Genomic DNA, 57,273 nt, shown 5'->3' on the forward strand with positions numbered 1-57,273 from the left:
AGATGTAGGGGGTGCCCTGCATAAAGTGCAAGGTAGTACCCAACATCTTTGCCGAGCGGACGCGGTGCTCGGGGGAATCGCTACCGAATCGAGAGACAGCGCGGGGCTGGTCGTGGTTGTTCCAGTACAGGGCGTTCCAGGCTTTGCCCGAAAGGTCGTCCTGCCACTTGGAGAGGATGCGTTTGAGATCCACCAGCTCAAAGCGGGTGTCATTCCACTTGCCCAGTTTCGCATCGGGGTTGGAGTCTACGCCCATATGCTCGAACTGAAAGAGGGTCTGCAACTCGTCGCGGTCAAAACCGGTGTAGAGCAGACCGTCGGCGGTGGTAACGAAAGGAGTCTCACCGACAGTGATAATGGGGTAGTGGCTCAGTACCTCACGGTACATTTCGTTGAGGAATTCGTGGACGCGCGGACCGTTAGCAGCCATCACCAGCGAGTCTGTTTTAGCACCAGCGGCTACCGCCGGATCATCAGGGTATGACTGGTCTTTGGAGATGAGGTTAATGACGTCCATACGGAAGCCCGCCACACCCTTATCGAGCCAGAAACGCATAAGATCGTAGACTTCTTCGCGTACCTTGGGGTTCTCCCAGTTCAGATCGGGCTGCTTCTTGGAGAAAAGATGTAGGTAGAACTGCTCGGTGGTTTCGTCCCATTCCCAAGCTGAAGGGGAGAAAGCTGCAACCCAGTTAGTGGGCGGAATCGGGGTGCCATCTTCTTCGAAACCAACCGCGTCCTTCCAGATGTAGTAGTCGCGGTAGGGGTTGTCTTTTGATGAACGGGACTGCACAAACCATTCGTGTTCGTCTGAGGTGTGGTTGACTACCAGATCCATTACGATTTTGATGTTGTGCTCGGTGGCTACCTTCAGCATCTCATCAAAGTCTGCCATGGTGCCGAACTCATCCATAATGTCGCGGTAATCCGAAATATCGTAGCCGTTATCATCATTGGGGGATTTGTAGACGGGTGAGAGCCAGATAGCATCAATGCCGAGGTTGGCTAAGTAAGGCATGCGGGTGGTGATACCGGGGATGTCGCCGACGCCGTCACCGTTAGAATCCTGAAAAGAACGAGGGTAGATCTGGTAGATAACAGGTTCTTGCCACCACTGAGTTGATACAGACACGGTATTTCGCTTTCTCTCGTTGGATTGGTAAAAGTTTGTTTAGTTAAAGAGCTGTTGGGGGTCGAAGTCCACCAGAACACCGGAGTGATCTGAAATTGCCTCGGGGCTGTTATCGGCAAAAACTACCCGGTGATAATCAACCTGTAGGGGCTGATCGGTGAAGATGAAGTCAATCCGCATCGCTTTGGTCGCTGTTTCCCAACCAGCGATTTTTTTGTGGACGGTGTATTCGCCCTCGCGTGCCTTTGCAAGGGGGTAGGTATCGTGCCACTGGCGTGAAATCACCTCAGCATAGCCTTCCTCAGGAGTCTCAGGATCATTGTTGAAGTCACCAGCGAGAATCACTGGAGCTTTGCCTGCCAGCTGCCTCAACTGAGAATCAAGTGATGCAAAATCTGAGGCAAAGAGATACTTATCTTCGATGAACCACCAGTTCATATGGGTGCTCGCCACCCAAAAACTGCCGTCAGCGTGAGGTATCTCTAGGGCAAGGGCAGTGCGTCGCCAAACCTGGCTGTAATCGTAAGAATCATCCATCACGATGGGTGCAACCTGACGAGGTTTAACCTTGCTGAATACGGCAACGCCCTCATCGTAAGCGTTCCACGCCTCGTGTGCATCTACCCACGACCAGTAGTAGGGCCTACCTAAGTCTTTGAGAAAATGCGCGAGGAGAAGACCAAAATTATCGTGGTGAACCGCTCGCTCAGTAGCCGAGAGATAGTATTCATCAGCGCTGATGGCGAGAGTCTCCTGGTGCTGATTGACTTCTTGCAAAGCAACAACATCAATATCTTCATCAATGATGAACTTCGCCAATGTCTTAATCTTGGGAATCTGGTGCAGCTCCACCCAGCTGTGGGTATTGAGAGTCAGAATTTTCATGGTTTTGAGTCAGCCTGCGCTTTTGAATAAATAGTGGTGATAGTTGATTCTGCTTGGCACAAAAGCCATCGGTTTCATCTTATGGACGAGCGACGTGCCATCCCGCTTTAAGTCGTAAATATATCGAAAGAACTTTTGCCGGTTTCTGTTACTGATGTGTCAAACGTTGAAACTATTGCCAAAACCATCGTGGCGTGGTGTTAAACACTCAGATACCATGTATTCTCTTCTTCGTTACTTGTCTCTTTCGATTGAGGATTAATCTGCCATGATGGAGAAAATCCAGAGGTTCGGCTCGGCAATGCTTGCCCCCGTCCTCATCTTTGCATTCGCCGGTCTTGCCGTCGGTATCGCAATTATTTGTAAAAATGAGCAGCTGCTCGGAAGCATCGCTGCTGAAGGTACCGGTTGGTACAACTTCTGGTCTGTCTGGGAGTCCGGCGCTTGGACTGTTTTCAACCAGATGGAACTTCTGTTCGTTCTTGGTCTGCCCATTGCTTTGGCTAAGCAGGCTCAGGCACGTGCGGTTCTTGAAGCCGGTCTGGTCTACCTGACCTTCAACTACTTCGTTGGCGCCATCTTGAGCATTTGGGGTACCAACTTCGGTATTGACTTTGAGCAGGACCTCTCAGAGGGTGCTGCCGGCACCGGTTTGAAGATGATTGCTGGTATCAAGACCCTCGACACCGGTATCTTCGGTGCAATCATCATCTCCGCTATTGTTGTGTGGTTGCATAACCGCTTCTTCAACACCAAGCTCCCCGACTTCTTGGGCATCTTCCAGGGCACCCAGTTCGTTTACGGTCTTGGCTTCTTCTTGATGATGCCCGTTGCTCTGTTCTTCTGCCTGGTATGGCCCACCATCCAGACCGGCATCGGCTCACTGCAGGGTCTGTTCATGGGCTCAGGCGTTTTCGGTATCTGGCTCTACGTCTTCCTGGAACGCATCCTGATTCCCACCGGTCTGCACCACTTCATCTACACCCCCTTCGTCTTCGGCCCCGCTGTTACTCCTAACGGCGTCACCAAAGACTGGGTTGCAGCTCTGCCCCAGATCGCTCAGTCAGCAGCTCCCCTCTCAGAGCAGTTCCCCGCAGGTGGCTTCGGTCTGCACGGTAACTCAAAGGTCTTCGCACCGCTGGGTATCGCCGCGGCGTTCTACACCACCGCGCGTCCTGAAAAGCGTAAAGAGACCCTCGCTCTGCTGATTCCTGTCTGCTTGACCGCAATCTTGATCGGTATCACCGAGCCCCTGGAATTCACCTTCCTGTTCCTGGCACCCCCGCTGTTCGCAGTACACGCTGTTCTGGCGGCAAGCATGGCGTCAGTCATGTACGTCTTCGGTCTGCGCGGCAACATGGGTGGCGGTCTGATCGACTTCCTGTTCCAGAACTGGATTCCGCTGTGGGGTAACCACTCAGGTACCTACATCTCGCAGATCGTCATCGGTCTAATCTTCACCCTGATTTACTTCGTAGTCTTCCGCTTCTTGATCCTCAAGTTCGACTTCAAGACCCCCGGTCGTGAAGCTGAGGGCGGCGAAACCAAGCTCTACACCAAAGCCGAGTACAAGGAAGCAAAGAAGGCAGGCACCCTGGGCGCAGCCGCTGCAGGCTCAACTGCTACCGCAGTTGATTCCAAGGATCCCTACAACCAGCGTGCAACTGACTTCTTGGCTTTGCTCGGTGGCGCTCAGAACATCACCTCGGTGAACAACTGCGCAACCCGTTTGCGTGTATCTGTTGATAACCCCGAGCTCGTTGCTTCTGAGACTGACTTCAAGGGTGCTGGCGCTCTTGGCTTGGTCAACAAGGGTAAGGCTTTGCAGGTTATCGTCGGTATGGACGTTCCTCAGGTTCGTGACCGTTTCGAAGAGATGGTTAACTCCAACAAGTAAACGTTCACTTCACTTTTTGAGTGAATGAACAAAGCTCCCGGTTAGCTTATATGCTGTACTATCGAAAGAATAGGTAGCATCGTAAGACACCGGGAGCTTTTGTTGGATTTGCAGGACATCGTCAATGCCCATCAGCACCGTTTTAGTGAGACGGAGCGCGATATCCTCGCTTTCATGCTGGAGAACGAGGAGTTCGTCAGTGAGGCTACTATTTCATCTCTTGCCCACCGAACCTTTACTTCTACGTCGAGTATTATTCGGCTGACTAAAAAGCTGGATTTTACGGGGTTTGCGGAGCTCAAATATTTCATCAAGTCGTCGTTGAATAAGCCGGTAGGCTCTCCTGAAAACTTTGTGGAGTCAGCAAAAGATGACATTGCCAAGACTTTTGAATTCCTTGAGGGATACGATTTAGCCCCGGCACTTGAGAAAATCCGACAAGCTCGCAGTCTTTACTGCTACGGCACCGGCTATGCCCAGCGCAACGCGGTGCAAGAATTTGCTAAATCTATGCTCTCGTGCGGACGCTTTACGCACGTGATCCCGGCTCACAATGAGTTTGCCGGCAGTGCTCACGTGATGACCGCCGAAGACCTTGTCATCATTGTTTCGCTTTCGGGCAATACAGAGCAGATTCGAGAGACGGTTAACTTACTGTCATTGCGGAAGATTCCCATGATTGTGGTGACCGCATTTGGCATGAACTATATGTCTTCGGTAGCGAACTTCAGTCTGCGATACGCCGCGACCCCGCGTCCTATCCCCATGCAACGCACCCCCTTTCATTCCTTTATTGGTCTCAACGTACTATTGGATTACGTGGTACGCCGCTATATTGACTTGATTGATCAAGATTTATAACTCCATGAACGCTATTTATAACTTTTTAGAAAATTCATCGCGCCTGAGAACTGTGCTTTTTTGGGTGTGGATGCTCAGCGCCGCTGGTTTTGTGCTTTTTGCCTATACACAGTCAATGACGGTGGGACAGAGCTTCAGTGAAACTCTGCAGCACCCTGCTATTGCTCTTTCATTTTTAGTGGCGTGTATGTCTGTGATTCAGTCGGTCATGCTGAAGGTCGCTGAGAGCGAGAACCCTCAAACGGTACGACTTTTTGGTATTTTCAGCGTGGTTCAGCAGATTCTGGTGGGCAACCTTATCGCCGCGCTCGTTGCTTTTTTCCTCGTGCGTTCTCTGCGCTTTGAAGACCGCACGGAGCAGTTCGCTCCGCAATGGAGGTGGGCGCTGGTCGGAGGTATGGTGCTGATTGGTGTCCTTACCCTCTTGACCCTTATTGCCCGCTATAACCAGATGACGCCGGGCAGCTAGTTTTTCCTTTTCTTATATCACCATTGGCATAAAGAGTGCGCCCTGTAGGGGCGATGACGTGTACTACGAAGGATTGTTTGAACGTGAGTGAATCCGCCCAGAATCAGCAACAAGACTACACCGCAGCAGATAGTTTTAATGAAGAAAGCGCTGCCGGTCTTGAGCGGTGGGCTGAGCAGATGGACCTGTACACCGGGCCTGACGCGCTGCTTGATTTCAACCAGGTTGATTACGTTCATATTGATTTGTCGAATGCTAACCCCTCTGGCGTCGCGCAGTTGATGATGGGGCGCAAAACTCGCCTCTCAACAATTTTGCGTGAGAAGTCCCTCTTGGAATCGGGGATGAGCGCGGCACGTGTTTTGCGGGCTAAGATTTTTGAGCTTGAGACAGAGCACGGTTTGGATGCCGGCTATTTTGTGGCTGGCACCGCCTCATGGCTTTCTCGTGATCTCGGATCAGCCCAACGGTTGGCTACCGAGAAACGGTTCATTGCCCCCATCTTGCTTGCACCTTTGGCTATTACCCCGCATACAAGCGGCGATGATTTTGAGTTGCGCTTGACGGGTGCCGCCAAACTGAATCCGGCATTGGTGCGTCAGCTGCGTAAAGAGTACAACATTGATTTGAGCAGCATGGATGTGGCTGCCCTGGCGAACTCAATGTCGCGCCTTGACCCTGAGCCTGTGATCGACCGTATGCGCTCATCCACCGCGAAGATCCCCGGCATGATGATTGAGTCGAAGTACCTGGTCTCCACCTTCGCCGATCTTAAAGAGAGCACCGGTGCCCTACCTGCTACAGCGCACACCAAAGTTGTGCGTGATCTCGCTGCCCTCAAATCAGGCATCGAGCTCTCCTCACACGCGCCCGTGGCGGTGAACCCGCTACCCCCAATTGATACACGTCCAGTAGCCGATGAATTCTTAGTTGCCGATGCAGATGCATCTGCCCAGGAGGTTGTAGATTTAGCTTCCAGCGGTCATTCTTTGGCTATCACCTCGGCACCCGGTACCGACGACATTCGCACGGCCCTTAATATTGCCTCTACTCTGATGAGCCAGAATAAATCGGTGCTGATTGTAGGGGAGAAGAGCTCTACTCTACGCACTATTGCCGCGCAAACCGCAGCGCTGGGTCTGGGCGATACCGTTTTTGACGTGCTCAAAGATAGAGAGAGCGAAGAAACCCGTCAGCTACTCATTCAAGCAATTGTACGCAATGAGAACGCTGTTGAACCTGATTATTCTGAGGTGTACGCTGAGCTTGAAACCACCCGCAACCAGCTCGCTGAGCACCTTAACGCTTTGAAATACACAGAGTCACGATGGGGCTGCTCACCCTTTGATGCGATGCAGACCCTGGCGGCGCTGACTGCACAGCAGCCTGCTCCTTCAACTCACGTTCGTTTCAACCGTGATGTCATGGACGCGCTCACCGACCGCTCCGCTACCACCCGACAGCTCGTGCGGTTGGGCGAACTGGCAGGCTACCGCTCGTCCACCCAATTTTCGCCTTGGCATCAAGCCACCCTCGTAGACACCCAGGAAAGCCAAGCTGCTCATGAGCTGGTGAAATCGCTGCACGAATCTATGACCAACCTTCGTGCCGCCATGAGCCTGATGGGCAACGAAACTGGTATGCGAACCGGCAACAGCCTTGAGCAGTGGAATGAACAGTTGGGTTTGCTAGAACGAATCCGCGAAACTCTCAAAGAGTTCACGGGTGATATCTTCGAACGCCCGGTGACCGATTTAATCGCTGCGACCGCCTCGGGTAGCTGGCGACGCGAACGCGGCATCGAGATGAGCACCATGCAACGCTCACGCCTGCGTAAAGCTGCCAAGGAATACATTCGCCCCGGCGTACACCTGGGCGATATTCACGATGCGCTGGTTGTGGTGCAAAGCCAGCGCGAAGAGTGGATTACCTGGGCAGCAGAGGGCAGCCTTCCTGTACCACCGGCAAACCTTGACGAATTGCGCGCTCATCATGATGAGTTGCGTGCCGAATTTACCGGTCTCGAACTCGTTCTCGAAAACAGCCCTCAGGGCAATGATTTTATTACCGCACCGGCGGCAGATATACTCAAACGCTTGAGTCACCTCATCGATGACGAATACCTGTTGCACACCCTGCCTGAGCGCGATGGCTTGATTCGTTCACTCACAGAACAGGGCCTCGGCGAGCTGCTGGATGACTTACGCGAGCGTCAAATTCCCGCTGAACACGCACCCGCTGAACTAGAGCTTGCCTGGTGGCAGACTGCTCTGGAAATGATGATCGCTTCGCAAGAAATTGAAATTCTTGACGGCAACCAGCTAAGAGAACTCGAAGCTCGCTTCCGCCGTGCAGACTACCGTCATATCGCGTCCACCCCTGCACGCTTGCTACACCGCTTGGCGATGCAGTGGCAAAAAGCGATCAGCGAGTACGCCGATGAAGCTGCATACCTTAAATCTCACCTGCGTGCCCACGAGTTTAGCCTTTATGAGATTCTCACCCACGCCCCGCACCTAGCCACTACTCTCTACCCTCTGTGGGTTTCTTCGCCCTTTGCTATCAGCCGCAAGATTCCTGCCCATCAACGCTTTGACACGGTGATTCTCTTGGACGCTGAATCGACCCCGCTGGCAGCTAACCTACCAGCGATTACTCGCGCAGACCAGGTCATTGCCTTCGGCGACTCGGTGAGCGGTCGCCCTGTACCCTTCATGGTGTCAGCAGTTGCCCACAACGCAGTGATGGACGTTGATGACAATTTGGAATCCACCATCGATGTGCTAGCAAAGATCGTTCCTCAGCGCTCGCTCGCCATCGTCAACCGTGCCATAGACCCCGCTCTCTTTAGCTACTTGAATGAGCACTACTACAACGGTCAGCTCATCCACTACCCCTGGGGTGAAGAAATCACCGAGAGCGTCGCGGGGCTCAGCGTGGAATACGTGAGCCTTGAGGGGCGTATGAGCGATAACGCCAGCATGGATTCCCCCTCCGTTGAGGTGGAGCAGGTGGGGTGGCGCGTCATTGAGCATGCCATCAAGCGTCCCCACCAGTCGCTGGCGGTCATTGCCTCTACCGCGCGTCATGCCCAGCGTATTGCTGATTTCGTGCGTCGAGCGTTGGAAAGCTACCCGCAGGCAGCTGGGTTCTTTGCCCCCGGTAAAGAACCTTTCCGCGTTGTCAATGTTGCCCGCGCCGAAACTATTGAACGCGATGTTGTTTTTGTGGCGCTGGGGTTCGGGCGCGCTCCGCATAAACCGGAGGTCCACTCTCTCGGGGAATTCTCGGAGGCACACGGTGGCAAGCATTTTGTAACAGCGATGACTCGTGCCCGCCACGAAACCCGCATCATCACCAGCCTGAGCCTGGACGATATGAACCCGGCTCTGCTCAAAGGGGGCGCACTCGATATATACCGTTTGATCCAGGAGTACTCACGCCAACAAGAAGCTGATACCGAAATGGCTTTCGGTGCGCAGATTACCGACAAGCTGCCAGCCAATGAGTTCTTGACGAACGATGCAATTGAGGCAACCGATATGGGAGACTGGCTACTCAACGATTTGGTGCGCCGTCTTAAAGAGCGCGGGGCTCGCGTTCACTCTTCTGAAAATAACGATATTTCTTTGGTTGTCACCGCTGAGGGAGAGTCCCTCTCTGCTGGTGCCATGCGCAGCCCGCGTGCCCGCGCTATGCTCCACGACGGGGCAAGTATGCGTATTCCCCTTGCTGTTTCCTCTGATGGGGCAGACTCTTGGGCTGACTTATCGGTGCGTGAACGTACCCGCCTTCTGCCTGAGCGTCTGGCACGCACCGGGTGGAACTATCTGACCCTGTGGACCATCGAAGTGTTCTCGGATCCTGAGGCTGTAGTGGAGCGTATGAGCACCTACCTGGGGATGGGGGAGCACAAGGCATCATGACCGAGAGAAAAGAGCCAGAGTACTCGTCTACCCCGCGTGCCCGGCGCGGCAATAGGCGAGCCACCGGCGGTAGCGCTGTCGGTGGTTCAGAACCCCGCCTTGCAGGACTGACTCCATCTGCTACCCCCGTGGAGCAATCACAGGATGCACAACGGGATGAATGGATGAAAGCCCAGAAACCTCCGCACTACGGCTTATAAACTAAAAATTACCTAACCACGAAAAACTCCGGTGGTTCTCACCCTGACAGGGTGAGAACCACCGGAGTTTTTGCTGCCGCGATGAGAGGCTGCAATAAACAGCGAAATTTTAGGAGTCCGCTGATTTTTTCGAGTCGTTAGCGTAGAAGCCTGACCCCTTAAAAACAACGCCTACGTTGCCGAATTTTTTACGCAACTGATCCTGGTCGCATTCCGGGCAGGTCTTGAGGGCATCTTCAGAGAAAGACTGGTGCTGTTCAAAAATATATTCGCAGTTTTTGCATTGATAAACATATACCGGCATAGGTAAAACTTCTTTCGCGATGTAGTGCTCAGACGTAAAATTTTCTGAAAATATCATACCGCGCCGCGGGAACCGGAGGGGACGGCGCCTAAGACAGAGGAGAAGACGTCAGCTTGTGTACTCCACTGGGAGTTAGCACAGCCTGTGCCCTGAAATCATGAGATTCTGCGGGGAGAGCGTCCAGCAACTCATGATCAAAAATAACGGCGTAGGTGCGTGCTCGCGCCGGGGTGCTCAGGGGCTGCGTCAGCAGGTCATAAAAGCCGCCGCCCTGACCCAAACGCGCGCCGTCAGACGCTACAGCTAGTGCCGGAATGAGGCGAAGATCAGCCTGAAGGAATGCTTCTGCCCCCAGGTCTTTGCCGGTTGGTTCTGCTATTCCCAGTGAGTTCGTGGAGGTTGTGCCCTGAGGCGTCCACTCTACCCACGCTAATTGGCGCTGAGCTTTAACCACCGGCACAATCACTTGGAGCCCTGTGGCGTACGCTGTGTGCAGGAGGGGGAGTATTGGCGGTTCTGTGTTCAGCGGAAGAAAAGCTGCAAGCACTGAGCTTGGGGCTAGACCTTCGATCAGCGGTACACCGGATGCCAAGAGCCCCTGAGCAACTTGCGATCCCTGCAAAAGACGGTGCTGACGTACGCGATTCTGACGAATATGAAACCTCAACAAAGATTTATTGTGTGAGGCACTCGATAAATGTGGCATAACCAGCCCCCGCTATATCATCAGCGAAATACTTCGCATTATCAGTTATCCTTTAAGTTATGACTGAAACTAATGTATCGCGTGCTATCACTAAAGCAGTAATTCCTGCTGCTGGTTTGGGCACCCGTTTTCTTCCCGCAACCAAGGCGACCCCTAAGGAAATGTTGCCTGTTGTTGACCGTCCTGCTATTCAGTATGTGGTGCAGGAAGCCGTAGACGCCGGTCTGACCGATGTACTCATGATTACCGGACGCAACAAGCGAGCCCTTGAGGATCACTTCGACCGCGTTCCCACTCTTGAGGAACAGCTTGAAGACCAAGGCAAAGATAAGCTGCTGCGTTCGGTGCGTGATACCAATGATTTGGGCGAAATCCACTACGTGCGCCAGGGCGATCCCAAGGGCTTGGGGCATGCTGTTTTGCGCGCTAAGGTACACGTGGGCAACGAGCCTTTTGCCGTGCTGCTGGGTGATGATCTCATTGATGAAAAAGATGACCTGCTGTCAGAGATGGTTGCTGTGCAGCAGAAGACCGGTGGCTCTGTCATTGCGCTGATGGAAGTTCCCGAAGACCAGATTTCAGCATACGGTTGTGCTGCGATTTCTCAGATTGAGGGCGAAAACTTCTTTAAGGTCTCAGAACTTGTTGAAAAGCCTGCCGTAGAAGAAGCACCCTCAAACTACGCCGTAATCGGACGCTATGTATTGGCACCTCAGGTTTTTGAGGTTCTTGAAAACACCGCTCCCGGTCGTGGCGGTGAAATTCAGCTCACCGACGCCCTGCAGACTCTTGCTAAGGGCGAGAGCGAAGGTGAAGGCGTTTACGGTGTTGTCTTCAAGGGTCGTCGTTTTGATACCGGCGACAAGCTCAGCTACCTCAAGGCGAACATTATTCTCGCTGCAGAACGCGAAGACCTGGGCCCTGATTTGCGTGCCTGGGTTAAAGAATTCGCTGCTGAACTTTAGAAAATAAAGAACGTCAGAAGCTGAAGAGATCGGTGGGGTGACTATGTGTCGCTCCACCGATTTTTTATGACACACTTGATTAGTCACACATGTGTAATTTCGGTAAAGTGATAGAAACACCCAGCGGGGGTGTTCGCAAGAGTTTAAAAGGGGTGGGGTCTGATATGACTTCTGTGGTTGGCGCATCGAGTCTTCTCGTAATCATCGCCGGTGTCATTATCTGGTTTTCTCAATCGCGCTTTAAAACCCCGCTTTTTGAGGCTATTAACGCTGAAAAGTTTGCTTCTGACGTCATTGACGGGCAAGAAGAAAACCCCTCCCACCCTCTAGTCGCTGACGAAAATCCGGCTCAGTCTTTCATTCTCAAAAAAGGTCGCACTGCGATTTTTGTTGCCGCAGCAATCTGCCTGCTGTTGGCTTTGCTTACCGCCCTTGCCACACCGTTTACCGCTGTTAGCTGGTGGGTGCCCCTGCTCTTGGGTGGCTTTAGCTTTACTGGATTAGCTACCCTACGAGCACTGGCAGTGGCAGATATGAAGAAGAAGTCTGTCTCTTTCGCAGAGCGCGGGGACGCGCGTCCGCGCTCGATGAATCTTACGGTAGCAGAGGCAGTCGCTCACGAGGAAAATCCTGTTGAGATGGCAGCTCCTTACGAGACTGAGCGGGTCTACCGCCCGGCTGCTGTAGCCTCAGCGGCTAAAAATCTGCGTCGTGCGCGTACTCACCGCCCGGTTGAACATCGCAGGGTGGATGCCGCTGCCGTTGAACCTGAGGTGTTGGGGCCCAATGATGCACCTGCACGCTACGAGGCGCACCGTAGTTTTGAGGTGCCTGCTGCTAATACATGGACTCCGGTTGAGGTGCCTGTTCCCACCTATTTGGAGGCTGAGGTGGTGTATGCAGAAAGAACTGTTGAACCGTTGCAGGCACCGGCTCCTGTGCATGCTGAGTCGAAGACCGTTGTTGAGGCGGCAGCGCGCGGCAGCAAGAGCATTGATTTGGATCAGGTATTGAACCGCCGCCGAGCGTAAGAGAACCTCTCTTATACATTTTTTTTGGGGGGGGGTAAAGTAAAAGATAAGGGCCAGAACTCCGTTGTTGGGGGTTCTGGCCCTTGGCATCACACACGCAGAAGAAAAAAGTTTCCTCATACCGTCTAGCTCAAACTTCCCACAAGCTGAACTATTTGGTAATAAAAATATAACCTAATTCTGTGCCTCTTGTATAGTCTCAACAGAGAAAAAGTTTGAAAAACCTAATCTTTTACTTAGGTAAGCCTTCATCTATCGCTGTCTGCCCGCCCCAACGTGCCCCACGGCACCTGTCAACTACAGCCTTTAGCCGGTAAACTGGTGCAGATGAAAGAGTGGATCGATAACCTGAGCCTGGTGGGAGCCGTTAGCTTCTTCTGGGCTGTGGGTATTGTGCGAACCAGCATTGTCTACAGCTTAGGTAGGCTTGCTGCATCCGGTGGTCAACGCTGGGAGCGCGTCCGCTCAGTGTTCAAACACCCCGCCTACCAGCGAGCCCAAAAGCTGGTGAACACCTGGGGAGTACTGGCCGTGCCTGCCTGTTTTCTTACCGTGGGGCTCCAAACCGCGGTCATTATGACCACCGGGTTCACTAAAATGCCGCTCGTACGATGGATCCCGGCAATGCTAGCGGGCACTCTCATCTGGGGGAGCATCTACGGCACCGTAGGTATGGCAGTAGTATGGGCGTGGTTAGAGCGTCCCTGGATAGCGGCACTACTGGCTGTAGCTGCGCTCATCTCTGTTTTTCTTCTGGTGCGCCGAAAGCACCGCCGAGCCTCTCACCTTCACACCCATTCGCTGCACACCCTGCCCGCTACAACGTTGAGAGAGAAGACCCATGACTGAAATACCGGTAGAAGACGTCACCGCTGCTGAGCGTTTGCCCCTCGTAGCAGAAGAACATGCCCCGCTACTGGCAGACCACGATGTTTTTGAACGCCTGCACTCTTTTGACGCGCACGCCTACCCCATGCGGGTGGGGTTCGTGCCCGGTGTGATGCCGGGTAAATGGTTTGGGCGCTGGCATGACCGCTACGGGCAGGTGCGCCCGCTGGCTGAAATTCCTCTCGCCGAAAAAGCTGGGTTAGCGGCTCTCGATGGCTTCGCCCGTATGGTCTTGATACGCCCCGAACACGAACCGGTCTCTGCTGATAAAGACCGCTACCACCGCATTGAGCTTTACCGTGAACAACAGGTGGTGGTGATGCCGCAGGACCACCTTCTCAGTATTCTCGACGAGGTTCCGGTTGCTGAACTCGCTGAAGAATTTTTGTTGCAGGAACCCGAGACTGTACCTGAGTGGGCTGCTGCTTCTGAGCCCTACCGCGCGTCCAACCCTCAAAAACTTCCGCAGATGCGCCACACCAAGGACGCAGTGGAGCTGGTGGCTGCCGGTTTGGGGCTGTTGATTGTTCCGCTTTCTATTGCCCGTCTGTACCACCGTAAAGATCTCACCCACCGCCCGGTGCCTGATATCAAAACTAGCGCTGTTGCTTTGGTGTGGAAGCGTGAGTTCCGCGAAGATATTGATGAGGCAATGGTGCAGGACTTCGTGGGCATTTGCCGCGGGCGCACTGCCGCTTCAGACCGCGGAACCGATAGTAAGCAACAGGCGCTAGAGAAAAAACGCAAAGAGAAAGAAGAAGCGCAGCGTAAGCGTCGAGCCGCTAATGCCCGCCGTGAGGAGCAAGACCGTAAAGCGCGTAACGCTCGCAAAAACGGAAATGCCCGCCAGCACAGCGCCCAGAAGGCGAAGGTGACGGGCAAACCCGGTGGCAAGAAACGCCGCTAAATACGACTAGGCTGTGGTGCCTGTGCCAGTGGAAGTCGGCGCTACAGCAGTCGGCGGGGTGCCATCTGCCGAACGCACCACCGACTGGTTGAGTAGGGGAATGCAGTAGCCAGCAGCGTCCAAGGCTTGCTTGAGCTCTAAACGCAGGACGCGCGCAACCGTCCACTGCTCGGAGGGAGCGGTTTTTACCGTCACTCGAACGATCATCGATTCTCCGCTGACCTTTTCAACGCCTCTGATCTCAGGCTTTCCCACAACGTGTTCGCTGATGTCGCTGGATTCTACAGCTCGTTGGGCGGCGCTGAGCAGAACCTCATTAACCTTGCCGATATCAGCGTCGTAGGGAACAGGCATATCAATGTTGGTACGCGCCCAACCCTGGGATGAGTTTCCGACGCGCAGAATTTCGCCGTTTCGTACATGCCAGAGGGTGCCATTGATATCGCGTACCTGTGTGGTGCGAAGACCCACAGCCTCTACCTCGCCCGAGGCTTCGCCCAAATCGACCCAGTCGCCAATGCCTAACTGGTCTTCTGCGACGATGAAAATACCGGTGAGGTAATCCTTGACAAGCGATTGTGCGCCGAAGGAAAGAGCAACACCGACGACGCCGGCTGAGGCGAGAACGGGGGCGATATTGAAACCCAGTTCTGCGATAATCATGACGATTGCCATCGCCCAAATGGCAATGGAGGCTACTGATCGTAAGACTGAACCTACCGTTTTGGCGCGTTGGGCCTGGCGGGTATTCGAAATGCCGGTGTCTTGCATCCAGCGTCCCACCCCGGTGCCACCGGAGATAATGCGTGCGTGCGTACCGCGAGCAATGGATGCTGTGATGTGCTTGATGACCAGGCGTACCAGGGCACTCACGAACAGCGCTACCACAATAATGAGCAGGATGCGCAGGGGTTTTCCCAGCCAGAAATCGAGACTGCTCAGATCGTCAATAATCGAATCCATGAAAGTAACAGGTTGCGCGTTCTGCGCAATGATAGTTTGAAAACTCATACTTCAAGCCTAGCTGACTGATGCACCTGAGGAGTCTTCATAAGGATGCATTATAAGGGATCAGCCTTTACTATGGAAAGTATGCCGCTTTCTATGGATACTCGCCCTTCAGCTTACGCAGTCATTATTGAGCAGGGAAAGATTCTTCTGACCCGCTGGGTGCCTGCCGACCGCAGAAACTCTCCTGCTTGGACGCTGCCCGGTGGAGGCATGGACCCCGGCGAGCAGCCCTACGACACCGTGGTGCGTGAGGTTTACGAAGAAACGGGCTATGACGCAGCCCCCGAGGACCTCTTGGGCGTGGACGCGGGTTATTTTGACCCCAACGCCGGTTCGGAGAACGTTTTTTGTGCGCTGCGCATCGTTTACCGCGCACATATTGAGGGCGGCACTTTGCGGCACGAAATTGATGGTTCATCTGATGAAGCTCGGTGGGTGCCTATTGCCGATCTTGACAAGATCCAGAAGGTACACCTGGTTGATGCTGCGGCAACCATGATGGGGTACGCCAACAGCACCGACTGGGCACGCCGTTTTCGCGAACGCCAGCTGAGCCGGTAGGTGCAGTGTGAAGAGTAGGTTTCTTGCCGGTACTTGTTCAGCTTTGGTCTTGCTCTTATCGGCGTGCGTCCCCACAAAGCCAGCTATTACGGTTGTTCCAGAAGCTACGTCCTTTGGGACCATCACTATCTCAGCCGGTATTTCCCATGAAACAAAGATGGTCGCTCACCTCTATGCCTTTGCCCTCAAAGAGGCGGGGTACACGGTCGAAATTACCGACACCGGCAACACACGTGCCGAGTATTTAGAAGCTATGCAGGCGCGTCCTCTCACAGCCCAAGATGTAGCGGCGCCACCTATACTGGCAAGCCCCGAAGTCTCTGCGCGATCTACCGCCACCAACAACCCCCAGACCGTTGATATCACCCCCGACTACACGGGCAACTTACTCTTACACCTGACAGCCGAGGGCACCCTCAGCCCCACCGATATAGCTGCGGCAAAAGACCGTGCTACAAGAGTACCCACGGTTGAACCCAGTACCACCGCAAGCGCCTCAGCTAGCGCCACTGCGAGCCCAAGCTCCAGCGCGGTTGCTACTGAGCCGCCCCTGAACGTCCGAGGCATGTCTAGCAGCGACATCATCTCGGCCCTCGACAAAGCACTGCCCCTTGACACCTCTCTTCTCAACGCCGCCACCGCAGAAAACAAGGACGCTCTGGTGGTCACCCGCGCCACCGCTGAGAAGTACGGCATCAACTCCATCGCAGACATAGCCAAACACTGCCCCGACCTGACTCTGGGGGCACCCGCGACTTTTGAGCACAGAAGTCACGGGCTGGACGCGCTTAAGACGGTCTACGGGTGCGAGCCGAAAAAGTTTGTGGCGGTCAATAACCAGGGCGAGCTATCAGATCAACTAGCCAACGATACAGTGCAAATCGCTGATATTTTCACCAGCTCACCAGACATTGAAGACAACGCATTTGTGGTGCTAGAAGACAACGCCAACAATTTTATTGCCCAGCAAATTGTGCCAATGATACGCACTGACGAAGTGCCCCAGGGCGCTCGGGACGCCATCAACACTGTATCTGGCAGACTCACCACCCAGGATCTCGTCAGGCTCGGCAGACTTACCACCGGTGAGAACTCTATTACGCACCAAGAGGCGGCAATGTTCTGGTTTGACAGCCTGACGGAGTAATCTATATCGCATGGCAGTTTACAAGCAGTCCAAGAAGCTACAGAACGTTCTTTACGATATTCGCGGTCCCCTGCTCGAAGAAGCAGAACATATGGAGTCACGCGGGCATCGTATTCTCAAACTCAATATCGGTAACCCAGCCCCCTTCGGCTTTGAAGCGCCCGATGCCATCATGATGGACATCATTCAGCACCTACCCGAAACCCAGGGGTACTCAGATTCTCGTGGCCTGTATACAGCCCGCACCGCCATCGTGCAGTACTACCAGACCAAAGGTATCCTCACCATGGAGCCCAACGATGTCTACCTGGGCAACGGGGTATCAGAGCTGATCCCCATGACCTTGCAGGCTCTGCTCGATACAGGGGATGAGATTCTGGTGCCGATGCCGGATTACCCGCTGTGGACAGCCTCAACCGCTCTAGCCGGTGGTAAACCCGTCCACTACCGTTGCGACGAAGAAAACGGTTGGTTCCCAGATATCGAGGATATCGCCTCGAAAATTACCTCCCGCACCAAGGGCATCGTCATTATCAACCCGAATAACCCCACCGGTGCGGTCTACTCGAAGGAAATTCTAGAAAGCATCGTTGAGCTGGCGCGTGAGCACGGGCTAGTGGTATTCGCCGATGAAATCTACGAAAAAATTACCTACGAGGACGCGCAGATGATTCATACCGCATCCATCTGCGGTGATGACGTGCTGTGCCTGACTTTCTCGGGGCTTTCCAAAGCCTACCGCGTGTGTGGTTACCGTGCGGGCTGGGTTGCTATCACCGGCCCCAAGTGGCAGGCAACCGACTATCTTGAAGGTATTCAGCTGCTCGCATCCATGCGCCTGTGCGCCAACGTGCCCGGTCAGCACGCCATTCAGACTGCTTTGGGTGGCTACCAGTCGATTAATGAACTGATTTTGCCCGGTGGACGCCTGATTGAACAGCGCGATCTAGCCTACAAAATGCTCAGTGACATGGAAGGCATCACCGTTAACCAAGCAGAGGGCGCGCTCTACCTGTTCCCCAAGCTCGACGTTGATCACTTCAACATCACCTCAGATGAACAGTTCGCTCTAGACTTGTTGCACGAACAAAAAATTCTCATCAGCACAGGCACAGCTTTCAACTGGGATCAGCCAGATCATTTCAGACTGGTCTTCTTGCCCGATACTCAGACCCTGCACTCAGCCCTTGAACGTCTCGGAAACTTCTTGGCTGAGTACAAGCAAAACTAGCCCGCGCGCCGGTGCCTGCTTAACCCATATAAAAATCCCACGCTAGTGTATGTACAGCGTGGGATTTTTATAACAGATTTTTAGACGACGCTGCTGCGAGCGGTGCTAGGAGTTGTTGTGCTCTTGCTGATTATTCTGAGCTGCCTGCAACCGCGCCTGAGCACCATCTAGCCATGCTTCACAACGAGCCGCCAGTGCCTCACCGCGTTCCCAGAGAGCGATAGAATCCTCCAACGAAGACGCCCCAGATTCCATACGCTGCACCACCTGCATGAGTTCTGCACGCGCCTGCTCGTATGACAGCTGCTCTACCGGAGCACCGCCGGTTGAATCATTAAAAGTAATATTTTCGCTCATTATTATGCCTTTCATAGCCATTTAGTTTTACTCAGTCAGGGACAGCGACCCCTGTACCTAAATATTCGATTCAAAGGTCTCAGTAACAGTTGCCTTCGCTAAACCCTGAGCTGCCCGCACCATTACCTCGGTACCCTCAGGCAGATTCCGCGCGTCTCGCACCAACTCACCCGAAACGGTTTGCACCACGGCATAACCTCGCTCCAAAGTGCGCTGGGGCGAGAGAGCCGTGACACGCGCTCGCAACTGGCGAATATTTTCATGGTGGCGTACCACTGAAGAACGTGCCGCTGTCAGAGCGCGCGAGCGTAGACGTTCCAGGTCTTCTTCACACGCCAACAAACTGGTGCGAGGAGCCAACAGAACCGGGCGGGATTTAACCTGGGCAATACTGGCACGTTCATTGCCGATAAAATTCTGAACTGAACGTTCAACAAAGGCACGCGCCTGGGTGATACGCGCTTTTTCTTCTGCAACATCGGGTACCACCCGCTTGCCTGCATCGGTGGGGGTGGACGCGCGCACATCGGCTACATGGTCAATGAGGGGGCTATCAGCCTCGTGCCCGATAGCTGACACCACAGGGGTGCGAGCAACAAAAAGGGCACGAACCATTGCCTCTTCGCTAAAAGGCAGTAAATCTTCTAGAGAACCGCCGCCGCGAGCAATAACGATAACATCAACCTCTGGGTGCGCATCGAGTTCGCTGAGAGCCTGGGTCACCTCTCTCAGCGCGTGAACTCCCTGAACCGCTACCTCTCTGACCTCGAAAGCAACTGCTGGCCAACGCAGAGAAGCGTTACGAATAACGTCTTTCATCGCATCAGAATCACAACCGGTAATAAGACCGATACGATGCGGCAATAGTGGCAGAGGTTTTTTGTGCCGCTGGTCAAAAAGCCCCTCGGCAGCTAAAGACTGCTTGAGCTTTTCAATGCGTTCCAGCATTGAACCGGTGCCCACCGTCCGCAAATTGCGGCCGTGCATGGAAAGCCTGCCTGTTTTCACCCAGTAATCAGGTTTGAGTTGAATGATGACGCGCTGACCGCGTTCTAATGTACCCTGAATTTTCGCGGTTTCTTGATCGAAGAGAGTAACCGAGACTGATATCTCCTCATCTATATCGCGCAAGGTCAGGTAGGTGACGCGGGCGCGCTTGTTCAGCTCAATAATCTGGCCCTCAACCCAGGTAGGAGATGCTTTCGCCACGTGCTCGTGAAGTTTTGTCGAAAGCAATTTGAGGGGCCAAGGATTCTCCGGCGACGTAGACCCAGCAGTGGGAGCTAACTGCCGGTGAGCGTTAGGCACCTGCACCTGATATGGTGATGGTTCAAAAGAAGAAGTCATACCTATAGCCTAACCAGTCAGACTGACATTTTAGCCTGCTCACAAAACTAAACGTACAAAAAATAAAAAGTGATGTGTTGCAGAGCATCTAGCAAGTTTTCAGTAACTACCAGTAGATTAGGTGGCATGGCACAGCAGAAAAAACACCCCCCTCTTGAAGCGACACAGGTGCTTCCACCTGGTGATTACTCGCATTTCACTACAGAGGCGCAGGCAGCAAATACCGACGCGACCCTGCCCATGCCGGTACGCCGAGATGCACCTGATGTTCGTGCATCTGAGAAGACAAGTGCGGAACAGGTAGCCTTTTCTGCTGAAGAAACAGTGCCTTTTACCGCCGAGAGCACCCAACCGTTAGCGGCGCATCGGGTAGTAGAGCCTCAGACTTCTCCCGCGCGTCCTAAAGTCAGCAAACTTGAAAACCTTGAAGCCTACGGCGATGGTAACTGGGGTAACCCCAGCGTTCAGGCACCCCCGCTGCCAGTTAGCTACCAAATAGCCAGCCAGCCATCAGCTCAGCCTACGGCAGCATACAGGGCACCGCAGAAAGTACCTGTCTACGCACCACCCACCCAGCCGGCAGTATCGGGGTACGCCTCACCGGCATATTCGCCGCCCACTTATGCGCAGCCTCAGGTATCACCGGTGCGCGTACCCGCCCGTAAACCTCGCTTTTCAGCCCTGCGTAGACTACTGTGCGTTTTGCTCGTGCCCGTATTCTTAGCCTTGGGATCTGCAAGTGCCCTTGCCTACTGGGTTCAAAGCACCATCATTAACCCCGCGAGCTTTAAGGCGCTAAGCGCGTCGATGGCATACGACACCGAATTCCAAGGCAATCTTGCCCGCGCTGCTGCTGATGACTTCATGAACTCATCCAGTGCCACAGCAATCTTGGGAGACGGCAATTCAACTGCCTGGTACGGGGGCGCTCAAAACTGGTTGCACAATCAAGTCAATACCGTTGTACACGATTCTGCCCAAGCGATGGTGAACCACGATTCTTACCCGAAAGTATGGGAGACCGTTATGGCTGATACCCATGCTTACCTGTTCAACGGTGAACGCAAAGCCGCTGCTATAGACCTCAACTACTTCTACGATCAGCTGGATGCGTTTGTGGGCAAACCGCTGGGGTTTGACCTCAATGCGGACGCGGATCAGCGCCTCATCTTGCTCGATGGTGCTGAGGGCGGGTACCCCATCAATGGTTTCGTGCAAAGTCTCATGAATTTTGCTGATAGCTGGCAGATTCTTACTGCGCTGACCATTGCCGTGGGCGCGTTTATGTTCGCTCTGTGGCCCGGCCGCCGACTGCTATTTGCCGCAATAGTTGGTTTCTTGGGTGCTGGCATGCTGACGCTAGGGGGAGCACTTGCACACAGTTCTGCTTTCGGCACTGACGCTTTCAATATTCCCACCAGCACCGGTCAGACCTTCGTGCAGCAGCTGATTTCAACGTTCACCTACTCCTTGGCGTCTTTCAACAATTCCCTAGCCGGTACTGTTGCTCTGGTCTCGGCGGGTCTGCTGGTGCTAGCTGTGGTAGTAACTGCCGTCAGGGGCATCACAAGGCGTACCGCATAGGCGTCAAGAACCTTTAGAATGGAGATTATGTCTGCACCTGTAGAAAACACCTCGATTTCCCTGGGACTGCCCCGCGTTCCCAAAGTCCGCCGTACCCGCGAAGATGTTGAAGCCGCTGCGCCTGTGAACGGAGCCAAAAAAGTTCTGTTGGCAGCCCCTCGCGGCTACTGCGCTGGCGTCGACCGCGCTGTCATCGCTGTTGAAAAGGCTCTGGAGCATTATGGTGCCCCCGTATACGTGCGCAAGCAGATTGTGCATAACCGTCACGTGGTAGAAACCCTTGAAGCGCAGGGCGCTATTTTCGTGGACGAGGTGGAGGAAGTTCCTGAGGGTTCTGTCACCGTTTTCTCTGCTCACGGTGTATCACCCGCTGTGGTGAACGCCGCTGAGGAACGTCAGCTGAACACGATTGATGCCACCTGCCCGCTGGTGAATAAGGTTCACCGTGAGGCTGTGCGCTTTGCCAAGCAGGACTACGACATTTTGTTGATTGGTCATACCGGTCACGAAGAAGTTGAGGGCACCGCGGGCGAGGCACCTGAACATATTCAGATTGTGAACTCCCCTGATGAGGTAGAGCAGGTAACTGTACGCGATCCTGAAAAGGTGGTGTGGCTTTCGCAGACCACTCTCTCGGTGGACGAAACCTTAGAGACCGTGGGGCGGTTGAAGGAGAAGTTCCCGTCGCTGCAGAACCCGCCGTCCGATGATATTTGCTATGCGACCTCTAACCGCCAGGGCGCTATCAAGGAGATCGCTCCCCAAGCTGATTTGGTAATTGTAGTGGGTTCCACTAACTCCTCGAACTCGGTGCGTCTAAAAGAAGTTGCCCTTGAATACGGTGCCAAGCAGGCATACTTGGTGGACTTCGCTCACGAAGTTGATGAAGCCTGGTTTGAGGGGGTTGCCACTGTTGGTGTAACCTCTGGCGCGTCCGTGCCCGAGGTGCTGGTGCAAGATGTGCTGAACTTGCTCTCAGACTACGGTTATTCTGATGTAGAACCGGTAGAGACCGCTACCGAGGACATCCTCTTCTCCCTACCCAAAGAACTGCGCTCAGCGCTCAAGGGTACTGCCGAAAACCACTTAGGTGGACGCGGTGCGAAGCCCATGCGCTAAAGCTCGCTTACCAGTTACACCTATAAAACTGCCGCCCTCTATGACTTAGAGGGTGGCAGTTTTATATGCGGTTGGTCTTATCTACAAACGGCGTGCATTCAGTATCTGCGGTTTAGAACAGGTCACCGAGCTTGTACACAATAGCGCTGAAAGCAGCCAGACCAGCGATTACCACAAAGACATTGGTGAGCTTGCCACGGTAGGGGGCAAGAACCTCAACTTTGTGAATAGCGTACATCGGCATCAAGAACAGCACCACAGCCATGATGGGGCCCACCAGGGTCTCGATCAGACCTAAGATGCTGGGGTTGAGAATCGCTGCAATCCACACGCAGAAGAACAGCACCACCGAAACAGCGAGACTGACCTTGTTCTTAGAAATACCCTTTTCTTCGGTCTTGAAGTTGGAACGAATGATGCCCATGGCACCCTCGTGTGCGCCCAGCCAGTGACCGAAATAGGACGATGAAATCGCGGTAATCGCAACAATCGGTCCCAGAATTTCGATGAAGGGAGCGTCCAACTCATTAGCCAAGAAAGAAAGAATTGGAAGGTTCGACTCGCGAGCTTCTTGCACGCCCTCGCTGCCCAGCGCCAAAACGCAGGACCACACGAAAATCATAGTGAATACTACGAGAATGGTAGAGGTCGCTCGCAGGATCTGGCTTGCTTTTGCTGCTGATTGCAGACCGTAGCGTTCGCGCATTGACACGGAGAACTGCGAAATAGCCGGTGCATGGTAGAAGCTAAAAACCAATACGGGGAGCATCAGCCAGAAGGTCAGCGTGAAGTCGCCGAGACTGGGAGCCTGCGAGAAGCTGTCAAAAGACCAGCGCGGAATCAGGTAAACAGAAACAGCCAGCAGAATCAGAATCAGCGGGTAGACCAGGGCGTTGGTGATGGTCAGCATGATTTTCTGGTTCATCAGCATGACGCCGGTGAGAACTGCAACCAGGATGCCCGAGAGCAACCAGCGGGGCCAGGGGGCCATGCCCAGCTGGTTCACCATGACTGAATTAACGGTGTTGGTGATACCTACGCCGTAAATCAGAAGAACGGGAAAAATGGAGCAGAAGTACAGAACTGTGAAAATACGTCCAATGCTGACGCCAAAGTACTGCTCGGTGAGGTTGGTGATGTCGCTATCTGGGTTCTGCGAGGCGCACACCATGCGAGAGAGCGCACGGTGCGAGAAGTAAATCATGGGCCAAATAACGATGGTTGCCAAAAGGAGCGGCCAGACGCCACCGGAGCCAGCGTTGATGGGCAGAAATAGGATGCCTGCGCCAATAGCGGTACCGAAGAGGCTAATAGTCCAGGTACTGTCGCTTGCGTTCCACTTGGGTTTAGCGGGAGCATTCGGGTTCATCTCAATGGCTGCGGTTGAGGTATCTGAATACTCGTGGGGTGTTTGTGATGAGCTCATCAGAGTCCTTTTTATTTAATAGTGGGTGTATAGTGGGGGATCTTCCCCAGCTCACTATCTCTGAGACTAGCGCAGAATGAATGTAAGCCCAAACACTGCTAAGTGTGTCTTATGATGTTGGAGTTCAGACTAAGAGTAAAGATGACGATAATGGGTACAGTACGAGTGAAATTGCTATGTGAGCTGGGAGGATAACGCTGTGCCCTATCTATTTTTGATACTGGCAATTGCTGCTGAGTTGTTGGCGACCTCGCTACTAAAAACGACGGAGGGGTTCACTCGACTTCTACCCACGCTGGGATGTCTAGCCCTCTACGGGTTTTCTTTTTTCGCTCTGGCGAACGTTGTGAAAGACATTCCGGTGGGTGTCGCCTATGCGATGTGGAGTGGGCTGGGCACCGCCGCGATTGTGGCTATTGGTGCTGTTTTCTTGGGTGAGCCGGTCACGGTGGTGAAAGTTGTGGGCGTGTCGCTGATTATCGCCGGGGTTGTCATACTCAACGTGGGCGGTAGCACCCACCAAGCTGCTGGCCCTGCGACAGGCATCCTGGAAACCGTTGGCACCCCACCACCAACCCACTAATCAAAAGGCTGGCTGGGGTAACTTGTCACGGGGCGCTACCTACAACCAGCCGTTTGCTTCTGCCTTGCGCGCGGCATCGAAACGGTTTTCTGCGCCCACCTTTGCGATGGCGTTCGAGAGATGGTTGCGTACCGTTCCTTGGCTGAGATGTAGCTGCCGGGCAATGCTCGCCACAGATGCACCGTCCTGAGCTGCTATCAGTACATCGCTCTCACGGTCGGTGAGTGGGCAAGCTCCTACCGAGAAACTTTCGGCAACCAGCGCAGGATCAACTACTCTCAACCCTGCATAAACCTTACGAATGGTCTCAGCTAGCTGGGCGGCGGGAGTGTCTTTGACAATGAAGCCTGAAGCACCGGCTTCTAGTGCGCGGGAGAGATAACCCGGTCTACCGAAAGTCGTCACTATGAGGGAGCGGGTAGCTACCTTGCGTTCAGTAAGTTGCGCGGCGACCTCAATGCCGGTCATTCCCGGCATTTCTATATCGAGGAGGATGACGTCCGGCTGAGTTTCCTGCACAAGATTCAGCACTTCATCGCCGCGTCCGCAGGTTCCTACAAGCTCAATATCTGGTTGTAAGGAGAGCAGCGTACCCAGAGCTTCACGGATTAGCTGCTGGTCATCGGCTATCAGAATTTTAATCATGGCTTGCTTTCTGTGGTGGGCGCTGACGGAATATCTGGGGTATCTTGCCCGTTCATTGTCACCAGCAGGCTGGTGTTCGGGTGGTGGGTGAGAATGAGGTCGCCGCCTGCTTCAGTCACCCGATTTTTGAGCCCGGTAAGTCCCTCGCCCATCACAAATTCACCGGTTGCACCGTCATCTATTATTTCAAGGCGTTCGGCAGTGAGATTAACCCAGCAGTTCTGTGCCGATGAGTGCCGGACGATGTTCGTAATCGCTTCTCGTAAAACCCAGCTAAAGAGGGCAGCATTGTTTCCTGCCTTTGTGGCGTCCGCTGGTTGAGGGAGGTGGGCGGTGATTTGGGCTGTTTCGAGTGCCCGGTATGCTGCTTCGATCTCGCCGGCGAAGTCGGGGCGTTTGAGTCGGGTGACGGTTGCTCGGACCTCTGCCAGCGCGGTGCGCGACAGCTCAGCGACCTGCCGCATTTCCTGGCTTGCTTTCTCTGGCTGGGTTTCAGCGAGCGCCGATGCCAACTCGGCTTTGAGGCTGATGACTGTCAGCGTGTGCCCGAGAATATCGTGGACGTCGCGGGCGATGCTCTCAGCCTGTTGCGCTTGGGCAAGTTCCTCTTCTTTGCGCTGATGCTGGTCTGACAAGTAGCTGAGTATCGCCATGAACACCACAAACCCGGAGCCGGCAATAAAACCAAAGCCGCCTGCTTCAAATATCTGTGGGAAGAATACCAAGAGAGTGATGAAAGAGAGGACGGTGATAGAAATTCCAACGCGAATACCCAGTAGCTGGGGTTCATGAAAGCACCATAGAGCCACAAAGTAGGTTGTACCGTAGAGAACCCAGGGCCCTAGAAAGAAGGTCAGACCTCCTAAGGGAAGAAGCAGAAGCAGGCTCCAGTAGAGGGTTTTCTTGACCGGGTTGGGTGCTGTCAGAAGACGGTAGGCGCCGAAAGACAGAAGATAGGTCAAAGAAAAGATTAGGAAACAAAGGAGTCCTAGCCCCTTAGATAGGGGGCTGAAAGAATCGTTCTGCATCAGGTAAAGGATAGGGTAGACCTGAAACACCAGCCAGATTCCCGAGAAACCTGTGGCTACCTTATCGAATTCTTTGAGCGCTGAGAAATTCACTGTTTTATTCTCCTATCGATATCTAGCCTAGCCTTAGCGGCTGCGGGCACGGTGACGCAACAACCAGGCGCTAAGAACAAAGACAACACTCCAGCAGAGGAAATTGAGGACGGCGTATTCCAGCGGTTCTGTAACAAACCAATTGACTGCATCCGTGGTCACGGTATCGCCACCTGTGAAGAAGTAGCGCGATAACTGAGTGACGCCGTAGAGGGGCGTAAAACGGGCAAATTCTAGGAGGCTGGGGGAAAGCGGGCTGAAGGTCGTGCCGAAAAAGCTAAAGAACACGAGCAAGCCTGCTGCCACCGAAATGGCACTGGGATTTTTGAAGATACGGGCAAAAGCGACCCCGTAGAACACAAAGATAGAGGACGCTAAGAAGGTTACTAGCGCGCACAGTATCTGCTGTTCAAGCGGTATCTCTGCCTTGGTGAATCGTGCAATGATGTTTACACACAGCACTGGAAGTGCAGTTGTAACTAGAGCCCGAGCCACCTGAGCGAGCAACACTTGCTTGCTGGTTAGGGGCGTTAGCGCAAGCTGCCTGCCCCAGCCCGACTCAATCTCAACTACCGATGATGCAGAAGCAGAGACAGCGCCCGAAACAGCACCGTAAACAGCCATACCAATCATCACATAAGCTGCGGCGTTACCCTCACGAAAAGCATACTCACCGTAGGTCTGCATACCACCAAAGAGCAGGTAGAAACCTACCGGCATGATGATGAGATAGAAAACGCCAGAAATATTGAAGAGCGACTGTTTGAGATCAAAGCCGATGAAACGAAGAAGGCACATGGGAAAAACTTTCAGGAGGGGGAGGTTACTTAGAAGGGTTGCCTGTCAGCTTGGTGAAAACATCAGCCAAGCTGGGCTGAATCACCTCAAGATTGCTGATAGATTGCCGGGGCAGTAGGTAGGTAAGAAATTCTTCAACGAGAGCGCAACGCAGAGTGTACCGCCCATCAGCGCATCTCAGGTGAGAAATACCCCAATCATGAGTGTGCTGCTGGGTCAGTTCCAGGGGAGCGGTGTCGTCCAGATTAAAAGAAACCTCACGAAAACCCGCCCGTGCCCGCAGATCCTCTAACCTTCCATCGGCAACGAGCTGACCATCTGCGAGCACAAGAGCCCTGTCTGCAAAATCTTCAGCCTCTTCTAAATAGTGGGTTGCAAAAATGATGGTCTTACCGGTTGCGGCCTGCGCTCGCATAGAAGACCAAAAGGACGCGCGGGCATTGACGTCCATACCGGTGGTTGGCTCATCTAAGATCAGTAGGTCTGGGTTGCCCAGAAGCGCAAGAGCAAAACGAATTTTCTGTTGCTGGCCGCCTGAGCACTTGCCGATTTTTCGGCGGGCGATATCTGCGATACCGGCTGTTTCTAACACCGCTTGTACATCGGGTGCGTGGGGGTAAGTGGCGGCGACCATCGCAACCTGGTCTTTGACCGAGAGGTCTTTGAGCAACCCACCCGATTGCAAGACTGCCGTCACCTGCGAGTTCTGGATGGCGGCACGCGGGGCAGTACCGAAAACGGTCACTGATCCGGAAGCAGGGGAGGCTAGCCCCAGTAGCATGTCAATGAGAGTAGATTTGCCCGCACCGTTTTCTCCGAGCAGGGCAACAATCTCGCCGGGGGCAATACTAAAGCTGACATCTCTGACGGCATCGACTGTGCCGCTACGGCTGTGAAAGCTCTGGGACAGGTGAGAGGTGCTCACCGCTGCGTACCTGGTTACTGTGTTCATGGTTCTAGTCTGCCGGCTACTGGCAGGGGCTAAGAATGTCAAAAGTCATGACTTGCCCCTGACAATTGTCATAGGTTCCACCGGTCGCACGAGCTGGTTACTGCCAAAGTACAAGCAAACTCACCTGTGCGGTGGCGGCTGAAAGAAGCGTGCCGCGCGTCCCGCCTAGTAAACTAGGTGCTAAGAACACCCTAAAACAAAGGTTATTTTTCCGTGGCTCTCACTATTGGTATTGTCGGTCTGCCCAACGTTGGCAAGTCCACCCTCTTTAACGCACTGACCAAAAACAACATTCTGGCAGCGAACTACCCCTTCGCAACCATCGAACCGAACATCGGTGTGGTGAGTCTGCCCGATGAGCGTCTGGCTCGTTTGGCTGAGATTTTTGGGTCGGAGCGTATTCTGCCGGCTACCGTCTCCTTCGTTGATATTGCGGGTATCGTTCGCGGTGCATCAGAGGGCGAAGGCTTGGGTAACCAGTTCTTGGCAAATATCCGCGAGGCGCACGCTATCGCGCAGGTGGTGCGTGCTTTTGATGACCCCGATGTGATTCACGTGGACGGCAAGGTTGACCCTGCCTCAGATATGGAAACCATTAACACTGAGCTGGTACTGGCTGATTTGCAGACTCTTGAGAACGCTATTCCGCGTCTTGAGAAGGCTGTGAAGATTAAGAAGGGCGACCCTGCTCAGCTTGAGGAGTACCAGAAGGCTCAGAAGATCTTGGAAGGGGGCGATACCCTGACTTCCAAGCAGGACGAGGCTAAGCTCGACTTTGCTCTGTTGCGTGAGCTGAACCTGCTGACTACCAAGCCTTTCATCTATGTTTTCAACTCGGACGAGGGCGTGCTGGCTTCTGAGGAGAAGCAGCAGGAGCTGCGCGATATGGTTGCCCCGGCTGAGGCTGTTTTCTTGGACGCGAAGTTGGAGGCTGACATGGTGGAGCTTTCTGATGAGGAGGCTCGCGAGATGCTGGAAATGAACGGTCAGGACGAATCCGGTTTGGATCAGCTGGCTCGCGTTGGTTTCTCAACTCTTGGTTTGCAGACCTACCTGACCGCTGGTCCTAAGGAAACCCGCGCTTGGACTATCGCTAAGGGCGACACCGCGCCTCAGGCTGCCGGTGTGATTCACACTGACTTTGAGCGCGGCTTCATTAAGGCTGAGGTTGTTTCTTTCGCTGATCTGGACGCTGCCGGTTCTATGGCTGAGGCAAAGGCTAAGGGCAAGGTTCGCATTGAAGGTAAGGACTACATCATGGCTGATGGCGACGTGGTGGAGTTCCGCTTCAACGTCTAACCCGCAACGGTCTGAAGTTTAGGCGGTCGGCTACTGCCAGTAGGGGAGCGGTCGACCGCCTTTTTGCGTCCTCTGGGGGCAGTAATCTCGGCTCTTACTTTTGGGTGACCTTGGCGATAGACTGATTTCATGCTATCAACGGTCATGATATTCAAGGTTTTAGGAATATCTTGGTTCATGAGTATGTTGGGATTGACAGTGAAGTTGTGCGTGATGTGATTGAAAACCATCTACCTCAGCTACAGGAAGCCTTAAAGGATTACCTGAGTACAGGCCCCCAATATTAGCGAGAATTAGTGGAATGTCGCTCTAATGTTTAAGGTTTTCTCCACGGTATCGGGGCGGCTCTAGGCCCGAGAAAACTAGCCATCACCCCACCGCTCTGACCGCGCACCTAAATACTCAGCGTCCTGATAAATTTTTAAGATTCGGTGTGTTGTGCGCCTCCCCTTAGGTGGGTTTGGCATAATGAGTGAACACTATTCACCTATACAGATGAGGTACATGATGAAAACTCGCATCGCATTCATTGCTGGCGCTGGCCTTGGTTACGTGCTGGGCACACGCGCAGGTCGTTCACGCTACGAGGAAATCAAGAATCAGGCATCCGCCGTGTGGAACGACCCCAAGGTTCAGGACGGTCTCAAGACCGCGCAGGAGACTATCGCTGAGAAGGCGCCCATCGTAGCCGAAAAAGCGAAGGAAGCTGCCGCTACCGCAGCTGAGGCAACCAAGGCTAAGGCTGAAGAGGTTAAAGAAAACCGCGAAGAAGCTAAAGCTGAAAAAGTTGCTGAAAAAGAATCTGCGAAAATTGAAAAGAAGGTAGACAAAGAAATCGCTGAGGCAGAAAAAGAAGCCGACAAGATTCGTAAAGAAAACGAAAAAGCTAAGAAGAAGGCTGAAAAGATCGCTGACGAGGCACCTGAGGACGTCATCTCAGACCCCGCAACCGCAATCGAAGATGAAGGTCCCATTAACAACTAAGGTCACCTTTTGAGCTTTTGCCTTAAACAGCAAAACCGTAGCGCCGAACAGATGAAGCGCTACGGTTTTTTTACCCCGTAGACGCCTATAGGATTTTGGTAGGGTACTACTGATGACTTCACCCGAGAATATTCTTTTGCGACTGAGTCCGCGCGATGAGGCTTATGTTTACGGTCTTTTTGATGAGTTGGAACAGAGGGGCTTTCCTCGACAACACCAGACGCCTCATATTTCATTGACATTCGCTCCTACCCTAGAACCGCGTGTGGTGGAGCTGGCTCAGCAACTTTTGCCGCCGGTGATTCCCGCTGAGATGCGCAGGGTAGGTTTCGTGACCTTCGGTATTAAGCGTAAACAGACAGTTGCCTGGTTATTGGAGGCTCCCACTGAGCTTGAGGACGTGGCGCAGCAGCTCAGTTCTGCCAATCCCGAGGGGCGGGGCGGGCGTTGGGTTCCTCACCTGACCATGGGTTTGCGGCTACCGCGGGAGGTCGTACCCGATTATATTCGCGCCCTCGACGAATTGACTTCACCCCACGTTAAAAGTCTCACCGCCGAGCGAGCGGTCTACTGGCGTCCTGCTGTTCAGCTGGCGCAGGTACTTACTCCCTAAGGGTGTCTTTCCTCAAAAGCTCACTGCACACGGTTTCGGGTGGGCGGTTGTTTGCACACCCGGTAGAATGGGGAGAGCCTCTACACACAGATGAGATAGGAAGAAAGCTATGGCTGATACTTTGCCCGCTTGCCCCGAATGTTCAGAAGATTTCACCTACGAGAACGGCGATCTGCTGGTGTGCCCTATGTGCGGCCACGAGTGGAATGCTGATGCTGCAGAAGATTCAGTGGATGCATCCACCAGTGTAGTTAAGGACGCGGTGGGTAATGAGCTTGTTGATGGCGACACCGTAACCATCGCTAAGGGTTTGAAGGTTAAGGGCGGTGCTGATATCAAGGCTGGCACTAAGGTGCGCGGTATTCGCCTGCTGGAATCTCCTGTGAACGGTCACGATATTGAGGCTAAAGTACCCGGTGCCGGGCAGATGTACCTCAAGTCATCGGTTGTAAAAAAGGTCAGCTAACTTGCTGCGATATAGCTAAAGAGCACCATGTACAAGGGTCGGTAGAGAAATCTACTGGCCCTTGTGCGTGGGTTGGAGAAAGATTAGTTGATAGGCAACCCTGAAGAGTAGATTTTGAGAACTCCAATGGGCAGTGGACCACCGTAGATATGCGGGAACAGTTCTTCTTCCCCGTCGTCCGGAGTGCCGGGTTCGAAGCGCACGGTGAGCTGGTGATCTTCAAGAGAGGTATCGTCGATGGCGAGAATGATGATGTCATCACGGTCGCTGTAGTGGGCACTCCAGACGGTACGCACCTGCTCAATGGAGGCGCACGCATGAACAAAGCCATCGGCGGTCAGTGGTGTATTGCGCGTTGAGAGGGCGTACTCACCGTCGTGTTGGGCAGCTGCGTAGTCTTCGGGAAGGGCAATATGAAAGAGCATATTTTCAGTGTAGCCCGGTTGCGCTGTTCTTACTGTGAAACAAAAACTGTTGCGAGTGCATGCCGCGGGTAAAGTGGGGCGTATGCACCCTACTCTTGAACTGATGAATGCCCGCAAGCGCAGTGGTTCTTTACCTCTGAACCGTGATGATGATTCCCGGCTTGTCCTAGTATTGGAGGGCGGCAGTTCCCGCGCTGCTTACGGCGGGGGAATGGTGGGGGTGCTCGAAGAATTAGGTTACCTCAATGTCTTTGACGCTGTGTACGGTACAAGCGCCGGTGCTTTGAACGCCGCCTGGTTTTTGTGTGAGCGTGCCAACGCCAATATGCACGGTTGGTGGGATCCTGAGTCGATGAAAGCTGCCATTAAAATCAGTAACTTTTTCAGGGGTAAACCCGTGGTTGATGGGGATTTACTCATCGATCATGTGTACGTGAACGTCACCGAAATGGGCTTTGAAGAGGTGCTCTCTTCGCCCATTGAGTACCACCCTATAGCTACGGATGCTGATACCGGCGAGAACACAGATTTAGCGTCGCTGATCCAAGACCTCAATTCTCTTAAGCGCGCCATGAAATCAACCGCGCGCATCCCGCTACTTTCAGGTCTACCTGTTGAGCTTGCAGAGCGACGTTTTATCGACGGCGGTATGACCGAGAATGTACCTATTGAGACCGCTTTGGCGCAGGGCGCTACGCACGTGCTGGTGATTCGCACTAAAGCACCCAGCACCGAGCTGGCAACCACTAACAAATATACCCAGGCAGTTATTGCCAGGTGGCTAGCTAAACACGCACCGGGGGCTGTTTCTGCGTGGGAGGCACGCAACCGCCGCAAACAAGAACTTGAGGTTCTGCTGCAAAAAGAGTCTGCGCGCGTGCTGCAGGTCGCCCCGCCGCATGATGCACCGAGTATTTCGATGACCGACTCAAACCCGGCAATCCTTAAACAAGCGGTAAATATTGGTAAGGATGCGATGCGCCGGGCACTACACGAGGGCACGATACATCTGAAATAAGCCCTTATATTTACTGTGCTAACGTAATACCGGTGTGGCAGGGACTATGCTTATAAGGGCGAAAAATGGCGAAAGGTCTCATGCAGATGAAGTGGTTGGTTTGGGCAGTTGGCGTACTAGCTTACGTCTTGGCGGTCATCAACAGGTCATCGTTTGCTGCACTCGGCCCGGTGGCTCAGGAGCATTTTGGTGTTGATGCCACCGTTCTTTCGTCTTTTATTACCGCGCAGCTGGTGGTTTATGCGATGGCGCAGATACCCGTGGGCGTTGTGCTTGACCGCTGGGGTGCGCCCGCCCTGGTGACAGCTGGCATGGTGAGTATGAGTATTGGTCAGTTTCTGCTGGGTAATGCAGAGACTGTGTGGGGCGCTGTTCTGGCACGTCTGCTGGTGGGTATGGGGGACGCCTGCATTTTCGTTTCGATGATCAGGCTCATCTCTGAGTGGTTCTTGCCCCGCCAGATTCCCGTCGTTAACCAAATTAGCGGCAATATCGGCCAAATGGGTCAGGTTGTTGCGGTCACCCCCCTCGTGGTTTTAGTGCAAACAACCAGCTGGCAAACCGGCTTCACTGTCCTGGCAGCTTTGTGTCTGCTGTGTGCCGTAGCCGCTGTATTCTGCCTGCGCGACAAACCCCAGCAACAAACTATTTTTCAGAAAATTACCCACAAACCCGCGTCCGTATCGAGCAAAAGTTTTCATTCCACCGTTCTCAACGCCCGCCAATCGTCACCCATCACTGAGGCTTTACCCATTATTGGGCCCAACTCATCGGGTATCGCTAAGGCGCTGAAATCGTTGCTCAAACGCCCAGGAATCCGCATGGCTTTCTGGATTCACCTTTCGCTGTGTTTCACTGTTTTTAATTTTACCCTGCTGTGGGGAACCCCTTTTATCACCGGTGGTTTGGGATATACCGAAGCTAACGCTGCCTTTTTGATTACCACCATCATCGTGACCCTGCTCGTTTTTGGTTTCTTTGCCGGCAGCATTCTCAGACGTTTTACCCGCTACCGCGTTCACATTGCAGTCGGTGTGGCAACTATAAACCAAATCTTGTGGGCAATCGTCCTGTTTTTCCCTGGTACACCACCGCTGTGGTTACTTACCGTTCTGGCGGTAGCCTTGGGCACCGGAGGGCCAATCTCAATGGTAGCCTTTGATGTGGTGCGCTCGCACGCTCCTTTGACCCAGCGCGGTGTTGCAACAGCAATAGCGAATATGGGCGGGTACACCGGCACCTTCGTCATGATGTTCGTGGTGGGTCTGCTCCTCGACATTCAGGGTGCAGGTAACCCCGAAAGCTATGCCTTGCAGCCCTTTAAAAATGCCATGATGGCACAGCTTGTTTTCGGTGTTATCAGCATCCTCGTTATCTGCTGGGAATACCCCAAAGCTAAGAGGTACCTCAACAGTAAAGGTGTGTACCTCTAAAGATAGTAGGCGCTATAGGCAGTGTTGGCAGTTAGCTTAACCCCTCGCGTGCGCTTGTGCTTATACCTTGATGGGAGTCACAATAAGAACATGGCTGATATTACTTTTGATGGAACTCCCGTACACACCACCGGCGAACTGCCCGCAGTGGGCTCAACCGCTCCGGCATTTTTGACCGTCAACACTGGTCTTGAAGACGTCAGTGCTGAGACCTTCGCCGGTAAAAAGATTGTTCTCAACATCTTTCCGTCTGTTGATACCGGCATCTGCGCCCAGTCGGTACGCCAGTTCAATGAGGAAGCTGCCGGTCTAGAGAACACCGTTGTTGTAAGCATCTCGCAGGATCTGCCCTTTGCGCTGGGTCGTTTCTGCGGTGCTGAGGGCATCGAGAATGTGGTAGCTACTTCAGCTTTCCGTTCGTCCTTCGGTCAAGACTACGGTGTAACCATGACTGACGGTCCGCTCAAAGGTCTGCTGGCGCGTTCGGTGGTTATCATCAACGAGGGTGGCGAAGTAACCTACACCCAGCTTGTTCCCGAAATCAAGACCGAACCGGATTACGAAGCTGCTCTCAAGGCACTGAAATAAACCCGTACCTCTGATGTTTAGCCCCGGTTCCAGAATAACCGGGGCTTACCTATACCCCTCACAGGTGCCCTCAGAACACCAAGGGTAGAAAGAGAAAACCATGGCTGATTCTAACGAAACCTCACCGGCGGAGCGTACCGCTGACCCCAACTACCGTTCTGTCACTGTTGAGCGTGTTGGTCTCAAGCACTACCGTGCAAGGGGAGCTAACGGAGCTACCCTCGATTTTGGCCAGGGTGAGGGTCTGCTGACCCCCGTAGAACTGCTGCTTGCAGCTGTTGCCGGATGCTCATCGGTAGACGTGGACATAGTGACCTCCCGTAAAGCAGAACCCGAGAATTTCTCGGTGCAGTCCTCAGCGCTGCGCATTGAAGAGGAGGGCGCGGTTCGCCTCGACGATGTTGAGGTCAGCTTCAAGGTCACCTTCCCTGCCACCGATGAGGGAGCTAAAGCTCAGAGTATGGTAGATCGTCTTATCAAACTTTCGGCAGAGAAAGACTGCACTGTTTCTCGCACCGTTGAGCACGCTACCCGGGTAGAGTTCATCAACGAAAACCCCACCAGGGGGTAGCTTCTACCGGGCACCACAACCTCACCTGCGGGTTGTCATTTCATGGGGGGCGGATGCATCTGCCCCCCCCTGCGTGCCCACAGCGGGTTGATGCCAGCCACATTTGTACAATAAATCTCAAAAGTAGCTATTGAATGTACCACCCCGGTGGTAGTCTAAAGAGCAGCTTAGGGGGCATAAGTAAAACTTATGAAGCTCTCTTTATTCCTTTCACAGCAAATGGACGTAACTTTCTATGGCATCTCATTCAGCGCCAGTGGAGACACCATCGGTCACCACTGACGACAAAAACCTCAAGCGCGGTCTGGCAAACCGCCACCTGCAAATGATTGCAATCGGTGGCGCTATTGGCACCGGGCTCTTCGTGGCATCCGGCTCAACCATCGCTACCGCTGGCCCTGGCGGTGCCCTCCTCGCCTATGGTTTGATCGGCATCATGGTACTGCTACTCATGCAGTCACTGGGTGAAATGGCAGCGCACCTGCCTATTTCTGGTTCTTTCCAGGCGTACGCAACCCGCTACGTTTCACCCTCCTTCGGTTTCGCCATGGGCTGGAACTATTGGTTTAACTGGGCGATTACCCTTGCCGCTGAGCTCGTTGCTGCCGGCATCATCATGGCATTCTGGTTCCCCAACGTGCCCGGATGGATCTGGGCGGGCGTATTCCTCGTTGTTCTCACCGCACTGAACGCCCTGAGCGCTCGCGCCTACGGTGAGGGCGAGTTCTGGCTGGCAACCATCAAGGTTGTTACCGTCATCGTCTTCTTGATTGCTGGTGTCGCCATGATTTTTGGTATCTTTGGTGGTCACGGTGAGGGTTTTGCTCACTGGAGTGAGGGAGATGCTCCCTTTGTAGGCGGCTGGCTTTCCATTATCTCTATCTTCATGGTGGCTGGCTTCTCCTTCCAAGGCACTGAAATGATTGGTGTTGCTGCGGGTGAAGCTGAGAACCCTCGTCGTGATGTGCCTAAGGCTATCAAGAGCGTGTTCTGGCGCATCATGCTGTTTTACATCGGTGCTATCTTCATCATCGGTACCCTCGTGGTCTACACCGACCCTAACCTCTTGCGATCGGACGCCACCGATATCGCTTACTCACCCTTCACGATGGTGTTTGAGCGTGCAGGTCTTGCGTTTGCTGCTGGTTTGATGAACACCGTTATTCTGACCGCGATTCTCTCAGCCGGTAACTCGGGTCTCTACGTTTCATCACGTATGCTCTACGGTCTGGCGAAAGAGGGGCAGGCGCCCAAGATTTTCGCTCGCGTGAACAAGGCGGGTGTGCCCATTCCTGCGTTGCTCATGACCGCAGCTATCGGTCTGTTTGGTTTCTTGACCGCCATCGTTGGTACTGGCTCTGCCTATACCTGGCTTATTAATATCTCCGGTCTTTCGGGCTTCATTGTCTGGGTGGGCGTTGCGATCTGCCACTACCGTTTCCGCCGTGCTTACGTTGCGCAGGGCAATGATGTGAAGGACCTTCCTTACAAGGCACCCCTGTTCCCGCTGGGACCGCTGGTTGCTTTGTTCATGTGCGTCATTGTTATTCTCGGTCAGAACTACGAGGCTGTGTTTGCCGGACGCGGCGCTGAGGTTCTGAGCGCGTACATCGGCTTGCCCATCTTTATCGCTGTGTGGCTGATTCACAAGGCAGTAACCAAGTCTAAGACTGTTCCCCTGGACCAGATGGACGTCACCGGCTTGGATCTCACCAAGTAGGCAACACCAGCCTTACACTCAAAAGGTCTCACCTATCCTGCCCAGAGTTTTCTGTGGGGAATAGGTGAGACCTTTTGGTTTTACCCCGTAGGGCTGTTTTTGCGCTTCATCTCGATGTCAGTATCGTAGGCGTGCTCAGTGAGAGTCTCACCCGCACCGTCGTAAATATTGATGACTTTTTCGATATACTGAGAGTTTTTCAACGCGAGCTTAGGAATTATCGGCACCCGCTTCAAAGGTTTTTACCACCAAAACAGTGGAGAAAAAGGAAAGCACGAGAAACCCAGCAACGCCGCTTCTGTCAGACTCAGCATGCCGGTAGCGGTCAGTCCCACCGCGGCTAGCATCATCATCAAATCTGCGCCCAAGAGAGTGTGTTGTTACAAGGTGCGTGCTGGCGGTAAATCAGACCTCTTTACGCAGCCGTAGACGGATATCGAATTTCAGACCGATAGTGAAGAGCATGAGTGTGATACCCGAATCACCCAGCTCGGTGATAACACCCCAGCTCTTCATAACCGATGAAGTTCAGAATCAGCCCGCCGACCATAAACCTAACAGGGGAGTAAGACTCATCTTTTTGCCAGCAAACCGCACAGTACTGGCATCACCAAATAGGGAATGTAATGCGATATATTTATACCCTTTTACAGACCGTACTGAACGGGAACAATGCCTTTCTCGGCGGCGTATTTGAGGTCTTCGAAGTCAGCGGTACACTGTTTCGCGTAACCTTGGGACCACTGCGCCAGCGCCATATCGAGTGGCTTACCGCCCTCGGCAAAAATCGCGATATCGCCAATGCGATGCGACTGGGCATGGGCGCGTGCCAGCAAGGACGCGCAGAGCTTCGCGGTTGTTTTCAGCCCGTCAGCATCGAGGGCAGCTAGGTTGATGGAACCCTTCATATCGCGGAACTGGCGAATGTAGTAATCGCGCGGTAAACCATCATGCCCAGGAATACGGTCAACCCAACCCAAGAACATATCAGATTGCGCTTGCAAAACTTTCTGCGATGCCACTACCCGGTAGCCGTTACCGCGAATCTCGCGTCCACCCGGAATATGCGCCTGCGCACCCTGCCTGCCGTAGCTGTAAAGCACCGATGTCTGCGCCTCTTTGATCTGCAAAAACAGGGGAGCGCGGTTAATATCTTCAAGCAAGGAAATGTAGCAGCGGGTGCCCACAGAACCAACACCTACCACACGCAGCACCTGATCTATCTCGGTGAAACTCTGCAAAAGATAACGAATTTCGCTGGACGCGCTGTTCACATACTGACTCCACAGTTGCTCCCTCACCTCATTGGGCAGGGCATCTGAGTGCATGGTCAGCGGCGGCTGATCCACAATGCGGTGGCTACCGTTCTCTTCTTTCACCGCGAACTTCGCCAGCGCCTGCGCTGAGTTACGGGTACGCGCCTTATTCGTGACCTTCTCAAACTGCTTGCGCGCTTTACCCTGATCCATCGCGTCCACAATGCTGTCGGCATTCACCGAATAGTAGAAGCGGTCAAGCGTGCTGAGCTCCAGCATTTGAAGTAGCGTCTCGCGGTAGTACTTGGAGGTCTTGCGGGTAATCTCGAACGCCGTAGACTTGCTCTCTTTATTATCAATGGCCGCCAAATAAACGGACGCCATCAGCCGCTTGAGATCCCACTCCCACGGTCCGTAACCCGCTTCATCAAAATCATTGAGGTCAAAGAGTAGCTTGCGCTCGGGGGAAGCATAAAAACCAAAGTTCGAAATATGCGCGTCCCCGCAAATGAGCATACTGACGTTCGAGGTGGGCACCGTCGAAAGATCAGCAGCCATCGTTCCGGCAGTACCGCGATAATACGCAAAAGGAGATTCCAACATGCGCCCCATACGCACCGGCACCAAATGCGCCAGGCGGGTCTGGTTCTGTTCCAACAAGATATCAAGCGGAGCGCGCTCGCGTTTTACTGGCTCTGAGAGGGCAGCAATATCGGATTTAGAAAGCACAGTGAACGCCTTTCGCACAGGGTAATGAGGGGGTACTTCTAGCCTATCTGCTGGGAGCATTCAGCGGTTAACCGGCACTGAAAATGTGACGGATGCACAGTGTTGGGCAGGCGCGTGTGGGCTAGAATTGGTGAGGTTTTTTATTTGGGTCAGCGCGGTGAAGGCGGGGCAAACAGTGGCTAAGTTATATTTTCGGTACGGTGCGATGAATTCGGGTAAATCTACCGCGCTGTTGCAGGCTGCTTACAACTATGAGGAGCGCGGTCAGCGGGTGTTGCTGGCTAAACCCCGCGTAGATACTAAGGGCGATACCGAGATTGTTTCGCGTCTGGGCGTGACCCGCCAGGCTGATTTTTTGATTGGCTCTGGCGATAGTGCATTGGAGCTTTTCCACGAGGCTGCTGAGCAGGCAGAGCACGAACACGCTGATGAACGCATGCACTGGCATCTACCTGTCTCTTGTCTGCTGGTTGATGAGGCGCAGTTTCTGACTATTGAGCAGATTGATGATTTGATGCGTATTGCGGTCACTGAGAACATTCCGGTGATGGCGTACGGTATTCGCACTGACTTTAGAACCCACGCTTTTCCCGGTTCGGCACGCCTGCTCGAAATTGCCCACACGCTAGAGGAACTGAAGACTATTTGCCGGTGCGGACGCAAGGCGATGTTTAACGGTCGCACTGTAAACGGGGTCTTTATCTTTGAGGGCAGCCAGGTGGCAATCGACGGGGTACACGTGGGTTACGAGTCACTGTGCGCGTCCTGCTATCTCGAAGAATCGGGTGGAAAGCTGAGCCAGTAGCGCTAGGGCAGTACACCCGGTCTCTTAACTGGATGGGCGGACGCGCACTGCCGCTGGCGCGGTCAAATAGAAGAACCGCCCGGTGGTTTAAGGCGTCCACATTACTACCTACATTTAGTGAGGTCTAAGAGCCCTGCCACGGCCGCCCATGTGCTCTGCTTAAAGAGGCAGTACCGTTATCAAAGTGAACTCTCATAGTGCTGTTGACATGGTCTCTTGATTTTCCGCAGCAAGTATTTTGGCATGGGTTACGGTGTGTCAATGGCAAGAAGAGCCGCCAGATTGTGTGTCTGGTGTGCGAGGCTTTTGAAATATACGGGGATGATTCTCAAGTAAAAAGTGTGGTCTCTAACGCTAACCATTACTTTTTGAGGTAACCATGAAACCCCTTGCAGCCCCTTCGCTGGCTCTATTGAGCATCGCTGTTCTGGCTGGTCACGGCTCTAACGATACCGCTGAGTCAGCAGTAACTGACGCCAGCTCGGTAGTAAGTTCAGCTGCTGCTATGCCTTCAACTGAGGCTTCAATGGAGTCATCAGCATCCGCTTCAGCATCAGAATCCAGCGATTCAGCAGTTGAGTCTGTTGTTCCTGCCGGCGATGACAAGGGCTTCTCACTGATTACCGTCTCAAGCGCAACCACCGAAGGCAACAAAGCAGTCGTGGACGCAATCACTCAGCCAGTGACCGACGCTGAATAAGCTTCACAGCTTCTAGCAGCTCTTTCGGTTTGAAAGAGCTAGCTGATAACAAAAATACCCGCACGGCTGAGAGGTTGTGTGGGTATTTTTGTGCTTAACCCTTGAGGACGTGAGGCTGGTGCTACTACGTCTCTTATGGGACTTTCTACAATCCAGCGCGAGAGAGATAATCTTTCATGCCGGGAACGGTGAAAGCGATTTTTCCGTAGGCGGGGGAGTAGATGAGACCCTTTTCAATGAGGGAGCTGCGCAGGATGCTAGTACCCGAAGCGGGCTTCTTTAACTGGGTTGCGATGTTCTCGGTTGCTACGGGCGAGCCCATGCGCAACTATGCCAGCACCGGGGCAGGATAGGGTTTGAGCTACCAATCGATCGAGCATTTACTTCTAAAAACTTATAGTGAGTTCTAAAAATAATTATAGAACTGGCTAGAACTTTTTAGAACCTCTGGGGCAAGGGTAAGGACTACGGTCTCCTGCGCCACTTTGTTCTTACCAAGCGGCAGGGCAACAGGCCGTGTTCAGCTGTGAGAGGGGGCAGCTCGTTAGCTTGGCGACACATGATGGGGCTGAGCGCTACCTAGTAGACCTGTTGGTTGGGTATCTGGTCTTGTAGCATATGAGATATAAGCTTAATGACCTCAGAATCCAAGGTTCTGATGGATAAAGTACTGGAACATAAAACCGAGCCCCAGGCTGTGTTTGACCATTATGATGCCCATGATCTGCGGGTTTTTGGATCGGTTGCCAGGGGAGACGCTGGTAGCGAGAGCGACATCGATTTTATGGTGTAGTTGCGTAACCCGGAGCATCGGTTTTTGATGCGTATGGGTGGTATCAATGAGCTGTTCCGTCAGATTCTCGGAGTTGATGTGGATGTTGTTGTTCCTGAGATTCTTTGTGAGAAAGTCTCGCAAACTGAGGCTTATTCAAAAGTAAGGAACCACCCCGCACCCACCAACTAGACAACGACCCCACCAGCGGCAAAAAATTGAGGATAAATCACTACAAATATTCTCAAAGCCACACCGGAAAAGACCGTTGCCACACCAGCGTCCAACCGGGCTGACTGCCACGTAATTCGCCACGCTATACACAACCCTCACTCACCATCTCACCTGGGGCAAACCAGGCGGTAGACCCCCAGCGCTCACCCTAGCCCAAGGACTCAAAGCCACCTTGCTCTATCACCGCCACAACCTCACCGAAGAGCTCTTAGCAGACCTCTTCGGCACCTCTGAGCCAACGATATCGCGGGGCATCAACACCATCGAACACGCCTTAGAGAAAATCCTCTCTCCACTGAATTGACCTTTGAGAGAAAGTCTAAAAGTCCCTGGCTCATTGGTGGTTGATGGGACACTCATACCCATCTGGAACTGGCGTTCATTAGGTACAACAAATTTCTCAAGGCAAGCACAAAAAAGCTGGTTTTAATCATCAGGTTATCTGCACGCTTGACGGTAAACTCTTAGCGATGACAGACCCGTTACCTGGGGCTAGGCATGATGCATATTGCTTCAAGGAGCACGGGTTGAATCGGTTCCTAGATTCTTCGACTTTGGCTGATAAGGGCTATATCGGGCTAGGGCTGGTGACACCGAACAAGAGGCCTGCTGGTGAGAAACTAGGCAGGAATCATAAGGCAGTGAATCGTCAGATCAATAGGTTGCGTTCGGTCGTTGAGCAAGTCATTGCAAATGTTAAGGCCTGGCGTGTTTTGCACACTGGGTTCAGGCGGCCGTTGGGGTCTTACCGGCGGGTGTTTTCTTCTGGTGCGGGGGTTGGTGTTTTTTGCGGCTGGGGAGACTTTTGAATAAGCCTCTAGATTAGTGGGCCCCCACGCTCCTCGCGTGAAGGCCCAGCCACTCTTATATTTTATTCAGTTATTGAAAGCGCTTTTTGCAAGCTTCTCGCTTACTTCAAGCCCTCCACGATCTCATTTAGCGTCTTTGACGGGCGCATCGCGTCGTCTGCCTTCTCTGTGTTGGGCTGGTAGTAGCCGCCAAGGTCAACAGGGGAGCCCTGAACCTCAAGTAGCTCAGCTACGATCTGCTCTTCTTTCTCACCCATAGCTCTAGCCACGGGAGCGAACTTAGCCGCCAGATCTGCGTCCGCAGTCTGCTGAGCCAGCTCTTCAGCCCAGAACTTCGCCAGGTAGAAGTGCGAACCGCGGTTATCCAGCTCACCGGTCTTACGTGACGGGGACTTGTTCTCGTTCAAGAAAGTACCGGTTGCCGCGTCCAGAGTGTCCGCCAGAACCTGAGCCGCAGCGTTGTCGTAGTTCTTCGCCAAGTGCTCGAACGACGCAGCAATCGCTAAGAACTCACCCAGTGAATCCCAACGCAGGTGGTTTTCCTCCACCAGCTGCTGAACGTGCTTGGGTGCAGAACCGCCCGCACCGGTCTCAAACAGGCCACCACCATTAATCAAAGGAACGATAGAGAGCATCTTCGCTGAAGTGCCCAGCTCCAGAATCGGGAAGAGGTCGGTGTTGTAATCACGCAGAACGTTACCGGTCACCGAAATGGTGTCCTCGCCCTTGCGGATGCGGTCAATCGAAACCTGGGTAGCTTCCTCAGGGGAGAGGATGCGAATATCCAAGCCTTCGGTATCATGCTGGGGCAGGTACTCGTTCACCTTCTTAATCAGGCTAGCGTCGTGGGCGCGCTTTTCATCCAGCCAGAAAATAGCGGGAGTCTTCGAATCACGTGCACGGGTAACAGCCAACTTGACCCAGTCCTGAACGGGGACGTCCTTGGTCTGGCACGCACGCCAGATGTCACCGGCTGAGACTTCGTGTTCAATCAGCACGTCACCGGCGGAGTTCACAACCTGAACCTTGCCATCAGTGGCAATTTCAAAGGTCTTATCGTGTGAACCGTACTCTTCAGCCTTCTGAGCCATCAAACCAACGTTGGGCACAGTACCCATAGTGGTCGGGTCAAAAGCGCCGTTGACTTTGCAGTCCTCAATCACTACCTGGTAAACACCAGCGTATGAAGAATCGGGGATAACCGCCAGGGTGTCTTGCTCTTCATCGTTCTTGTTCCACATATGACCGGAGGTACGAATCATGGCGGGCATGGACGCATCCACAATAACGTCTGAGGGAACGTGCAGGTTGGTGATGCCCTTAGCGGAGTTCACCATTGCCAAATCGGGGCCCTCGTCAAGACCCTTTTCAATCAGAGCGCGAACATCGTCCTGAATGTCAGCGGGCAGTTCACCAATGCCGTCGATGATAGCTGCCAGACCGTTATTGCCGTTCAAACCAGCTTCTTCAAGAGCTGCGCCGTGCTTGGCGAAAAGCTCTGAGAAGTAAGCGCGTACTACGTGACCGAAAATGATGGGGTCAGAAACCTTCATCATGGTTGCTTTCAGATGTACTGAGAACAGTACGCCCTCTTCCTTGGCGCGCTTGATCTGCTCAGCCAAGAAAGCATCAAGCTTTGCCGCGTCAATGAAGGTACCGTCGATGATTTCACCCTTAAGAACAGGCAGGGATTCCTTGAGGATGGTCTCTGCGCCGTTTGCTGCAAGGTGCTTGATCACCAGGGTGTCGTCCTGCTCAAGAATGACTGACTTCTCGTTAGCCTTGAAATCGTCAATGCCCATGGTCGCTACGTTGGTCTTTGAATCAGCTGACCAAGCACCCATCTTGTGGGGGTTCTTGCGGGCGTAGTTCTTCACCGATAGGGGAGCACGGCGGTCTGAGTTACCCTCACGCAGAACAGGGTTCACCGCTGAACCCTTAACTTTGTCGTAACGTGCGCGGATCTCCTTGTCTTCATCGGTTTCGATGTCATCGGGGTAATCCGGCAGGTCGTAACCCTTTGCCTGCAGCTCCTTCACGGCAGCCTTGAGCTGCGGAACTGACGCCGAAATGTTGGGTAACTTAATGATGTTAGCTTCGGGCTTCTTCGCCAGCTCGCCCAGCTCAGCCAGCGCGTCCGGCTGGCGCTGCTCTTCGGTGAGATGCTCAGGGAACTGCGCAATAATACGACCAGCCAACGAAATATCGCGAGTTTCGATAGCAACACCTGCGCTGGTTGCAAAAGCCTCAAGAATGGGTTTAAACGAGTAGGTAGCGAGCAGGGGTGCTTCGTCGGTGTGGGTGTAAATGATCTTTGCCATGTAGGGGCCTCTCCCTTGAAGATTACGGGCAGTGTCGTCTCTTACATTACTCTATGTGCCTGTGCTCACTACAAAATGAGTTGTGAATTTTTCGTAATTTTTTGATCCATAAACCCTTGACTGGGTGGTGGCGTAAACTGGCGTGCATGAAAATTATTACGGTCAGCGCGGTGGTGATAGTGCGTGAGGACGGTTGGGTTCTTACCGTTCGTAAAAACGGCACCACAGGTTTTATGATGCCCGGTGGCAAGCCTGAGGCAGGTGAGGACGCGCGTACCTGCGCCCTGCGCGAGGTGAGGGAAGAACTGGGGTTGGTTTTAGAAAGTCATCAGTTGGCAGACCTGGGTGTTTTTGAAGCGCGAGCCTTGAATGAGCCTGACATGACGGTGCGTGCCCATGTATTTACCGTGCGAGGTCTTACCCCCGGCGTCCTAGATACTGTGCAGGCGGCGGCTGAGATTGCTGAACTCAAATGGGTGAACCCTGCAACGGAGCGCGAGAACCAGGCTGATTTGAACCTTTCGCATATTTTCCCTGCCCTGGTCTAGGGAAGTCTGCGCGTGGGCTTCATCAATGAGTCTCCAAAGAATTGCTTTAGGAGCAAAGTAATTTTTGTGAAGAAACCTACCGTGGAAGGAAAGCCCACGACAACTGCATCCCATCAAGACCGACTGCCCGATGCTCTCGACATAGGAGCCGTTCGCCTGCGCGTTCGCAACATGAAAACCGTGTACAAGTTTTACACCCGCGGTGTGGGGCTGCACGAGATCCTTTACGACGGCAAAGATATCTGGCTGGGTCTGGGTAACAAATTCTTAAACTACAATCCGCACCTGCGTCAGCCGGCGCGCACAGAAGCGGGACTCTTCCACGTAGCTGACACTCCGCATAATGTAGCGCTGTCTATAGTGAGCACCCTGTCACGCCACCAAGACCGCTACGTAGGTTTGGGCGATCACCTTGTCTCAGAAGCCTTCTACTTGGCTGCCCCCCCCGAAGGCAAGGGCGTAGGACTCTACCGCGACTGCCTTATTTTTGCGGGTATCGAATCCAGACGGGAGAACGCGTCCTTGAGTTTCAACGCCCCCCCGGAATAACCGGCTGAAAGTCAGTGGTAAGTAGCCGTTTACCTAGGTTTGGGGTCATTTTCGGTAATGGAGAGCGACAACCTGCCCCACACCATATGAGCTGGCTTATGCTGGGTCTATGACTGACTACCTAGACCACCTCATCACCGCACCGCGTACCGGTGCGCTCATTACCAACCGGGCAGGCGACGTTATGATGAGCGTCAGCACCCTGAACAAAGAGGGTAAAAAGTACCGCACCCAGATTTTTGCTATCGCGCAGGCGGGCACCGAACTCACCAAACCTGTAGCGCTCACCACCATTGAGAGCAACGCGAAGCTGCTGGCGCTTGCCGAGAACGGCGACCTTTACCTCACCCTCGACAAAGATATTGATGAAGCTGAATCGAAGAGCCTGAAAGGCATCTGGAAGTTGGGCAAGCGCGGCGAACCGCAGCTGGTTTTCAGTTACCCCGGTGGTATTAGCAACCTTCAGGTGCGCGACACCGCAGCGGGCAGACGGCTTATCTTCACTGCCCAGCATATTGCAGATTCACTCCAGGATCAGGCGCAACTTCTCGATGCCCGCGAGAAAAATGGTGCCAGCGCGGTACTCTACGATTCTTTTCCCACGCGTTTTTGGGATCACGATTTAGGGTTGGGCACCAAGGCACTCTACCTGATGGACGAAGGCTCTGAACCCCGCCGCCTTTCCCTGCCCACCGGTGTCCTTGAAGGGTATGAAGTATCACCGGATAGCACCCGTGCCCTGGTCACCCTACAGACAAAAGTGCGCGGTATTCACCCGCGATCTAGTGTTTATCTCATTGATTTAGAGCAGGACGCGCCCGCCCAGCTCATTGCCGAGGGCGAAGACCGGGCAGTCTACAGTGCTGGGGCATTTAGCCCCGACGGTTCGCGTGCTTTCATCTACCGCACTGAAATCTGGTTGCCGGGTCAAAGCCTCGACCTACAACTTTTCAGTTACACCTTCGCTACCGGTGCCCTAACACGGCAGGGCGCTGATGTTGATCGTTGGCCCAGCGACGCGCTATGGCTTGACGATCAGCGTTTTGCCTTCGCTACCGATCACCTGGGCGCGGGAGCAATTTTTGTGGGGACTCTTGATGGCGAAACCCGTCAGCTGATAGAAACTGGTACCACTCACTACTCCTCACTGGGCGCTGGCAACGGGCAACTGATCGCCCTGCGTGACTCCATTCTGCACTCGCCGGAACCTGTGATTATCAACCCCGAAACCGCAGAAGAAACTTTACTGCCCACCCCAGTGAAAACCCTGCGAGGTGCCGGAAAGCTCGAAAAAATCAAGACAGTTGCCGAAGACGGCACCACCGTCACCGCCTGGCTAGCACTACCCGAAACAGCTGAACATAAGCTACCTCTGGTGACCTTCGCCCACGGCGGCCCCTGGGGCTCGTGGAACTCTTGGACCTACCGCTGGAACCCCTGGGTACTTACCCAAGCAGGTTACGCCGTGCTTCTACCCGACCCCGCAATTTCCCTCGGCTACGGACGCGCCATGCTCGATCGCGGTGGGGACGCTATCGGCGACACCCCCTACACCGACATCATGGCTCTCATTGAAGTCGCCAGCGCCCGCACCGACATCGACGGCGACAACGCTGCCTTCATGGGAGGCTCCTACGGTGGCTACATGACCAACTGGGTAGCAGGGCACGCAGGCACCCGCTTCAAGTGCTACGTCACCCACGCGTCCTTATTCAACATGCAAAGCATGTACTTCACCACCGATAACGGCACGTGGCACGAATGGATGTACGAGCCTGAAAACGGTCAACGCAACTCCTACTCACCGCATGAGCACATCGAGAACGTGCAGGCACCGGTGCTCGTGATTCACGGCGACAAGGACTATCGCGTACCCATCGGGGAGGGGCTGGCGCTATGGGCTGCGCTCAACCGCCACAGCTCCCACCTCGGGCACAAATACCTCTACTACCCCGATGAGGGGCACTGGATTCTCAAGCCCGAAAACTCCCGACTCTGGTACCAGACCGTGCGCGCATGGCTTGATACCCACCTTTTAGGACGCGCCTTTGAAACGCCCAAGAACCTGGGATACACCGCACGTAGCGGCGAATGATTCCCTGTAGAGTTCTACCGCGCATCTTATAAAAGCAGGCGCTCGTTGGCTTCCATTATTCGACGGAAGTCAGCGAGCGCCTGATGCTCTTCTGGAGTATCTCACCGTGGCATCTTAGCTAACGGGCGGCTCTGTAGTTGCGGTACCTTGCAATGACTGAGCCGAGCGGTCCGAGATTCGCCATGACCCACAGGCAGTCCACCATAAAAACCAGCATGTAGAGGGTGCGGGTCAGTGATGAAGCGGTTCCTGCATCCACCAGCGCTCGCGTGTACCCGGTAGCCCCGAACAGAATGGCGGTTACTGCTACTAACCACACCAGTGCCCAGAGGAGTTCTGAGGTGCTTGAAGTGCCGGTGCGTAACCAGTATTGGGCGTAGAAACGATGAAGCGCGGTGGTGAAGGACGCGTTATGGACAGCGACGGCGGGGCTTCGGGTTTCTTGCTCGGCTTCGAACTCGTCGTGAAAACCGCCCTCGCTAAGTGCCTCCGGGGTGTCTTCAAGGTACAGGGGTTGGCTGGTTCCGGGGTTATGGGTAGGTCTGCTCACCTCACCATTGTCTCAGACCGCGGCAGGTAGGGAAACCGCGCTGCGTCCTGAAAGGCTGACAAACCCGGTTACCGGGGGATTGCTAACCGTGTGCCGATACAGAGACAGCAGGCGGTTGGGACATGATGGTAATCATGGGGTTCTTTGTGGTGTGAATGGTTCTTACGCTGTGGTGCGTAGTGGTTCAATGCACAGAATACTAACAAGCCGCGCTACCAAAAAAACGTGTACCGACAACCTGTGGATAACTTTTATAGCCCCCGTAAAGATCCTAGTCAGCCACTTGTGAATGGAAATAGAGTCAAAAGATTACCAGCTTCACATTCAGCCATATTTTTCGGTGTTAACCCACCCGCGGACCTTCGGGCTAAGCTAGTAAACAGTCCACCCCTGCAAAGAAAGTCAGAGGAAGTTTCTCATGTCTACCGCGCTCATCACCTACTTTGGTGCCTTCGAAGGTGTCGCCGAGAACCCCACCCAGCAGGTTGCAGAATACGCTCGTGCCCACCTTGAACAAACGCGTCCGCACCTTAACCTGGTACTTGCCGAGCTGCCGGTCGCCTTCGATACCTCAGCCAATGAGTTACGACAGCTCATCAAAGCCCACAAACCTGATGCTGTGATTGCCACGGGTGTTGCCGTGGGACGAGACAAAATCAGCCTTGAGCGCATCGCCATTAACTGCGATGACGCGCGCATCGCCGACAATGCAGGAGACCAGCGCCAAGATACCCCCATCATTGGTGGGGCTCCAGCGGCATACTTCAGCACCCTGCCCTACCGCGCTATCTTTTCAGAGCTGGGTAATACTTACCCCCTCGAAATCTCAAACACAGCAGGTACCTACGTCTGCAACCACGTCTTTTTTCACCTGATGCATACCCTAGCCGATACGGGTATTCCCGCCGGTTTCATCCATATACCGGCTATCGGTAACAGCTTAATACCCCAAACCCTCACCGCCCACCAAGATACCGGGGGAGTGGAGGGAAAAACAGTTCCGATGCTACCTCTTGAAACTGTTGGGGGCGTGCTCAGCCGCGCAGTAGAACTAACGTTAGACCCGATAGCTTCTTAAAACAGCTAAAGCACAAAAATGCCCTGCACTGTTACCAGCGCAGGGCATTTTCAAACCTAAAGGTTAGGGGCGGTCAATGTCCTTGGGCTTGTCGTACTGATAACCCTCAACTTTTGAGGGGAAGATCGACATCACGAAAGGTACGATTGAAAGACCCACGAAGCTGAGCAGGTAGAGCCAACCTGGGAAACCCGCATCTTGCAGGCGACGGAAGCCCAGACCCAGAGTCAAGACAGAGAAAATCAGCGCAACAAGGAGAAGTGCTGTGTAGAAACCAAAACCTGTCAGCATAGCAACAACGCCGGCGTCGGTCAGCTCACCGGATGAATCTGAGGTAGGTATCCCGGCAACGAAAGTTGCCACAGAACCGATGAGCAGTAGCATCAGCACAAGACCCATGCTTAACTGAACCCACCAATACTCTGAGCGGCTGGCACGGCCCGAAAAATGGAACATGTACTTAAACCAGTTTTTGTGTGCCTGCCCGAAGCCCACATGGGGGCGAGGCTTAGAAACATAACCAGCATTGCCGTACCCGGCAACACCGTAACCCGGTGTACTGTAGCCGCTATTGTAAGCGCCCTGTCCGTAGGGGTACTGACCACTGTAGGACGATGGCTGGCTGTCTGCGCCGGGGGCAACGTACGAATTCTGTACTGATTCAGTACGGTTGCCGCTTGGATCGTAGCTACCAGCGCTGTGGCTGCCGGTAGAAGATGACGGGTTTGACGATTCGGCTGACCCGCTGGCAGTTTCAGCTGGTTCTTGTGGAATACGGGGTTCGTAGGGGCTCTGCGAGGTCATTGATCCTTCCTCCAAGCTAGGGAAAATTTGTCCCTCACTATTTTACAGAGGTCTTTGCGGGGCACGAAAAAGGTGGCTGCCGCCCTGTGAGCGACAACCACCTTTAGTTAACCTTTTGCTAGAGACTAGCTACGGTTTTCTAGGTAGAAATCTACCAGACCCTGGGTTGATGAATCCTGCTGTGCCAGCACCTCGCGGTCACCTGCTACAGCCGGTGCAATTTCAAGGGCGAGCTTCTTACCCAGCTCAACACCCCACTGGTCGAAGGAATCGATACCCCAGACAACCCCCTGAACGAAGGTGATGTGCTCGTAGAGGGCAATCAGCTGACCCAAGACGGACGGGGTCAACTTTGACGCCATGATAGAGGTGGTGGGGCGGTTGCCAGTGAAGACGCGAGCGGGCACAATCTGCTCGGCGGTGCCTTCTGCGCGTACTTCGTCGGCGGTCTTGCCGAATGCCAGTGCCTGAGTCTGCGCGAAGAAGTTTGCCAGGAAGAGTTCGTGAACGTCCTGCTCGCCGTCCTTCGCCGGGTGTACGGGGTTCGCGAAAGCGATGAAGTCGGCAGGGATTAGGCGGGTGCCCTGGTGAATGAGCTGGTAGAAGGCATGCTGACCGTTGGTGCCGGGTTCGCCCCAGAACACTTCACCTGTCTCGCAGGTGACGGGGCTGCCGTCCATACGAACGCCCTTACCGTTGGACTCCATCGTGAGCTGCTGCAGGTAGGCAGGGAAGCGGTGTAGATACTGGTCGTAGGGCAGTACGGCGTGGGTGTGAGCACCCAGGAAGTTGACATTCCAAATGTTCAGCATACCCATGAGGGCAGGAACATTCTGGGAGAACTCAGTGGTGCGAAAATGCTCATCAATGGCGTGGAAACCTGCGAGGAAATCTTCAAAGACCTGCTGACCGAAAACGATAACCAGTGAGGTGCCGATTGCTGAATCAACGGAGTAGCGGCCGCCCACCCAGTTCCAGAAGCCAAAAGCGTTCTCGGGATCGATGCCGAATTCTGCAACCTTATCAAGGGCAGTAGAAACAGCGACGAAGTGCTTGGCAACGGCTTCAGTCTCTTCCTTACCCTCCAAAGCGCCAGCATCACGCAGCGCGTCCAGCAACCATTCGCGGGCAACGCGCGCGTTGGTGAGGGTCTCCAAGGTACCGAAAGTCTTGGAAGCAACAATGAAGAGGGTGGTCTCGGGGTCAAGATCAGCGACGGTTTCAGCAACATCGGTGGGATCGATATTTGAAATGAAGCGGGCGCTTAGACCCTCCTGCTTGTAGGGCTTGAGCGCCTCGTAGACCATGACGGGCCCCAAGTCTGAGCCGCCGATACCGATGTTGACGATGGTTTCAATCTTTTTGCCGGTGATGCCTACCCACTCGCCGGTGCGTACGCGCTCTGCAAAAGCATAGATTTTGTTGAGCACGGCATGAACGTCTTTATCAACGTTCTGACCATCAACAACGAGCTCGGGGGTCTTGGCTTCGGGGCGACGCAGCGCAGTGTGCAGTACAGCGCGGTCTTCGGTGATATTGATGTGCTCACCGGTGAACATCGCTTCGGTGTAGCCCGTAAGGTTGACGGCTTCCGCGAGCTTGCCCAGCAGCTCAACAGTTTCATCGGTGATGAGGTTCTTTGAAAGATCAACGTAGAGGTCGCCTGCGCGGTGGGTGTGCTTGGACGCGCGCTGCGGGTCGTTAGCGAACCATTCGCGAAGGTCGGGGGCCAGTGAATCGTGGTGGTCTGCAAGTGCCTTCCACTCTGAGGTGGTGGTTGCATCTGTTAGCTGTGAAAAGTCCATACTTCCATTTTGAACCCTCACCTCGTGAAAGAACTACCCCAAAGGGCAGAAACAGGCGCAAAACCTAAGAATTTTCCCTCACAAACCCATAAGCTCACAAAAATGTGGAGACTACCGTCACGTATAGGGTTGGGAAACGGAGCGAAATAGACCACTCTTTTTCTCATGCCACTGCCTAACTATTGCCTTATCAAGGGGCTTACCGTGATGAATCATGTATTGCTAACCGGTGTACCACTGTAGAAATGAGAGCGACGGTTAGATAAGGTAGAGGTACTGTTCCCTTTGAAAATTGAAATAAATTCAAAGGGATTTTTCGTGTGCCCCCGTTGTGAAGCTGCGGTGTGGTCCCGCGTCGATGGCCGGATAAACCTGCTTTCGGTGCTCGCGAGGCTAAGACGAAAAGACACATACGAAATATACAAGGAGATATAAATGACGCGTACAGTCAAAACGCCGCCTGGGGATCTAGCCCCCAACGGTTTGACCCGCGAAATGATGGAGAAAGTCGAATCTGGCGTTCTCGCTAAGCGAGTCTTCTGGCCCGCAACCATCATCATGGTCGCATTCATCGGCTGGGTACTGGCAATGCCCGACACCGCTCAAGAGATCTTCTCGGATCTCCAGAGCACCGTAATCGGTTACTTCGGTTGGTACTACGTAGCCCTTGTGGCATTCTTTGTGGTTTTCGCTCTCTACGTTGGTTTCTCCCGCTTGGGCGACGTGAAAATCGGTAGTGACGACGATGAACCTGATTTTAGCTTTCTGACCTGGCTTTCCTTCCTGTTCGCAGCAGGTATGGGTATTGGTCTGGTGTTCTACGGTGCTTCAGAGCCCCTCATGCACTACGTCAGCCCGCGTCCTGGCGTTGGCGGTAACGAAGCTCAGGTAGCTCAGGCAGCAATGAGCCAGTCCTTCTTGCACTGGGGTCTGCACCCCTGGGCAATCTATGTGATTGTTGGTCTTGCACTGGCATACGCTACCCACCGTCAGGGGTTGCCCCTTTCTATCCGCTACGCGCTCAAGCCTATTTTCGGCAAGCGCATTGAAGGCGGCTGGGGCGATGTAATCGACGTCATCGCTCTGGTAGGTACTCTCTTTGGTGTTGCAACCTCCATGGGTCTAGGCGTGATGCAGATTGCAGCTGGTCTGGGCTACATGAACATCGATGCCAACACCCAGCTGGGCTACGTTGCGATTATTGCTGTGCTAACCGTCGTTACTCTCATTTCAGTGGTGACCGGTCTTGAAAAAGGCATGAAGATCCTCTCTAACGGCAACCTGATACTGGCAGCGGTTGTCTGCATCTTTGTTTTGCTGGTTGGTCCCACCCTCTTCATCTTCCGAGAGTTTGTTGCTGCTATCGGTGCGTACTTGCAGAACTTCATCTCGCTGACCTTCAACACTCTGGCACTCTACGGCGATGAGGGTCAGCAGTTCCAGGCTGCATGGACCACCTTCTACTGGGGCTGGTGGATTTCATGGTCGCCCTTCGTTGGTATGTTCATCGCCCGCGTCTCTAAGGGACGCACCGTGCGTGAATTCGTGCTGGGCGTTCTGCTGGCACCCTCACTGATCTCATTCTTCTGGTTCACCGTCATGGGCGGTTCAGCTCTGTATCGCCAGCTCTTTCAGGGCGGCGGTCTGCTGGAGGAGGACGGCTCAGCTGTTGCAGAAAACATCCTCTTCCGTATGCTGGAGGGCATGCCCGCAAGTAGCGCCCTGATCATCGGTGCTGTACTGCTGATTATCATTTTCTTCGTGACCTCAGCTGACTCCGGTGCCCTGGTTCTGGGTATGATTTCAACCCACGGCTCACCCGAACCCAAGACCTGGATTCGCGTGTTCTGGACTATGGTTGCTGGTCTTGCCGCTGTTGGTTTGCTTGTTGCAGGTGGTACTGACTCACTGACTACGATTCAGACTGTCGCGATTCTCACCGCGCTGCCTTTCTCAGCCGTGATTCTGCTGATGTGCGCGTCCTTGGCTAAAACCCTGCGTCACGAACACAATCTCATTGTTCGTGCCCAGCGCCGCCAGACCCGCCGTGAAATTGAACGTGCGATCTCAGACCGCGTTGCCGATAACATCGATGAGATGGTGGCTTCAGAAGTGAAGACCAGTGTGTCAAAGGTTGTGGACGCGCGTGTTGAAGCGGCTGTCGATGCTGCCGTGGCAGACGCCGTGGCTGATGTTGATGCCCGCTTGGATAAGGTCGTCAACCAGGTTGATTTGCACAACGTTGCTATCGAGCAGATGACTGACACTCAGGCGCAACGCTTGCTGACTGCTGATGAAATCGCAGCTGACCAGGCTGCGAAGACTCAGAAGGATTCGAAGTTCCGCGCCCCCTGGAAGAAAAACTAAGCTTTTTACTTCCTAAAAATACACCGGCTGAGGGCGAGCCTACTGCTGTCATAAGCATTAGGTTCACCCTCAGCCGGTGTTGTTTTAAAAGGTGTAGCTCACCACACCTGCGGTATTTGTGGTGTACCTGATAGCTAGAAATCCCAGCCCAGTGGGTATGATATACCTAAAGCCTGCGGTTCTACGTGCCCAAAATCTTTGGCATGCCGCAAGCATCTTATATTTCCTAGAATAAAGCGAGACCCTAACGCATGTCTGAAAATACCGCATCACGTAGCGATCTACGCAACGTGGCTATTGTTGCCCACGTTGACCACGGTAAGACCACCATTGTTGACGCGATGCTCAAGCAGACCCACGCATTTTCATCCCACGCAGACGTAGAAGACCGCGTCATGGATTCCGGTGACCTTGAAAAAGAAAAAGGCATCACCATCTTGGCAAAGAACACCACCGTGTTCTACGACGGTCCCAGCACTAACGGCGAGCCGATCACCATTAACGTTATTGACACCCCCGGCCACGCTGACTTCGGTGGCGAGGTAGAGCGCGGTCTGTCAATGGTTGACGGTGTTGTACTGCTCGTGGATGCCTCTGAAGGCCCCCTGCCTCAGACCCGCTTCGTGCTGCGTAAGGCACTTGCCGCTAAACTTCCCGTGATTGTTGTGGTGAACAAGGTTGATCGCCCCGACGCACGTATCGACGAAGTGATCGGCGAAACTATGGACCTTCTGCTGGGTCTGGCATCAGACTTGGCTGACGAGGTACCCGATCTTGACGAAGAGTCACTGTTGAACGTCCCCGTTGTCTTTGCCTCGGGTAAGGCTGGCGCTGCGTCCTTGAACCAGCCCGCTGACGGTTCGCTGCCCGATAACGATGACCTTGAGCCTCTGTTTAAGACCATCATTGAGCGCGTTCCTGCCCCCACCTACAACCCCGATGAGGTTTTGCAGGCGCACGTCACCAACCTTGATTCTTCACCCTTCTTGGGTCGCCTGGCGCTGTTGCGTATTTTCAACGGCACCCTGCGCAAGGGGCAAACCGTAGCGTGGGTACGCCATGACGGTCAGACCAAGAGCGTTCGTATCTCTGAACTGCTTGCTACCAAGGCGCTTGACCGCGTGCCCGCTGAATCAGCTGGTCCCGGTGAAATCGTTGCGGTTGCAGGCATTGAAGACATCACCATTGGTGAAACCCTCACCGATCTTGAGAACCCCAAACCCCTGCCCCTCATCAAGGTTGATGATCCCGCGATCTCCATGACTATCGGTATTAATACCTCACCCTTGGCAGGTAAGGTCAAGGGCGCTAAGGTAACCGCCCGTCAGGTCAAGGATCGCCTTGATAAAGAACTGATTGGTAACGTCTCCATTAAGGTTCTGCCCACCCAGCGTCCTGATGCATGGGAAGTTCAGGGTCGTGGCGAGCTGGCACTGGCTATTCTTGTTGAGCAGATGCGCCGCGAAGGTTTTGAGCTGACCGTGGGTAAGCCCCAGGTTGTCACCAAGACTATCGACGGCAAGGTTCACGAGCCTATGGAACACATGATTATTGATGTTCCCGAAGAGTACTTGGGTGCAGTTACCCAGCTCATGGCAGCTCGTAAGGGTCGCATGGAGAACATGGCGAACAACGGCACCGGCTGGGTTCGCATGGAATTTGCTGTTCCGGCACGTGGTCTGATTGGCTTCCGCACCCAGTTCCTCACTGAAACCCGTGGCGCGGGTATCTCCAGCTCCTACGCAACCGGTTACGAGCCCTGGTTCGGAGACATCGAGTACCGCACCAACGGCTCAATGGTTGCTGACCGCCCCGGTGTTGTTACCCCCTACGCGATGATTAACCTGCAGGAGCGTGGCTCATTCTTCGTAGAACCCACCACAGAGGTTTATGAAGGCATGATCGTTGGCGAGAACTCCCGTGCAGATGACATGGAAGTAAACATCACCAAGGAAAAGAAGCTGACCAACATGCGTTCGGCATCTGCCGACAACTTCGAGAACCTGACCCCGCCGCGCAAACTGACCCTCGAAGAGTCACTTGAATTCGCTCGTGAAGACGAATGCGTTGAGGTTACTCCCGAGGCAATCCGCATTCGCAAGGTAACCCTGGACGCCAACGAGCGCGTCCGCGAGTACCGTCGCCGCGCACGCGCCTAAGGTCTAAACGCTTAGTGGGAACTTTCAGCAATGAGGGTTCCCACTTTTCGTTAACCGTTGAGTGCGTACAGCTCTGAAACAAGATGCTGACTGCTGAGCGCGGGCAGAGCCTATAAAATGGCGAAAGAGCAAAAACCTTTGTTGAGAGAAGAGACCCGTGAAGACAACACCGCTGGGTGAGAACACTGAGGTTCCCTACTACCCTGAGCAGGGCACGCAGGTGAGCGATGATGCCGTGTACTCCTTACTGCCCGAGGGGCTGAATAGTGAGGACGCACGGGTGCTTTTTGTGCATGCCCACCCCGATGACGAATCCACCTCTACCGGTGCAACCATGGGACACCTAGCTGCTGCTGGCGCGCAGGTGAGTCTGCTGACGGCTACACGCGGTGAGATGGGCGAGGTCATTCCCGAAGACCTCAAACACCTTGAAGCGTGGCATCCCGGCACTACTGACCGCGGGGTGGGGCTAGGGCGCGTCCGCGAACAAGAACTAACAGAGGCACTTGAAGTGCTGGGCGT

Annotated in this window: 57 protein-coding genes and 1 pseudogene (2 of these 58 cut by a window edge); 38 read left to right on the forward strand and 20 right to left on the reverse strand. The window is 53.8% G+C overall.

The features are described 5' to 3' along the window. On the reverse strand, positions 1-1,132 hold the 5' portion of the coding sequence (locus tag JR346_RS03190; RefSeq protein ID WP_205483159.1) for an alpha-glucosidase. It extends 584 nt beyond the left edge of the window; 1,132 of the gene's 1,716 nt are visible here — the first part of the coding sequence; its start codon is at positions 1,130-1,132; the stop codon falls past the left edge of the window. A 39-nt stretch (positions 1,133-1,171) separates the two neighbouring features. Further along, positions 1,172-2,017, reverse strand: a complete 846-nt coding sequence (locus tag JR346_RS03195) for an endonuclease/exonuclease/phosphatase family protein (protein WP_204877133.1) — start codon at positions 2,015-2,017, stop codon at positions 1,172-1,174. 268 nt (positions 2,018-2,285) lie between these two features. On the opposite strand from JR346_RS03195, the gene JR346_RS03200 reads away from it, so the two are divergent. From JR346_RS03200 to JR346_RS03220, 5 genes are all read left to right on the forward strand, one after another. Then, positions 2,286-3,914 (forward strand): alpha-glucoside-specific PTS transporter subunit IIBC, encoded by a 1,629-nt coding sequence (locus tag JR346_RS03200; protein WP_205483161.1) that lies wholly within the window; start codon positions 2,286-2,288, stop codon positions 3,912-3,914. Between the two features lie 102 nt (positions 3,915-4,016). Then, positions 4,017-4,775, forward strand: a complete 759-nt coding sequence (locus JR346_RS03205) for a MurR/RpiR family transcriptional regulator (protein ID WP_204877224.1) — start codon at positions 4,017-4,019, stop codon at positions 4,773-4,775. A gap of 4 nt (positions 4,776-4,779) precedes the next feature. Then, positions 4,780-5,244, forward strand: a complete 465-nt coding sequence (locus JR346_RS03210; RefSeq protein ID WP_205483163.1) for a hypothetical protein — start codon at positions 4,780-4,782, stop codon at positions 5,242-5,244. Positions 5,245-5,327: 83 nt separating this feature from the next. Next, a complete protein-coding gene (locus JR346_RS03215) occupies positions 5,328-9,170 on the forward strand; it encodes a DNA helicase (protein ID WP_205483165.1) in 3,843 nt (1,280 codons plus the stop codon). Next, positions 9,167-9,370 carry a hypothetical protein gene (locus JR346_RS03220; RefSeq protein ID WP_204877129.1) on the forward strand — a complete coding sequence of 68 codons (204 nt, stop codon included), beginning with the start codon at positions 9,167-9,169 and terminating at the stop codon, positions 9,368-9,370. The genes JR346_RS03215 and JR346_RS03220 overlap by 4 nt, the downstream gene beginning before the upstream one ends. A gap of 109 nt (positions 9,371-9,479) precedes the next feature. On the opposite strand, the gene JR346_RS03225 is transcribed toward JR346_RS03220, so the two are convergent. Together JR346_RS03225 and JR346_RS03230 are read right to left on the reverse strand one after the other, a co-directional pair. Then, entirely contained in the window at positions 9,480-9,674 is a 195-nt protein-coding gene (locus tag JR346_RS03225; protein WP_204877128.1) for an FmdB family zinc ribbon protein, read from the reverse strand. Between the two features lie 88 nt (positions 9,675-9,762). Then, a complete protein-coding gene (locus JR346_RS03230; protein WP_205483167.1) occupies positions 9,763-10,380 on the reverse strand; it encodes a 5-formyltetrahydrofolate cyclo-ligase in 618 nt (205 codons plus the stop codon). 59 nt (positions 10,381-10,439) lie between these two features. Here JR346_RS03230 and galU point away from each other — a divergent pair, with 59 nt between their 5' ends. The 4 genes from galU to JR346_RS03250 all read left to right on the forward strand — a co-directional run bounded on the left by galU (position 10,440) and on the right by JR346_RS03250 (position 14,171). After that, complete coding sequence (gene galU / locus JR346_RS03235; protein WP_205483169.1) at positions 10,440-11,345, forward strand: UTP--glucose-1-phosphate uridylyltransferase GalU; 906 nt, start codon at positions 10,440-10,442, stop codon at positions 11,343-11,345. 164 nt (positions 11,346-11,509) lie between these two features. Continuing rightward, the gene (locus JR346_RS03240) at positions 11,510-12,376 is read left to right on the forward strand and encodes a hypothetical protein (protein ID WP_205483171.1); all 867 of its coding nucleotides are present in this window, start codon (positions 11,510-11,512) and stop codon (positions 12,374-12,376) included. Positions 12,377-12,703: 327 nt separating this feature from the next. Then, entirely contained in the window at positions 12,704-13,225 is a 522-nt protein-coding gene (locus tag JR346_RS03245) for a DedA family protein (RefSeq protein ID WP_205483173.1), read from the forward strand. After that, on the forward strand, positions 13,218-14,171 hold the full coding sequence (locus JR346_RS03250) for a LysR substrate-binding domain-containing protein (protein WP_205483175.1): 954 nt from the start codon (positions 13,218-13,220) through the stop codon (positions 14,169-14,171). The genes JR346_RS03245 and JR346_RS03250 overlap by 8 nt, the downstream gene beginning before the upstream one ends. 6 nt (positions 14,172-14,177) lie before the next feature. Here the strand turns inward: JR346_RS03250 and JR346_RS03255 are convergent, their stop codons facing one another. After that, positions 14,178-15,182 carry a mechanosensitive ion channel family protein gene (locus JR346_RS03255; RefSeq protein WP_239478688.1) on the reverse strand — a complete coding sequence of 335 codons (1,005 nt, stop codon included), beginning with the start codon at positions 15,180-15,182 and terminating at the stop codon, positions 14,178-14,180. A 93-nt stretch (positions 15,183-15,275) separates the two neighbouring features. Here JR346_RS03255 and JR346_RS03260 point away from each other — a divergent pair, with 93 nt between their 5' ends. From JR346_RS03260 to JR346_RS03270, 3 genes are read left to right on the forward strand one after another with little or no spacing between them, the layout of a single operon-like run. Next, positions 15,276-15,743 (forward strand): NUDIX hydrolase, encoded by a 468-nt coding sequence (locus JR346_RS03260; RefSeq protein WP_205483177.1) that lies wholly within the window; start codon positions 15,276-15,278, stop codon positions 15,741-15,743. A gap of 7 nt (positions 15,744-15,750) precedes the next feature. Beyond that, a complete protein-coding gene (locus JR346_RS03265) occupies positions 15,751-16,890 on the forward strand; it encodes an ABC transporter substrate-binding protein (RefSeq protein ID WP_205483179.1) in 1,140 nt (379 codons plus the stop codon). A 10-nt stretch (positions 16,891-16,900) separates the two neighbouring features. Further along, positions 16,901-18,121 carry a pyridoxal phosphate-dependent aminotransferase gene (locus JR346_RS03270; protein WP_204877120.1) on the forward strand — a complete coding sequence of 407 codons (1,221 nt, stop codon included), beginning with the start codon at positions 16,901-16,903 and terminating at the stop codon, positions 18,119-18,121. Positions 18,122-18,226: 105 nt separating this feature from the next. On the opposite strand, the gene JR346_RS03275 is transcribed toward JR346_RS03270, so the two are convergent. Both JR346_RS03275 and xseA read right to left on the reverse strand, forming a co-directional pair. Beyond that, positions 18,227-18,478 (reverse strand): exodeoxyribonuclease VII small subunit, encoded by a 252-nt coding sequence (locus tag JR346_RS03275; protein ID WP_204877119.1) that lies wholly within the window; start codon positions 18,476-18,478, stop codon positions 18,227-18,229. A gap of 57 nt (positions 18,479-18,535) precedes the next feature. After that, the gene (xseA, locus tag JR346_RS03280; RefSeq protein WP_205483181.1) at positions 18,536-19,825 is read right to left on the reverse strand and encodes an exodeoxyribonuclease VII large subunit; all 1,290 of its coding nucleotides are present in this window, start codon (positions 19,823-19,825) and stop codon (positions 18,536-18,538) included. A 126-nt stretch (positions 19,826-19,951) separates the two neighbouring features. Here xseA and JR346_RS03285 point away from each other — a divergent pair, with 126 nt between their 5' ends. Together JR346_RS03285 and JR346_RS03290 are read left to right on the forward strand one after the other, a co-directional pair. Then, the gene (locus JR346_RS03285) at positions 19,952-21,409 is read left to right on the forward strand and encodes a hypothetical protein (protein WP_205483183.1); all 1,458 of its coding nucleotides are present in this window, start codon (positions 19,952-19,954) and stop codon (positions 21,407-21,409) included. 27 nt (positions 21,410-21,436) lie between these two features. Next, on the forward strand, positions 21,437-22,528 hold the full coding sequence (locus tag JR346_RS03290; protein WP_205483185.1) for a 4-hydroxy-3-methylbut-2-enyl diphosphate reductase: 1,092 nt from the start codon (positions 21,437-21,439) through the stop codon (positions 22,526-22,528). A gap of 112 nt (positions 22,529-22,640) precedes the next feature. On the opposite strand, the gene JR346_RS03295 is transcribed toward JR346_RS03290, so the two are convergent. Continuing rightward, complete coding sequence (locus JR346_RS03295; protein WP_205483187.1) at positions 22,641-23,954, reverse strand: amino acid permease; 1,314 nt, start codon at positions 23,952-23,954, stop codon at positions 22,641-22,643. Between the two features lie 199 nt (positions 23,955-24,153). On the opposite strand from JR346_RS03295, the gene JR346_RS03300 reads away from it, so the two are divergent. Further along, positions 24,154-24,537, forward strand: coding sequence for a multidrug efflux SMR transporter (locus JR346_RS03300; RefSeq protein ID WP_205483189.1), 384 nt, complete (start codon positions 24,154-24,156; stop codon positions 24,535-24,537). A gap of 39 nt (positions 24,538-24,576) precedes the next feature. On the opposite strand, the gene JR346_RS03305 is transcribed toward JR346_RS03300, so the two are convergent. The 4 genes from JR346_RS03305 to JR346_RS03320 are packed head-to-tail and all read right to left on the reverse strand — an operon-like array spanning position 24,577 to position 28,026. Continuing rightward, positions 24,577-25,182, reverse strand: a complete 606-nt coding sequence (locus JR346_RS03305; RefSeq protein ID WP_205483190.1) for a response regulator transcription factor — start codon at positions 25,180-25,182, stop codon at positions 24,577-24,579. After that, on the reverse strand, positions 25,179-26,303 hold the full coding sequence (locus tag JR346_RS03310; protein ID WP_204877112.1) for a sensor histidine kinase: 1,125 nt from the start codon (positions 26,301-26,303) through the stop codon (positions 25,179-25,181). The genes JR346_RS03305 and JR346_RS03310 overlap by 4 nt, the downstream gene beginning before the upstream one ends. Before the next feature lie 33 nt (positions 26,304-26,336). Beyond that, complete coding sequence (locus tag JR346_RS03315; protein WP_204877111.1) at positions 26,337-27,101, reverse strand: ABC transporter permease; 765 nt, start codon at positions 27,099-27,101, stop codon at positions 26,337-26,339. A 25-nt stretch (positions 27,102-27,126) separates the two neighbouring features. Continuing rightward, positions 27,127-28,026 carry an ABC transporter ATP-binding protein gene (locus JR346_RS03320; RefSeq protein WP_240334003.1) on the reverse strand — a complete coding sequence of 300 codons (900 nt, stop codon included), beginning with the start codon at positions 28,024-28,026 and terminating at the stop codon, positions 27,127-27,129. Positions 28,027-28,266: 240 nt separating this feature from the next. Between JR346_RS03320 and ychF the strand changes: the two genes are divergently transcribed. From ychF to JR346_RS03345, 5 genes are all read left to right on the forward strand, one after another. Then, complete coding sequence (ychF, locus tag JR346_RS03325) at positions 28,267-29,352, forward strand: redox-regulated ATPase YchF (protein ID WP_204877109.1); 1,086 nt, start codon at positions 28,267-28,269, stop codon at positions 29,350-29,352. Positions 29,353-29,501: 149 nt separating this feature from the next. Further along, a complete protein-coding gene (locus JR346_RS10575; RefSeq protein ID WP_370592604.1) occupies positions 29,502-29,639 on the forward strand; it encodes a DUF86 domain-containing protein in 138 nt (45 codons plus the stop codon). Between the two features lie 217 nt (positions 29,640-29,856). After that, on the forward strand, positions 29,857-30,336 hold the full coding sequence (locus tag JR346_RS03335; RefSeq protein WP_205483195.1) for a hypothetical protein: 480 nt from the start codon (positions 29,857-29,859) through the stop codon (positions 30,334-30,336). Positions 30,337-30,448: 112 nt separating this feature from the next. Continuing rightward, the gene (locus JR346_RS03340) at positions 30,449-30,949 is read left to right on the forward strand and encodes a 2'-5' RNA ligase family protein (protein WP_240334004.1); all 501 of its coding nucleotides are present in this window, start codon (positions 30,449-30,451) and stop codon (positions 30,947-30,949) included. A gap of 109 nt (positions 30,950-31,058) precedes the next feature. Then, a complete protein-coding gene (locus JR346_RS03345) occupies positions 31,059-31,415 on the forward strand; it encodes a zinc ribbon domain-containing protein YjdM (protein WP_204877106.1) in 357 nt (118 codons plus the stop codon). Between the two features lie 83 nt (positions 31,416-31,498). On the opposite strand, the gene JR346_RS03350 is transcribed toward JR346_RS03345, so the two are convergent. Beyond that, positions 31,499-31,840 carry a DUF952 domain-containing protein gene (locus JR346_RS03350; RefSeq protein ID WP_205483197.1) on the reverse strand — a complete coding sequence of 114 codons (342 nt, stop codon included), beginning with the start codon at positions 31,838-31,840 and terminating at the stop codon, positions 31,499-31,501. Positions 31,841-31,922: 82 nt separating this feature from the next. Between JR346_RS03350 and JR346_RS03355 the strand changes: the two genes are divergently transcribed. From JR346_RS03355 to JR346_RS03375, 5 genes are all read left to right on the forward strand, one after another. Beyond that, positions 31,923-32,858 (forward strand): patatin family protein, encoded by a 936-nt coding sequence (locus JR346_RS03355; protein ID WP_204877104.1) that lies wholly within the window; start codon positions 31,923-31,925, stop codon positions 32,856-32,858. 65 nt (positions 32,859-32,923) lie between these two features. Then, the gene (locus JR346_RS03360; RefSeq protein ID WP_205483203.1) at positions 32,924-34,291 is read left to right on the forward strand and encodes a nitrate/nitrite transporter; all 1,368 of its coding nucleotides are present in this window, start codon (positions 32,924-32,926) and stop codon (positions 34,289-34,291) included. A 90-nt stretch (positions 34,292-34,381) separates the two neighbouring features. Continuing rightward, positions 34,382-34,879 (forward strand): thiol peroxidase, encoded by a 498-nt coding sequence (gene tpx, locus JR346_RS03365; protein WP_205483204.1) that lies wholly within the window; start codon positions 34,382-34,384, stop codon positions 34,877-34,879. Positions 34,880-34,979: 100 nt separating this feature from the next. Next, positions 34,980-35,450, forward strand: coding sequence for an OsmC family protein (locus JR346_RS03370; protein WP_205483212.1), 471 nt, complete (start codon positions 34,980-34,982; stop codon positions 35,448-35,450). A 235-nt stretch (positions 35,451-35,685) separates the two neighbouring features. Continuing rightward, the gene (locus JR346_RS03375) at positions 35,686-37,170 is read left to right on the forward strand and encodes an amino acid permease (protein WP_239478684.1); all 1,485 of its coding nucleotides are present in this window, start codon (positions 35,686-35,688) and stop codon (positions 37,168-37,170) included. Positions 37,171-37,250: 80 nt separating this feature from the next. Here JR346_RS03375 and JR346_RS10485 read toward each other — a convergent pair whose 3' ends face one another. Continuing rightward, positions 37,251-37,373 (reverse strand): hypothetical protein, encoded by a 123-nt coding sequence (locus JR346_RS10485; RefSeq protein WP_255521023.1) that lies wholly within the window; start codon positions 37,371-37,373, stop codon positions 37,251-37,253. A 444-nt stretch (positions 37,374-37,817) separates the two neighbouring features. Further along, positions 37,818-39,155 (reverse strand): DUF2252 domain-containing protein, encoded by a 1,338-nt coding sequence (locus JR346_RS03380; protein ID WP_204877100.1) that lies wholly within the window; start codon positions 39,153-39,155, stop codon positions 37,818-37,820. Positions 39,156-39,330: 175 nt separating this feature from the next. Between JR346_RS03380 and JR346_RS03385 the strand changes: the two genes are divergently transcribed. After that, on the forward strand, positions 39,331-39,960 hold the full coding sequence (locus JR346_RS03385; RefSeq protein WP_205483213.1) for a thymidine kinase: 630 nt from the start codon (positions 39,331-39,333) through the stop codon (positions 39,958-39,960). Positions 39,961-40,339: 379 nt separating this feature from the next. Beyond that, entirely contained in the window at positions 40,340-40,660 is a 321-nt protein-coding gene (locus JR346_RS03390) for a hypothetical protein (protein ID WP_204877098.1), read from the forward strand. 145 nt (positions 40,661-40,805) lie between these two features. On the opposite strand, the gene JR346_RS03395 is transcribed toward JR346_RS03390, so the two are convergent. Then, on the reverse strand, positions 40,806-40,982 hold the full coding sequence (locus JR346_RS03395; RefSeq protein WP_205483215.1) for a hypothetical protein: 177 nt from the start codon (positions 40,980-40,982) through the stop codon (positions 40,806-40,808). 312 nt (positions 40,983-41,294) lie between these two features. Here JR346_RS03395 and JR346_RS03400 point away from each other — a divergent pair, with 312 nt between their 5' ends. The 4 genes and pseudogenes from JR346_RS03400 (at position 41,295) to JR346_RS10585 (ending at position 42,475) form a co-directional block, all read left to right on the forward strand. Continuing rightward, positions 41,295-41,453 carry a nucleotidyltransferase family protein gene (locus JR346_RS03400; protein WP_205483222.1) on the forward strand — a complete coding sequence of 53 codons (159 nt, stop codon included), beginning with the start codon at positions 41,295-41,297 and terminating at the stop codon, positions 41,451-41,453. Then, positions 41,454-41,624, forward strand: a complete 171-nt coding sequence (locus JR346_RS03405; protein ID WP_204877096.1) for a hypothetical protein — start codon at positions 41,454-41,456, stop codon at positions 41,622-41,624. It begins immediately after the preceding gene. Between the two features lie 193 nt (positions 41,625-41,817). Next, positions 41,818-41,970 (forward strand): annotated as a pseudogene (locus JR346_RS10580) (transposase family protein); the annotation flags it as partial. 91 nt (positions 41,971-42,061) lie between these two features. Then, complete coding sequence (locus JR346_RS10585; RefSeq protein ID WP_205483835.1) at positions 42,062-42,475, forward strand: transposase family protein; 414 nt, start codon at positions 42,062-42,064, stop codon at positions 42,473-42,475. A gap of 101 nt (positions 42,476-42,576) precedes the next feature. On the opposite strand, the gene JR346_RS03420 is transcribed toward JR346_RS10585, so the two are convergent. Then, entirely contained in the window at positions 42,577-44,796 is a 2,220-nt protein-coding gene (locus JR346_RS03420; RefSeq protein WP_205483226.1) for an NADP-dependent isocitrate dehydrogenase, read from the reverse strand. A 146-nt stretch (positions 44,797-44,942) separates the two neighbouring features. Between JR346_RS03420 and JR346_RS03425 the strand changes: the two genes are divergently transcribed. From JR346_RS03425 to JR346_RS03435, 3 genes are all read left to right on the forward strand, one after another. After that, on the forward strand, positions 44,943-45,344 hold the full coding sequence (locus JR346_RS03425) for an NUDIX domain-containing protein (protein ID WP_240334005.1): 402 nt from the start codon (positions 44,943-44,945) through the stop codon (positions 45,342-45,344). A gap of 81 nt (positions 45,345-45,425) precedes the next feature. Then, entirely contained in the window at positions 45,426-45,893 is a 468-nt protein-coding gene (locus JR346_RS03430) for a hypothetical protein (protein WP_205483228.1), read from the forward strand. Between the two features lie 109 nt (positions 45,894-46,002). Continuing rightward, positions 46,003-47,988, forward strand: coding sequence for a S9 family peptidase (locus tag JR346_RS03435; protein WP_205483230.1), 1,986 nt, complete (start codon positions 46,003-46,005; stop codon positions 47,986-47,988). 118 nt (positions 47,989-48,106) lie between these two features. On the opposite strand, the gene JR346_RS03440 is transcribed toward JR346_RS03435, so the two are convergent. Beyond that, entirely contained in the window at positions 48,107-48,538 is a 432-nt protein-coding gene (locus JR346_RS03440; RefSeq protein ID WP_204877091.1) for a hypothetical protein, read from the reverse strand. 418 nt (positions 48,539-48,956) lie between these two features. Here JR346_RS03440 and JR346_RS03445 point away from each other — a divergent pair, with 418 nt between their 5' ends. Then, positions 48,957-49,616, forward strand: a complete 660-nt coding sequence (locus JR346_RS03445) for a pyroglutamyl-peptidase I (RefSeq protein ID WP_205483232.1) — start codon at positions 48,957-48,959, stop codon at positions 49,614-49,616. 63 nt (positions 49,617-49,679) lie between these two features. On the opposite strand, the gene JR346_RS03450 is transcribed toward JR346_RS03445, so the two are convergent. Next, positions 49,680-50,420, reverse strand: coding sequence for a DUF805 domain-containing protein (locus JR346_RS03450; protein WP_205483234.1), 741 nt, complete (start codon positions 50,418-50,420; stop codon positions 49,680-49,682). A 125-nt stretch (positions 50,421-50,545) separates the two neighbouring features. Further along, entirely contained in the window at positions 50,546-52,225 is a 1,680-nt protein-coding gene (gene pgi, locus JR346_RS03455) for a glucose-6-phosphate isomerase (RefSeq protein WP_205483236.1), read from the reverse strand. Between the two features lie 435 nt (positions 52,226-52,660). Between pgi and JR346_RS03460 the strand changes: the two genes are divergently transcribed. The 3 genes from JR346_RS03460 to JR346_RS03470 form a co-directional block, all read left to right on the forward strand. Further along, entirely contained in the window at positions 52,661-54,592 is a 1,932-nt protein-coding gene (locus tag JR346_RS03460) for a BCCT family transporter (protein WP_204877087.1), read from the forward strand. Between the two features lie 251 nt (positions 54,593-54,843). Continuing rightward, on the forward strand, positions 54,844-56,751 hold the full coding sequence (gene typA / locus JR346_RS03465) for a translational GTPase TypA (RefSeq protein ID WP_204877086.1): 1,908 nt from the start codon (positions 54,844-54,846) through the stop codon (positions 56,749-56,751). A gap of 157 nt (positions 56,752-56,908) precedes the next feature. Further along, positions 56,909-57,273, forward strand: the 5' end (the start) of a protein-coding gene (locus JR346_RS03470; RefSeq protein ID WP_240334006.1) for a PIG-L family deacetylase. 517 nt of this gene lie beyond the right edge of the window; only the first 365 of its 882 coding nucleotides appear in the window; its start codon is at positions 56,909-56,911; the stop codon falls past the right edge of the window.

The organism is Rothia sp. ZJ932 (genome assembly GCF_016924835.1).
Taxonomy (GTDB): Bacteria; Actinomycetota; Actinomycetes; order Actinomycetales; family Micrococcaceae; genus Rothia.

Coding starts and splice junctions, on each gene's coding strand:
- JR346_RS03195 (WP_204877133.1), bottom strand. CDS start 2,017: ATGAAAATTCTGACTCTCAATACCCACAGCTGGGTGGAGCTGCACCAG.
- JR346_RS03200 (WP_205483161.1), top strand. CDS start 2,286: ATGATGGAGAAAATCCAGAGGTTCGGCTCGGCAATGCTTGCCCCCGTC.
- JR346_RS03210 (WP_205483163.1), top strand. CDS start 4,780: ATGAACGCTATTTATAACTTTTTAGAAAATTCATCGCGCCTGAGAACT.
- JR346_RS03220 (WP_204877129.1), top strand. CDS start 9,167: ATGACCGAGAGAAAAGAGCCAGAGTACTCGTCTACCCCGCGTGCCCGG.
- JR346_RS03225 (WP_204877128.1), bottom strand. CDS start 9,674: ATGCCGGTATATGTTTATCAATGCAAAAACTGCGAATATATTTTTGAA.
- JR346_RS03230 (WP_205483167.1), bottom strand. CDS start 10,380: ATGCCACATTTATCGAGTGCCTCACACAATAAATCTTTGTTGAGGTTT.
- galU (WP_205483169.1), top strand. CDS start 10,440: ATGACTGAAACTAATGTATCGCGTGCTATCACTAAAGCAGTAATTCCT.
- JR346_RS03240 (WP_205483171.1), top strand. CDS start 11,510: ATGACTTCTGTGGTTGGCGCATCGAGTCTTCTCGTAATCATCGCCGGT.
- JR346_RS03245 (WP_205483173.1), top strand. CDS start 12,704: ATGAAAGAGTGGATCGATAACCTGAGCCTGGTGGGAGCCGTTAGCTTC.
- JR346_RS03250 (WP_205483175.1), top strand. CDS start 13,218: ATGACTGAAATACCGGTAGAAGACGTCACCGCTGCTGAGCGTTTGCCC.
- JR346_RS03255 (WP_239478688.1), bottom strand. CDS start 15,182: ATGAGTTTTCAAACTATCATTGCGCAGAACGCGCAACCTGTTACTTTC.
- JR346_RS03260 (WP_205483177.1), top strand. CDS start 15,276: ATGGATACTCGCCCTTCAGCTTACGCAGTCATTATTGAGCAGGGAAAG.
- JR346_RS03270 (WP_204877120.1), top strand. CDS start 16,901: ATGGCAGTTTACAAGCAGTCCAAGAAGCTACAGAACGTTCTTTACGAT.
- JR346_RS03275 (WP_204877119.1), bottom strand. CDS start 18,478: ATGAGCGAAAATATTACTTTTAATGATTCAACCGGCGGTGCTCCGGTA.
- xseA (WP_205483181.1), bottom strand. CDS start 19,825: ATGACTTCTTCTTTTGAACCATCACCATATCAGGTGCAGGTGCCTAAC.
- JR346_RS03285 (WP_205483183.1), top strand. CDS start 19,952: ATGGCACAGCAGAAAAAACACCCCCCTCTTGAAGCGACACAGGTGCTT.
- JR346_RS03290 (WP_205483185.1), top strand. CDS start 21,437: ATGTCTGCACCTGTAGAAAACACCTCGATTTCCCTGGGACTGCCCCGC.
- JR346_RS03295 (WP_205483187.1), bottom strand. CDS start 23,954: ATGAGCTCATCACAAACACCCCACGAGTATTCAGATACCTCAACCGCA.
- JR346_RS03305 (WP_205483190.1), bottom strand. CDS start 25,182: ATGATTAAAATTCTGATAGCCGATGACCAGCAGCTAATCCGTGAAGCT.
- JR346_RS03315 (WP_204877111.1), bottom strand. CDS start 27,101: ATGTGCCTTCTTCGTTTCATCGGCTTTGATCTCAAACAGTCGCTCTTC.
- JR346_RS03335 (WP_205483195.1), top strand. CDS start 29,857: ATGATGAAAACTCGCATCGCATTCATTGCTGGCGCTGGCCTTGGTTAC.
- JR346_RS03340 (WP_240334004.1), top strand. CDS start 30,449: ATGACTTCACCCGAGAATATTCTTTTGCGACTGAGTCCGCGCGATGAG.
- JR346_RS03345 (WP_204877106.1), top strand. CDS start 31,059: ATGGCTGATACTTTGCCCGCTTGCCCCGAATGTTCAGAAGATTTCACC.
- JR346_RS03350 (WP_205483197.1), bottom strand. CDS start 31,840: ATGCTCTTTCATATTGCCCTTCCCGAAGACTACGCAGCTGCCCAACAC.
- JR346_RS03355 (WP_204877104.1), top strand. CDS start 31,923: ATGCACCCTACTCTTGAACTGATGAATGCCCGCAAGCGCAGTGGTTCT.
- JR346_RS03360 (WP_205483203.1), top strand. CDS start 32,924: ATGGCGAAAGGTCTCATGCAGATGAAGTGGTTGGTTTGGGCAGTTGGC.
- tpx (WP_205483204.1), top strand. CDS start 34,382: ATGGCTGATATTACTTTTGATGGAACTCCCGTACACACCACCGGCGAA.
- JR346_RS03370 (WP_205483212.1), top strand. CDS start 34,980: ATGGCTGATTCTAACGAAACCTCACCGGCGGAGCGTACCGCTGACCCC.
- JR346_RS03375 (WP_239478684.1), top strand. CDS start 35,686: ATGGCATCTCATTCAGCGCCAGTGGAGACACCATCGGTCACCACTGAC.
- JR346_RS03390 (WP_204877098.1), top strand. CDS start 40,340: ATGAAACCCCTTGCAGCCCCTTCGCTGGCTCTATTGAGCATCGCTGTT.
- JR346_RS03395 (WP_205483215.1), bottom strand. CDS start 40,982: ATGGGCTCGCCCGTAGCAACCGAGAACATCGCAACCCAGTTAAAGAAG.
- JR346_RS03400 (WP_205483222.1), top strand. CDS start 41,295: ATGACCTCAGAATCCAAGGTTCTGATGGATAAAGTACTGGAACATAAA.
- JR346_RS03420 (WP_205483226.1), bottom strand. CDS start 44,796: ATGGCAAAGATCATTTACACCCACACCGACGAAGCACCCCTGCTCGCT.
- JR346_RS03425 (WP_240334005.1), top strand. CDS start 44,943: ATGAAAATTATTACGGTCAGCGCGGTGGTGATAGTGCGTGAGGACGGT.
- JR346_RS03435 (WP_205483230.1), top strand. CDS start 46,003: ATGACTGACTACCTAGACCACCTCATCACCGCACCGCGTACCGGTGCG.
- JR346_RS03445 (WP_205483232.1), top strand. CDS start 48,957: ATGTCTACCGCGCTCATCACCTACTTTGGTGCCTTCGAAGGTGTCGCC.
- JR346_RS03450 (WP_205483234.1), bottom strand. CDS start 50,420: ATGACCTCGCAGAGCCCCTACGAACCCCGTATTCCACAAGAACCAGCT.
- pgi (WP_205483236.1), bottom strand. CDS start 52,225: ATGGACTTTTCACAGCTAACAGATGCAACCACCACCTCAGAGTGGAAG.
- JR346_RS03460 (WP_204877087.1), top strand. CDS start 52,661: ATGACGCGTACAGTCAAAACGCCGCCTGGGGATCTAGCCCCCAACGGT.
- typA (WP_204877086.1), top strand. CDS start 54,844: ATGTCTGAAAATACCGCATCACGTAGCGATCTACGCAACGTGGCTATT.